The following is a 57,671-nucleotide window of genomic DNA, read 5'->3' on the forward strand; positions in this document are numbered from 1 at the left end:
CAACGGCCAGCCTGTGCTGGTGGGGACCATCTCCATCGAGAAATCCGAAGTGGTTTCTCAGGAGCTGACCAAAGCGGGCATCAAACATAATGTTCTGAACGCCAAATTCCACGCGAACGAAGCAGGAATTGTTGCTCAGGCGGGTTACCCGGCTGCTGTGACCATTGCTACCAACATGGCCGGTCGTGGTACCGACATCGTGCTGGGCGGCAGTTGGCAGGAAGAAATTGCCGCGCTGGAAGACCCAACGCCGGAACAAATCGCCCAAATTAAAGCGGACTGGAAAGTTCGTCATGATGCGGTGCTGGCATCCGGTGGTCTGCATATCATCGGTACCGAGCGCCATGAATCACGCCGTATCGATAACCAGCTGCGTGGCCGTTCCGGTCGTCAGGGCGATGCAGGTTCTTCCCGCTTCTATCTCTCGATGGAAGATGCGCTGATGCGTATTTTCGCCTCCGATCGCGTCTCCAATATGATGCGTAAACTGGGCATGAAGCCGGGCGAAGCTATTGAGCACCCGTGGGTGACCAAGGCTATTGCCAACGCGCAGCGTAAAGTCGAAAGCCGTAACTTTGATATTCGTAAACAGCTGCTGGAATACGATGACGTAGCGAACGACCAGCGTCGCGCTATCTATACCCAGCGTAACGAGCTGCTGGACGTGAGCGACGTTAGCGAAACCATCGCCAGCATCCGCGAAGACGTGTTTAAAGTGACTATTGATGCGCATATTCCGCCGCAGTCTCTGGAAGAGATGTGGGATGTTGAAGGTCTGGAAGAGCGTCTGAAAAACGACTTCGACCTCGAAATGCCAATCAAAGAGTGGCTGGATAAAGAACCTGAGCTGCACGAAGAGACCCTGCGCGAGCGCATCCTGGCTAACGCGATTGAAGTTTATCAGCGTAAAGAGGAAGTGGTCGGCGCCGAGATGATGCGCCACTTCGAAAAAGGCGTGATGCTGCAAACGCTGGACTCTCTGTGGAAAGAGCACCTTGCTGCGATGGATTACCTGCGTCAGGGTATCCACCTGCGTGGTTATGCGCAGAAAGATCCTAAGCAGGAGTACAAACGTGAATCCTTCTCTATGTTTGCCGCTATGCTTGAGTCACTGAAGTATGAAGTGGTCAGCACGCTGAGCAAGGTTCAGGTTCGTATGCCGGAAGAAGTTGAAGCGATGGAACAGCAGCGCCGCGAAGAAGCCGAGCGTCTGGCGAGCATGCAGCAGCTGAGCCACGTAGATGATGAGACTCAGGCAGCTCAAGCGCTGGCGGCTGAGACCGGCGACCGTAAAGTCGGGCGCAACGATCCTTGCCCTTGCGGTTCCGGTAAAAAATACAAACAGTGCCATGGCCGTCTGAGCTAAGGTCTGGAAAAACCAAAAGGCGCAGCTTGCTGCGCCTTTTTTCTATTCGGAGTTTGAGAATATGAAGCAGCTGCAAATCGCCGTCGGTATTATCCGCAACCCGCAGGGAGAAATCTTTATCACCCAGCGCGCGGCCGACGCGCATATGGCCAATAAATGGGAGTTCCCGGGCGGAAAAATTGAGGCCGGTGAATCACCGGAACAGGCTCTGATTCGTGAACTACAGGAAGAGACGGGGATTGCGGCCCAGAAAGCCGAGCTTTTTGAAACCCTGGAGTATCAGTTTCCCGATCGCCATATCTCGTTATGGTTTTACCTGGTTGAACAGTGGGAAGGTGAGCCGTGGGGGAAAGAGGGGCAGCCGGGACGCTGGGTCGCTCAGCATCAGCTTATAGCCGACGAATTCCCGCCGGCTAATGAGCCTGTTATTCAGAAGTTGCTGAACGCCTAACGCTCAAGCTCTTCACTCCAGTCATCGCTTTCGGAAAGGTCGCCGCTGCTGGGAATACGTTTCTCTTCAGCGGCCCATTCGCCTAAATCAATAAGCTGGCAGCGCTTGCTGCAGAAAGGACGGTAAGGGCTGGCCTCGCTCCAGATAACGGCCTTGCCGCAGCCCGGGCAGTTCACAATAGTTTCTTCACTCATTTTCATTCCTTAGCAGCAGGCCAGTTCAAAATCGAGGCGCTCTGGCACCAGGCCATGTTCTGAGTCCAGCGGCAGAAAACGAATCGCAAAGCGACTTTTATGGCCAGAAACCTGAGGGTAAAGCTGGTCGTTCAGGGCGAGATGAAGGCGCAGTAAATCGGCGTCATCACCGTTATCCTGGTAGAAACCGTTGAGGCTGGTTTGCTTCCTGAACGGCGCTGAATTGCGGATGATATCCAGCAGCAGGTCGAGTGATTGCTTCACCGGCTCAAGGCTGTTGAGCCAGAGGCTAACCTGAGCATCACGCTGCTCCTGCGGCAGGTAAAGCCAGATATGCAGCGTCGGTAAATCAAAACTACAGCAGCCGCCGGGGATGCTCAAACGCTGGCGTACCAGCGCTATCAGCCTGTCTTCTCTCAAAAGCTGGCCGAGGCGCGGGGCAGCCATCAGAACGCTACCGCAGGTTTCCAACTGGGCACGCAGCGAGTCGATGCGTTGCATATCTACGCCCGGCACTTCTGACCAGCTCAATAGCTTGCGCTGCTGTCTGCCCAATTCTTTCAGGATCTCGGTGCGGACTTCGCCCCTTTCAAACACATCCAGCAGGTCACCGATGTTACGAAAAAAATGCAGCGCTTTAGCGCTTTCATCAATGGGTAAGGCAGCCTGTAGCTGCTGGATCAAAAACTCAATGCGTAGCCAGGTACGCATCTTTTCATTCAGCGGGTGCTCAAAAAGAACCTGAGTGCTCATTATTCTGTTTCCTGTTGTGCGGCCTGGGAAGCCAGTTTTAGATACTGGCGATGCAGGCGATCAACATGCACGGCAGCGTCTTGCGGGCTGCCGTCATTATTAATTATGTCATCTGCAACGGCGAGGCGGGCTTCCCGCGTTGCCTGGGCGGCCAGGATCTGCTGCGCATGTTCACGAGAGACATTATCCCGCTTCATGGTACGCGCAATCTGAGTTTCGGGGGAAACGTCGACCACCAGAACCCGGTTCGCTTTATTTTGCAGGTTATTTTCCACCAGCAGCGGGACAACCCACAACACATACGGCGAGGCGGCACGCGCAATTTCATCGCGAGTTCGCTGCTGGATTAAAGGATGAAGCAGGTTGTTTACCCATTGCTTTTGCTGAGGTGAGCTAAAGATCTCTTCGCGCAGGGCACGACGATTTAAAGAGCCATCTTCCAGAAGGATCTTTAAACCAAAATGTTGCGAAATGAGAGCCAGCGCACGTTGGCCAGGCTCAACAACCTGACGGGCAATGATATCAGCATCCACTACGGTGACTCCTGAGCGGGAAAATGCTTCGGCGATGGTACTTTTACCACTGCCAATACCGCCCGTAAGTGCTACCGTGTAAACCATAGAAAACCGATCCTGATGCTATTATTTATCAATGAGATAAGAGGGGCTCTGGGTAAGGTTTTTCAGGTGATTTTTGCTTATGTAACAAGCGAAAATTACCCTTATCGGCCAGCGCTGCCCTTTATAAGGTAAATTTGAACGATTGTAGCGTAAAAAAGTCGGTTTTCGCAGTCTTGCGGAGCCATTATTACTGCGTATGATAGCGTCACTGGGGTTGGCCGTTGTTTCGCCGATCGTATTTATGTGTTCACCGCCATTCGACCCAGGGATCCGCAACATGCGTATTGAAGAAGATTTGAAGTTAGGTTTTAAAGACGTTTTAATCCGCCCGAAACGCTCCACCCTCAAGAGCCGTTCTGACGTTGAGCTTGAGCGTCAATTCACATTCAAACATTCCGGTATTGCGTGGTCTGGTGTGCCGATCATTGCGGCAAACATGGATACAGTCGGTACTTTCGCCATGGCGCAGGCGCTGGCCTCGTTCGATATTCTCACCGCCGTTCATAAGCATTACTCCGTTGAAGAATGGAGCAACTTCGTCAAGTCCGCGCCGGAAAACCTGCTGCGCTTTGTGATGGTTTCTACCGGCACTTCGGATGCCGATTTCGCTAAAACCAAGCAAATTCTGGCCCTGAATCCGGCGCTGAAATTTATCTGCATCGATGTCGCCAACGGCTACTCTGAGCACTTCACCCAGTTCGTAAGCAAAGCGCGCGAAGCCTGGCCGGATAAAGTGATTTGTGCGGGCAACGTGGTGACCGGTGAAATGTGTGAAGAGCTGATCCTCTCCGGCGCCGATATCGTCAAAGTCGGTATCGGCCCTGGCTCCGTGTGTACTACTCGCGTGAAAACTGGCGTGGGTTATCCTCAGCTTTCAGCGGTTATCGAGTGCGCCGATGCGGCTCACGGCCTTGGCGGCCAGATTGTCAGCGACGGCGGCTGTACCGTTCCGGGTGATGTGGCAAAAGCCTTCGGCGGCGGGGCAGACTTTGTGATGCTAGGCGGTATGCTTGCCGGTCACGAAGAGAGCGGCGGCACTGTTGTTGAGGAAGACGGCGAGAAGTTTATGCTGTTCTACGGCATGAGCTCTGAGTCCGCGATGACTCGCCACGTTGGCGGCGTAGCACAATACCGCGCCGCGGAAGGCAAAACCGTTAAGCTGCCGCTGCGTGGCCCGGTTGAAAATACCGCTCGTGATATCCTTGGTGGCCTGCGCTCCGCATGTACTTATGTTGGCGCGTCACGCCTTAAAGAGCTGACCAAACGCACCACCTTTATCCGCGTGGCGGAGCAGGAAAACCGCGTTTTCAACAGCCTCTAAAGTTATTAATGGCGTAGCGTCTGCTGCGCCATTACCCCCCGCTCATTGCATCCCCCAGCTGAAATATAGGCAGATACATCGCTACCACCAGCGTGCCAATAATTAGCCCAATCACAACCATCATTAGCGGTTCAAGCATTGCTGCAAGACCGTCGGCCAGCTCGTAGGTTTTGTCATAATGCCAGCGGGCTAACCGCCCAAGCATCAGATCCAGTGAACCGGACTCCTCCCCTATGCGAACCAGCTGCTGGCAGAGTGGCGTAAAGTAGCCGGAACCTGCGAGGGCTTGCCAAAGCGGCTGGCCTTCAGCAATTTTTTTGCTCACCCCGGAAATCTGCCGCTGCCATAGTCGCTGAGTCAGCGTTTTTTCCACCGCCTCAAGCCCCTGTAATAGAGGGATGCCTGCGTGTTGGGAGAGAGTTAATACGGTAAATATCTGGCTAAGCAACTGACCCCGTCGCAGCGGGGCAATGAGCGGTATTTTTAGTAAGAGTTGTTGCTCTTTTTCCCGTAAAGCGGGTTGAGTGCGGCGCAGCATCATCCAGCCAATACACAAAATAATCACCGCCAGCGCCCACCATCCCCCTTGCTCTGTTACCCATGAAGATATGCCCATAACGGCCTGGGTAACGGCAGGCAGTGGCGCATTGAATGAGCGATAGATATTGGCAAATTCGGGGAGAACAAAGCCCATCATCCCGGCCGTGACGAATAGCGCGACCAGCAGAATAAAAAGCGGATAGCGCAGGGCTTTAACCACTTTCCGGGTCAGTTGATATTGCTGTTCCTGCTGCTCGGCCAGCTGCTGGCAGCACTCTGCAAGCTTGCCTGTTAGCTCCCCCGTATGCAGCAGTGCAATAAACAGCGGAGGGAAAATGCGCGGCCATTGCTGAAGTGCCCCGGAAAGAGGCACCCCCTGAGACACTTGCCCCTCAATATGCTGTAGCAAAGCTGACCAGGACGGTTTCGGATGCTGGCGGGCGATTAACAATAGGGCATCCGTCAGAGCTATGCCTGCATGGAGCAGGGCAGCAAGCTGGCGGATCACGTCAATCTTTTGCTGGGTATGCCAGCAAGAGCCGCTGTTTATCGACGAACTTCTGGCCGAGAGTAACTGTAGCTGCTGCTTACCTAGCTCTTCCTCGAGCACCAGCCTCTCTGCTGCCAGAGTCGAACCTGTTTTCAATTGCCCCAGGTTATCTATTGCCTTCCAGCGCCAGATCCGCATTTTAGTCATGCGGCATGCCTAATACCCGATACAGCTCTTCCAGGGTAGTGTGCCCCCGCTCTACGGCGCGGCAGCCGCTTTCAAACAGGGTTGCCATTCCCTGCCTGCGTGCCAGGGATTCAATATTTTCCGCCGGTTCCCCGCCGGTTATAGCCGAGCGCAGGGCGGGAGAGAGCGGCAGCATTTCAAACAGCGCCGTTCGCCCATAATAGCCTCTGTAGCACCGCTCGCAGCCAGTAGCGCGCCAGTGAGGCAGGGCAGTGGGCCAGATATGAACCGGGAGTTCGAGCGGGGTATCACCCAGGGTTTTACAGTGCGGGCAGAGCTTCCTGACCAGCCGCTGTGCGACGATGAGATTTACCGCTGAGGCAAGCATCCAGCGCGGAATAGACATTTGCTCAAGGCGGGTCAGCGTTTCCACCGTCGAATTGGTATGAAGCGTGGAGAGTACCAGGTGCCCGGTTTGGGCCGCTTTTATCGCTATCTCTGCCGTTTCGCTGTCCCTGATTTCACCGACCATAATCACGTCCGGATCCTGGCGTAGCAGGGCACGCAGGATATTCTGAAAGGTGATCCCCGCTTTGGGGTTTACCTGAGTTTGATTCAGGCCGTCCTGAGGGATTTCTACGGGATCTTCGACGCTACACACGTTAATCCCCGGCTGGTTGAGCACATCCAGGGCGCTATAAAGGGTGATTGTTTTTCCACTGCCCGTGGGGCCGGTAACCAGAATCATGCCCTGAGGTACAGAAAGCGATTGGCGAAACTGTTCGGTTTCTGCCGGCGGCATGCCCAGCAGGCTCATATCCAGGTTATTCCTGCCCTGCTGAAGCAGCCTTAACACCACTTTTTCGCCGTAGCGGCATGGAAGAGTGGAGACCCGAAATGAGGCCTTCACTTCCCCGACGTGATAGTCCATCTGCCCGTCCTGCGGTAAGCGCCTCTCCGCAATATCCAGGTTAGCCAGAACTTTCAACCTCGCGGTCATCGGCGCGGCAACCGAAGGAGGAAGCAGCGGCTGGCATTGCAGCACGCCGTCTATGCGCAGCCGAATCCGATAGACTTCTTCGCACGGCTCAAAATGGATATCGGAAGCTCGCTGTTGAACGGCCGCCGCCAGCGTACTCTCCAGCAGCGCAACGATGGAGCCATCCCCCTCTTGCTCTGGCTGCCGGAGAGTCTGGCCAGTTTGCCATTTCTCAAGGCGCTCCACGGGCCAGAGCTCGACATCGATATGCTTGTTACAGAGAAAGCGCAGCGCCTGGTACATTTGCTCATCCGGTTTATCCCGGGCCGCAATGCGTAGCGTGTCTTCCGTTTCCTCTATCAGGATAAGGTTGTAATGCTGACAGAGCGATAGGAGCTGTTGTTGGGTTTTCATGCTTTAGCTCCTGCTTTGCCGTCGGGAAAACGGAATATCTCTTCACAGGCCTGTTTCAGGGCGGTGTTATTTGCCGTATTGCAGCTTCGCGTCCAGCCTGTTACCCCGCTATCGTCAAGCCACTGCGGCGTAAAGGTTGCCGTCAGCCCGCTAAGTGATTCTTTACCCGTTAAGGTCACAATGCCGCTGGTTATGCTCATCGTGCTGACGTAGCGGGTCGTTTTGACCTCAGGAATTCCGCTGCTGTTGGCATTACAGCCGGTGATGCCGCCTTGCTCGATGGCGCATAACTCTATGGCTGTGCGGTAAGGCACGAAGGTTTGCAGCATGTCGGTTAGCGCCGCTTTGCGGAGATAGTTTTGGTAGGCGGGAATGCCGATGGCGCTAAGAATTGCGATGATGCCGATTACCACCATCAGTTCGATTAAGGTGAATCCTTGTTGTCTTTTCATCTGTCGCTCCTGTTTGTCAGAAAGCGGCACTGTGCGGGGAGAGCAAGGTTATTACGAGGAAGGACATTCGGTTTCGGGAGGTGGTTTCAGCGCTAATTAAAGGCGTTGCGCACATCGACAAATTGAATGGAACCTGGCACGCAAAAAAACGCGGACGGAGCAAATTCCCTCCGCGTTTTGTGATTAGCGGAAGCGCATCGAAAGGTCGAGGGCGCGAACGTGTTTGGTCAGAGCACCTACGGAGATGTAATCCACGCCGGTTTCGGCAAAGGTGCGCAACGTTTCTTTGGTCACATTGCCTGAAACCTCAAGGCGGGCTTTGCCCCGGGTCAACGCCACGGCCTGGCGCATTTGCTCGACGGTGAAGTTGTCGAGCATGATGATGTCGGCTCCTGCTTTCAGCGCCTGCTCCAGCTCATCCAGCGATTCAACTTCTACTTCAACCGGTACGTCCGGATGCAGCCAGAACGCTTTCTCTACCGCCTGGCGTACGGAGCCGGAAGCAATAATGTGGTTCTCTTTAATCAGAAAAGCGTCAGAAAGGCCGAGACGATGATTACCGCCGCCGCCGCAAAGTACGGCGTATTTCAGGGCGGTGCGCAGGCCCGGCAGCGTCTTGCGGGTATCCAGAAGCTGGGTTTTGGTGCCTGCGAGAAGATCAACATAGCTGCGAACTTCGCTGGCAACGCCGGACAGCGTCTGCACAAAATTAAGCGCCGTTCTCTCCCCGGTCAGCAGTACGCGTGCGGGACCGTTAAGCTCAAACAGCGGCTGGTTGACGGTGACTTCGGTGCCGTCTTCAACATGCCACGTGACGTTGACGTCGCCGCCCAGTTGAATAAAGACTTCCTCGACCCAGCGCTTACCGCAAAAAACGCCGTTCTCACGGGTAATGACTACCGCGTGAGCCATGTTTTCCGGCGGCAGCAACTGAGCGGTAATATCGTTGTCAGGATCAACTTCGCCGCCAAGATCCTCACGCAGCGCCTGAGAAACGGCGAGGGGGATATCAAGGGTAATTCGTTCGAGTAGCTCGTCACGTCGGCGGTCTGGGTTATAACGGCGGGGCGGCATGATAAAACTCCGGAATGAATAAGTTAATATGGATTCATGCTACTCTGAAGCGACTTCAAGTACCACTCTAAGGAGAAGCTCGAATGCAGCTTAAAGACGGCTGGCTGGTGGGGGTAAAACATCTGCCATCCCCGCATTTTGACGGCCGACCGGAAGAGGAAAACCCCTCGTTGCTGGTGGTGCACAATATCAGTTTGCCGCCGGGTGAATTTGGTGGCCCCTGGATTGATGCCCTGTTCGCCGGCACGCTTGACCCGCAGGCGCACCCTTATTTTGCCGGCATCTCCCATCTGCGCGTGTCCGCGCACTGTCTTATTCGCCGTGATGGCGAAATTGTTCAATACGTCCCTTTTGATAAGCGAGCCTGGCATGCGGGTGTTTCCAGCTATCAGGGGCGTGAAAAGTGCAACGACTTCTCCATTGGTATTGAGCTGGAAGGCACCGATTCGCTGCCTTATACCGAGGCGCAGTATCAGCAACTAACGGCTTTAGCTAAGTTACTGATTCAGCACTATCCTGATATAGAGAAACATATGACGGGCCACAGCGATATTGCCCCGGGGCGTAAGACCGATCCCGGCCCGGCGTTTGAGTGGCCGCGTTTTTTAGGGGCGATTAAAGAGACTACAGACAAGGAGAGCGCATGACTCTGTTTACCCTGTTGCTGGTGCTGATGAGCGAGCGGCTGTTCAAGATAGGCGAGCACTGGCAGTTGGATCATCGTCTCGAAGTCTTGTTTGGCCGGGTTAAGCATTTCTCCCTGCTGCGAACGCTGCTGATGACAGCGCTGTTTATGGGGCTGGTCTTCCTGATAGAGCGTGCGCTACACGGGCTGCTGTTTAATCTTCCCCTTCTGGTCTTCTGGATTGCGTTGGGCGTGCTCTGCATCGGCGCGGGGCAGGTGCGGTTGCATTACCATGCTTACCTCAAAGCTGCCAGCCGGGACGACGAACACGCCCGCGATGAGATGGCAAGCGAGTTAACGCTGATCCATGGTGTGCCGCCTGAATGCAGCGAGAGAGAGTATCTGCGCGAGCTGCAAAATGCGCTGCTGTGGATTAACTTCCGCTTCTATTTAGCGCCCTTGTTCTGGTTTGTGGTTGGAGGAGTGTGGGGGCCGGTTACGCTGGCGGGTTATGCATTCCTGCGCGCCTGGCAGACCTGGCTCGCTCGCCACCATACGCCGCACGAGCGTTTGCTGTCGGGTATTGATGCCGTTCTGCACGTTCTTGACTGGATCCCGGTTCGCCTGGTCGGCGTGGCCTATGCGTTGCTGGGGCATGGAGAAAAAGCGCTTCCGGCCTGGTTTGCCTCGCTTGCCGACAGGCATACGTCCCAGTATCAGGTGTTGACGCAACTGGCGCAGTATTCTCTGGCGCGGGAACCGCATCAGGACAAGATGAAAACGCCGAAGGCTGCGGTTTCAATGGCGAAGAAGGTTTCTCTGGTGATTGTTGCTGTGGTGGCTTTGCTGACTATTTACGGCACGCTGGTTTAGTCTCAATCGATTTAAAGCAAAACGCCCCGCAATATACGGGGCGTTTTAGTTATCAGGCTTTAACGGTTTTCAGGTTCTTCTGCTTAAGGAAGTAGCCCACGCCCAGAATCACAATCCATACCGGGATCAGATAAACCGAAATGGCCATGCCCGGCGTCATCAGCATGATGACCAGCACCGCGACCATAAACAGCAGGCAGACCCAGTTACCCAGCGGGTAGAACAGCGCCGGGAAGCGGGTTTTCACGCCCTGCAATTGCTTCGCGCGGCGGAACTTGATGTGCGCCAGGCTGATCATCGCCCAGTTGATCACCAGGGCGGACACTACCAGCGCCATCAGCAGGCCAAAGGCCGATTCCGGTGCCAGATAGTTAATCAGCACGCAGAGAGCGGTAAAGCCCGCAGAGACCAGAATGGTGTTTACCGGCACGCCGCGCTTATCGACATTTTTCAGCATTTTCGGGGCGTTGCCCTGCTGTGCCAGGCCGAACAGCATACGGCTGTTGCAGTATACGCAGCTGTTGTAAACCGACAGCGCTGCGGTCAGCACCACCACGTTAAGCGCGTTGGCCACGAAGGTATCACCCAGCTCGTGGAAGATCAGCACAAACGGGCTGGTGTCGGCGGTGACGCGCGTCCACGGCAGCAGGGACAGCAGGATCGCGAGCGAGCCCACGTAGAAGATAAGGATGCGGTAGATAACCTGGTTAGTGGCTTTTGGAATGCTCACTTCCGGGTTGTCGGCTTCGGCGGCGGTAATGCCGACCAGCTCAAGCCCGCCGAAGGAGAACATGATAATCGCCATCATCATCACCAGCCCCATGACGCCGTGCGGCATAAAGCCACCCTGATCCCAGAGGTTGCTGACGGATGCCTGCGGGCCGCCGTTGCCGCTGAACAGCAGCCAGCCGCCGAATATAATCATGGCGATAACGGCCACGACTTTAATAATGGCAAACCAGAACTCCATCTCGCCGAACACTTTCACGTTGGTCAGGTTGATGGCGTTGATAATCACGAAGAAGGCCGCCGCCGTTGCCCAGGTTGGGATCTCCGGCCACCAGAACTGAATATACTTCCCGACCGCCGTAAGCTCTGCCATGGCAACCAGGACGTACAGCACCCAGTAGTTCCAGCCTGAAGCAAAGCCCGCGAAGCCGCCCCAGTATTTATAGGCAAAATGGCTGAATGACCCGGCAACCGGCTCCTCAACGACCATTTCTCCCAGCTGGCGCATAATTAAAAAAGCGATAAACCCGGCGATGGCGTAGCCGAGAATAATTGCCGGACCCGCGGACTGGATGACGGATGCGCTGCCCAGAAACAGGCCCGTCCCGATAGCTCCACCCAGCGCAATCAGCTGAATATGGCGGTTTTTAAGGCCGCGTTTCAGCGTGTCGCCTTGCTGTTGACCTTCCATCATGTAACCTCATTGTGGTTAATGTCTGCGCTACACTGGCGCATTTGTAATTGTGTTGTTCCGTAAGGTGTAGTCTTTTTTTTACGGTTGTTAAATATTGAATTTGCGGATAGGGCTACCGCATCGCAAAGAATAGTGGTAAGCGCTCGCGTTTGCACCTGCTTTCTGCCACTGCTCTGACGAGTTGAATAAAAAGAAACCATTTGTAAAAAAGGGGGAAGGAAAAAGTGGGATTGTGCAGCCTTTGTCCAGGCAGTTTTACTGCATGAATATGTCATTTTTTAGGCGATGTTTTCGGTTGCGATTGAAAAATATATCGTTTCATAAACGTTAACATTGCCACTTAGGGAGTAAACGGAGCTTGTGCGCCAGGTTACAGGTTTGAAAAGCCATTCCTTTAGTGTTGTTAAAATGTGCCTGCTTTCATGATTTCAATCAAAACCAATATGGACAGAAGGTGAATACTTTGTTACTTTTAGCCTCACGAACGTGAAATTGGTCTTACCAATTGACTCCGGGTTAATGGCAGGGATAGGGAACGATGGCCTACAACAAAATCCGCCAACCAAAATTATCCGATGTGATTGAGCAACAGCTGGAGTTTCTCATCCTTGAGGGGACCCTGCGCCCCGGCGAAAAACTTCCACCTGAACGCGAACTGGCGAAACAATTTGATGTTTCCCGTCCTTCACTACGCGAGGCCATTCAGCGTCTCGAAGCGAAGGGTTTGCTGCTCCGTCGTCAGGGCGGTGGCACTTTTGTCCAGAACAGCCTCTGGCAGAGCCTGAGCGACCCGCTGGTCGAGCTTCTCTCGGACCATCCCGAATCCCAGTTTGATCTGCTCGAAACCCGTCATGCCCTTGAAGGAATTGCTGCGTACTATGCGGCGCTACGCGGGACAGATGAAGATCTTAAACGCATTGGCGACTGCCATATAGCGATTCAGCAGGCTCAGGAGTCGGGCGATTTAGACGCCGAAGCCGATGCCGTCATGCAGTATCAAATTGCGGTAACCGAAGCGGCCCATAATGTGGTGCTTCTGCATTTACTGCGCTGCATGGAGCCGATGCTCGAACAAAACGTTCGCCAGAATTTTGAATTGCTCTACGCGCGCCGCGAGATGTTGGCGCAAGTGAGCAGCCATCGCGCCAGCATTTTTGCGGCGATTATGGCTCGCCAGCCGGAGCAGGCGCGAGAAGCGTCGCATCGTCACCTGGCGTTTATTGAGGAAATATTGCTGGACCGCAGCCGTGAGCAGAGTCGTCGCGAACGCTCTCTCCGTCTTCTTCAGCAACGTAAGGATTAAGCGCCCAACTTTAGAGCGCGGCAACTAAACGCAGAACCTGTCTTATTGTGTTTTTTACCAAGAGCACAATGGGACAGGTTCCAGATAATCAACGTATTAGACAGATAAGGAATACCCCCATGTCAGAACGTTTCCCAAATGACGTGGATCCGATTGAAACTCGCGACTGGTTACAGGCGATCGAATCGGTTATCCGTGAAGAAGGTGTTGAGCGCGCTCAGTATCTGATTGATCAGTTACTGGCCGAAGCCGGCAAAGGCGGCGTGAAAGTAGCTGCTTCCGCAGGTGCTCGCAACTATGTAAACACCATTGCCGTTGAAGATGAGCCGGAATACCCGGGCAATCTGGACCTGGAGCGCCGCATTCGTTCTGCTATCCGCTGGAACGCAATCATGACCGTTCTGCGCGCATCCAAGAAAGACCTGGAGCTGGGTGGCCACATGGCTTCCTTCCAGTCTTCCGCAACTGTTTATGAAGTGTGCTTTAACCACTTCTTCCGTGCAGCTAACGAGAAAGACGGCGGCGATCTGGTGTACTTCCAGGGCCACATCTCTCCGGGCATCTATGCGCGTGCATTCCTGGAAGGGCGTCTGACCGAAGAGCAGATGAACAACTTCCGTCAGGAAGTGCATGGTAAAGGTCTGTCTTCTTACCCGCACCCGAAACTGATGCCAGAATTCTGGCAGTTCCCGACCGTTTCTATGGGTCTGGGCCCAATCGGCGCTATCTACCAGGCTAAATTCCTGAAATATCTGGAACACCGCGGCCTGAAAGACACCTCCGAGCAAACCGTTTACGCCTTCCTGGGCGACGGCGAGATGGATGAGCCAGAATCTAAAGGTGCGATCACTATCGCAACCCGTGAGAAACTGGACAACCTGTGCTTCATCATCAACTGTAACCTGCAGCGTCTGGATGGTCCGGTCACCGGTAACGGTAAGATCATCAACGAACTGGAAGGCATCTTCAGCGGTGCTGGCTGGAACGTTATCAAAGTGATGTGGGGCGGTCGTTGGGATGAGCTGCTGCGTAAAGACACCAGCGGTAAGCTTATCCAGCTGATGAACGAAACCGTTGACGGCGACTACCAGACCTTCAAATCCAAAGACGGCGCCTACGTGCGTGAGCACTTCTTCGGTAAATATCCTGAAACCGCCGCACTGGTTGCAGACTGGACTGATGAGCAGATCTGGGCGCTGAACCGTGGTGGTCACGATCCGAAGAAAGTTTACGCTGCACTGAAAAAAGCGCAGGACACCAAAGGTAAAGCGACCGTTATCCTGGCCCACACCATCAAAGGTTACGGCATGGGCGATACCGCAGAAGGTAAAAACATCGCTCACCAGGTGAAGAAAATGAACATGGACGGCGTGCGTTATATCCGCGACCGTTTCAACGTTCCGGTGACCGATGAGCAGGTAGAAAGCCTGTCTTACATCACCTTCCCTGAAGGTTCTGAAGAGCACAAGTACCTGCACGAACGCCGTCAGGCGCTGAAAGGCTACCTGCCCGCTCGTCAGCCAAACTTCTCCGAGAAACTGGCACTGCCTGCGCTGGAAGACTTCTCTCAGCTGCTGGAAGAGCAGAACAAAGAGATCTCCACCACCATCGCCTTCGTTCGTGCCCTGAACGTGATGCTGAAGAACCCGTCTATCAAAGACCGTCTGGTTCCAATCATCGCCGATGAAGCTCGTACCTTTGGTATGGAAGGTCTGTTCCGTCAGATCGGTATTTACAGCCCGAACGGCCAGCAGTACACCCCGCAGGACCGTGAGCAGGTTGCTTACTATAAAGAAGACGAGAAAGGTCAGATCCTGCAGGAAGGTATCAACGAACTGGGTGCTGGCGCGTCCTGGCTGGCTGCTGCGACTTCATACAGCACCAACAACCTGCCGATGATCCCGTTCTACATCTACTACTCCATGTTCGGTTTCCAGCGTATCGGTGACCTGTGCTGGCAGGCTGGCGACCAACAGGCTCGCGGCTTCCTGGTCGGTGGTACTTCCGGTCGTACAACGCTGAACGGTGAAGGTCTGCAGCACGAAGATGGTCACAGCCACATTCAGTCTCTGACTATCCCTAACTGTATCTCTTACGATCCTTCTTACGCGTACGAAGTGGCTGTCATCATGCACGACGGTCTGACTCGTATGTACGGTGAAGCACAAGAGAACATTTACTACTACATCACCACCCTGAACGAAAACTACCACATGCCGGCTATGCCAGCAGGTGCCGAGGAAGGTATCCGTAAAGGTATCTACAAACTCGAAACCGTTGCGGGTAGCAAAGGTAAAGTTCAGCTGCTGGGCTCCGGTTCTATCCTGCGTCACGTACGTGAAGCAGCACAGATTCTGGCTAACGACTACGGCGTGGGCTCTGACGTGTACAGCGTAACTTCCTTCACTGAACTGGCTCGTGATGGCCAGGATTGTGAGCGCTGGAACATGCTGCACCCAATGGAAACTCCGCGCGTTCCGTACATCGCTCAGGTGATGAACGACGCTCCAGCGGTAGCTTCTACTGACTATATGAAACTGTTCGCCGAGCAGGTCCGTACTTACGTACCAGCTGATGATTATCGCGTACTGGGTACCGACGGCTTCGGTCGTTCTGACAGCCGCGAAAATCTGCGTCACCACTTCGAAGTTGATGCTTCTTATGTGGTTGTAGCGGCCCTGGGCGAACTGGCTAAACGTGGCGAAATCGATAAGAAAGTGGTTGCGGAAGCCATCACTAAATTCAACATCGATGCAGATAAAGTTAACCCGCGTCTGGCGTAAGAGGTAAAGAGACAATGGCTATCGAAATCAAAGTACCAGACATCGGCGCTGATGAAGTAGAAATCACCGAGATTCTGGTCAAAGTTGGCGACAAAGTTGAAGCTGAACAGTCGCTGATCGTCGTAGAAGGCGACAAAGCCTCTATGGAAGTTCCGTCTCCTCAGGCTGGCGTCGTAAAAGAGATTAAAGTCTCCGTCGGCGACAAAACCGAGACCGGCAAACTGATCATGATTTTCGATTCCGCCGAAGGTGCAGCAGCCGCTGCACCTGCTAAGGCAGAAGAGAAGAAAGAAGCCGCTCCGGCTGCAGCACCTGCTGCCGCGGCTGCAAAAGAAGTTAACGTGCCGGACATCGGCGGTGACGAAGTAGAAGTTACCGAGATCATGGTTAAAGTTGGCGACACCGTTGCCGCTGAGCAGTCTCTGCTGACCGTAGAAGGCGACAAAGCCTCTATGGAAGTCCCTGCTCCGTTCGCGGGCGTGGTTAAAGAGATCAAAATCAGCACCGGCGACAAAGTGTCCACCGGCTCCCTGATCATGGTGTTCGAAGTGGCGGGTGCTGCACCTGCTGCGGCCCCGGCACAGGCTGCTGCTCCTGCCGCCGCCGCGCCAGCTGCTTCCGGCTCTAAAGAAGTAAACGTACCGGACATCGGCGGTGACGAAGTTGAAGTCACTGAAGTGATGGTGAAAGTGGGCGATAAAGTTGCCGCTGAACAGTCACTGATCACCGTAGAAGGCGACAAAGCTTCTATGGAAGTCCCTGCGCCATTCGCCGGTACTGTTAAAGAAATCAAAATCAGCACCGGCGACAAAGTGTCTACCGGCTCCCTGATCATGGTATTCGAAGTGGAAGGCGCTGCGCCTGCCGCGGCTCCGGCTGCTGCACCAGCTCCAGCCGCTGCGGCTCCTGCACCGGCTGCCAAAGCTGCTGCACCTGCTGCACCTGCTGCTAAAGCGGAAGGCAAATCTGAATTCGCTGAAAACGACGCTTACGTCCACGCTACTCCGCTGATCCGCCGTCTGGCTCGCGAGTTCGGCGTAAACCTGGCGAAAGTGAAAGGCACCGGCCGTAAAGGTCGCATCCTGCGCGAAGACGTTCAGACCTACGTGAAAGACGCTGTTAAGCGCGCTGAAGCGGCTCCGGCTGCTACCGGCGGCGGTCTGCCGGGCATGCTGCCATGGCCGAAAGTAGACTTCAGCAAGTTCGGCGAAATCGAAGAAGTGGAAATGGGCCGTATCCAGAAAATCTCTGGTGCTAACCTGAGCCGTAACTGGGTGATGATCCCGCACGTTACCCACTTCGACAAAACCGATATCACCGATCTGGAAGCGTTCCGTAAGCAGCAGAATGACGAAGCCGCTAAGCGTAAGCTGGACGTGAAGTTCACCCCTGTGGTGTTCATCATGAAAGCCGTTGCTGCCGCGCTTGAGCAGATGCCACGCTTCAACAGCTCCCTGTCCGAAGATGGCCAGAAGCTGACGCTGAAGAAATACATCAACGTGGGTGTTGCGGTTGATACTCCGAACGGCCTGGTCGTTCCGGTATTCAAAGATGTGAACAAGAAGAGCATCACCGAACTGTCCCGCGAACTGATGGCTATCTCCAAAAAAGCTCGCGACGGCAAGCTGACCGCTGGCGAAATGCAGGGCGGCTGCTTCACCATCTCCAGCCTGGGCGGTATCGGGACGACTCACTTCGCGCCAATCGTTAATGCGCCTGAAGTGGCTATCCTCGGTGTGTCCAAGTCGGCAATCGAGCCGGTCTGGAACGGTAAAGAGTTCACGCCGCGTCTGATGATGCCAATGTCTCTTTCCTTCGACCACCGCGTAATCGACGGCGCTGATGGTGCTCGCTTTATCACCATCATCAACAATATGCTGTCCGATATTCGCCGCCTGGTGATGTAATTGAAAAGCCGGCCAATCGGCCGGCTTTTTTCTGATAATCTCATGTGGTTTGTGAGGTTATTGGCGAAAGCGACAATTCGTGAGCCGTTTGTTGTTTCAAAATTGTTAACAATTTTGTAAACTGCGGGCGGATAGAACGACCCGGTGGACGACGGGTATAAATTAAGAGGTCATGATGAGCACAGAAATCAAAACTCAGGTCGTAGTACTTGGGGCAGGCCCGGCAGGTTACTCCGCAGCATTCCGCGCGGCGGATTTAGGTCTGGAAACCGTCATCGTAGAGCGTTACAGCACCCTCGGCGGTGTTTGTCTGAACGTCGGCTGTATCCCTTCTAAAGCGCTGCTGCACGTTGCTAAAGTTATTGAAGAAGCAAAAGCACTGGCCGAGCACGGCATCGTTTTCGGTGAGCCGAAAACCGATATCGACAAAATTCGTACCTGGAAAGAGAAAGTTATCACTCAGCTGACTGGCGGTCTGGCCGGTATGGCAAAAGGCCGTAAGGTCAAAGTGGTAAACGGTCTGGGTAAATTCACCGGGGCTAACACCCTGGAAGTTGAAGGCGAGAACGGCAAAACCGTGATCAACTTCGACAACGCTATCATCGCGGCGGGTTCCCGTCCGATCGAGCTGCCGTTCATTCCTCATGAAGACCCGCGCGTGTGGGACTCCACCGATGCGCTGGAGCTGAAAACCGTACCGAAACGCCTGCTGGTTATGGGCGGCGGTATCATCGGTCTGGAAATGGGCACCGTATACCATGCGCTGGGTTCAGATATTGACGTGGTTGAAATGTTCGACCAGGTTATCCCGGCTGCTGACAAAGACATCGTTAAAGTCTTCACCAAACGCATCAGCAAGAAATTCAACCTGATGCTGGAAACCAAAGTGACCGCCGTTGAAGCAAAAGAAGACGGTATCTACGTTTCCATGGAAGGCAAAAAAGCGCCTGCTGAACCACAGCGTTACGACGCCGTGCTGGTGGCTATCGGCCGCGTGCCGAACGGTAAAAACCTCGATGCTGGCAAAGCTGGCGTGGAAGTTGATGACCGTGGCTTCATCCACGTTGACAAGCAGCTGCGCACCAACGTGCCGCACATCTTTGCTATCGGCGATATCGTCGGTCAGCCGATGCTGGCGCACAAAGGTGTTCATGAAGGCCACGTTGCCGCTGAAGTTATCGCCGGAATGAAGCATTACTTCGACCCGAAAGTTATCCCATCCATCGCTTATACCGAGCCGGAAGTTGCATGGGTTGGCCTGACCGAGAAAGAAGCGAAAGAGAAAGGCATCAGCTATGAAACCGCCACCTTCCCGTGGGCTGCTTCTGGCCGTGCTATCGCTTCCGACTGTGCGGACGGCGTGACCAAGCTTATCTTCGACAAAGAAACTCACCGCGTTATCGGTGGTGCGATTGTTGGCACCAACGGCGGCGAGCTGCTGGGTGAAATCGGCCTGGCTATCGAAATGGGCTGTGATGCGGAAGACATCGCGCTGACCATCCACGCTCACCCGACTCTGCACGAGTCCGTTGGCCTGGCTGCTGAAGTGTTCGAAGGTAGCATCACCGACCTGCCAAACCCGAAAGCGAAGAAAAAGTAACTTTCCGAGTTTGATAAAGCGGCCCTCCGGGGCCGTTTTTTTTTGCCTGAACGTCATATCAAAAAGTAATCTATTCCCCCTTAACGATTCAGCAAGGTTTTAATGTTGCTTTTTTGTAAACGGATTAACACCCCCTGAAAATCCTGCTATGCTGCCCGACGCGGTACCGGGCATTTACCCTACAAACTGCTGTCTCACAGGAGCGTGAAGAGAGAGAGATCCGGTAGCGCCAAATGACAATGAGAGCGAGGAGAACCGTCGTGCTAGAAGAATACCGTAAGCACGTAGCTGAACGTGCCGCAGAAGGGATTGTTCCGAAACCCTTAGATGCCACCCAAATGGCCGCACTGGTTGAGCTGCTGAAAACCCCACCAGCGGGTGAAGAAGAATTCCTGTTAGATCTGATTACTAACCGCGTACCGCCGGGCGTTGATGAAGCCGCCTACGTGAAAGCGGGTTTCCTTGCCGCGATTGCCAAAGGCGATGCCACCTCTCCGCTTATCTCCCCTGAAAAAGCCGTTGAACTGCTGGGCACCATGCAGGGTGGCTACAACATTCACCCGCTGATTGACGCGCTGGATAACGAAAAGCTGGCACCGATCGCCGCTAAAGCGCTGTCCCATACGCTGCTGATGTTTGACAACTTCTACGACGTGGAAGAGAAAGCAAAAGCCGGTAATCAGTACGCGCAGCAGGTTATCAAGTCGTGGGCCGAAGCCGAATGGTTCCTGTCACGTCCTAAGCTGGCGGAAAAAATCACCGTAACCGTATTTAAAGTCACCGGCGAAACCAATACCGATGACCTGTCTCCGGCGCCGGATGCCTGGTCACGCCCTGACATCCCTCTGCACGCCCTGGCGATGCTGAAAAACGCCCGCGAAGGCATTGAGCCGGATCAGGCCGGTGCCGTTGGCCCAATCAAACAGATTGAAGCCCTGAATAAAAAAGGGTTCCCGCTGGCCTATGTTGGCGACGTAGTGGGCACCGGCTCTTCCCGTAAGTCCGCCACCAACTCGGTGCTGTGGTTCATGGGCGACGACATCCCGAACGTGCCGAACAAACGCGGCGGCGGCGTGGTGCTGGGCGGTAAAATTGCGCCAATCTTCTTTAACACCATGGAAGATGCCGGTGCGCTGCCAATCGAAGTTGACGTAAATAACCTGAATATGGGCGATGTTATCGACATTTACCCGTACAAAGGCGAAGTGCGCAACCACGAGACTAACGCCGTTATTGCTAACTTCGAGCTGAAAACCGAAGTGCTGCTGGATGAAGTACGCGCCGGCGGCCGTATTCCGCTGATCATCGGCCGTGGCCTGACAACCAAGGCCCGCGAAGCGCTGAATCTGCCGCACAGCGAAGTCTTTGTTCAGGCGAAAGATGTGGCTGAAAGCAGCCGTGGCTACTCTCTGGCGCAGAAAATGGTTGGCCGCGCCTGCGGCGTAGAAGGTATTCGTCCGGGCGCCTACTGCGAGCCTAAGATGACCTCCGTTGGCTCTCAGGACACCACCGGCCCAATGACGCGTGATGAGCTGAAAGACCTGGCGTGCCTCGGCTTCTCCGCCGACCTGGTCATGCAGTCCTTCTGCCACACTGCGGCCTATCCGAAGCCGGTGGACGTGACCACGCACCACACGCTGCCTGACTTCATCATGAACCGCGGCGGCGTTTCGCTGCGTCCGGGCGATGGCGTCATTCACTCCTGGCTGAACCGTATGCTGCTGCCGGATACCGTTGGCACCGGCGGCGACTCCCATACCCGTTTCCCAATCGGCATTTCTTTCCCTGCGGGCTCTGGTCTGGTGGCCTTTGCCGCTGCGACCGGCGTTATGCCGCTGGATATGCCTGAGTCGGTGCTGGTTCGCTTCAAAGGCAAAATGCAGCCGGGCATTACCCTGCGTGATTTAGTTCACGCCATCCCGCTGTATGCGATTAAACAGGGTCTGCTGACCGTTGAGAAGAAAGGTAAGAAAAACATCTTCTCCGGCCGCATCCTGGAAATCGAAGGCCTGCCAACGCTGAAAGTAGAGCAGGCGTTTGAGTTGACCGATGCTTCCGCAGAGCGTTCCGCTGCGGGCTGTACCATCAAGCTGGATCGTGAGCCAATTGAAGAGTACCTGAACTCCAACATCGTGCTGCTGAAGTGGATGATTGCCGAAGGCTACGGCGACCGCCGCACGCTGGAGCGCCGTATCCAGGGCATGGAAAAATGGCTGGCCGATCCGCAACTGATGGAAGCGGATGCTGACGCAGAATATGCCGCGGTTATCGAAATCGATCTTCAGGACATCAAAGAGCCGATCCTTTGTGCGCCAAACGATCCGGACGATGCCCGCCTGCTGTCCGACGTTGCCGGTGAGAAGATCGATGAAGTGTTTATCGGCTCCTGCATGACCAACATCGGTCACTTCCGTGCTGCCGGTAAGCTGCTGGATAGCCACAAAGGCCAGCTGCCAACCCGCCTGTGGGTGGCTCCGCCAACCCGTATGGATGCGGCGCAGCTGACCGAAGAAGGTTATTACAGCGTGTTTGGTAAGAGCGGGGCGCGTATCGAAATCCCTGGGTGTTCCCTGTGTATGGGCAACCAGGCGCGCGTAGCCGATGGGGCAACGGTAGTTTCTACCTCAACCCGTAACTTCCCGAACCGTCTGGGCACCGGGGCGAACGTCTTCCTGGCGTCCGCGGAGCTGGCGGCGGTTGCTTCCCTGCTGGGCAAACTGCCGACGCCGGATGAATATCAAACCTTCATGGCTCAGGTTGATAAAACCGCGGTAGATACTTATCGCTACCTGAACTTTGACCAGCTCAGCCAGTACACCGAGAAAGCCGACGGCGTTATCTTCCAGACCGCCGTATAAACTGCAAAACCGTCTCTGAAGAGACGGTTTTTAGTGTTTGCCCCCTCTCCTGTGGGAGAGGGACGGGGTGAGGGCACCAGACCGCAGGGTCCCGCTCTCTCCTTTTTATTTCTCCTCCTTCTACTCTTCACGCTGTTTTCCCCCGACATTGCTGCGATAATTGAACCTATAAGCGTGGGTGAGGATTTCCCCCGCGATGTAGAGGAAACAATCATGGATTACGAATTTCTGCGGGATGTTACCGGGCTGGTTAAGGTACGCATGTCGATGGGCCACGAAGTCGTCGGCCACTGGTTTAACGAGGAAGTGAAAGGCGACCTGACGATACTCGATGAGGTCGAACAGGCTTTGCTTTCGGTCAAGGGCAGCGAGCGCCAGTGGCAGCGTGCGGGGCATGAATATACCCTGTGGCTGGACGAAGAAGAGGTGATTATTCGCGCCAATCAGCTGGAAATATCCGGTGATGAGATAGAAGAAGGCATGAGCTACTACGACGAAGAGAGCCTCTCTTTCTGCGGCGTGGAGGATTTTCTACAGGTGGCGAATGCCTACCGGGAATTTTTGCAGCAGCGCTGAGTAAAGTCGGCATTGACCGTGGCGGCACGGTCAATGTTCAGCAAAGCGAGGTACGGGCTACTTCACGTAGGCGAGGAGGCTGAGAGAGTCCCGCGCCAGTGATTTGCATTTTGTTGCGGTAGGGAGGGCAATTCCGCTCAGGTCTTTATAACTATCTTCGCCGAGCGCTTTCATGTTCCAGCTATCGTAATTGGTTAAATCCCATTGATTTTGCTGGGCAAAAAATACCAGAGCACGACGTATCTGGCCGTTAGGGAGATTCTGGTAGCCACAATCATTTTTCAGAAACACAAATACCGCAGTCAGATCGGCCATATCTTCTGCTTCAGACTCGCTTAGCGCCAGGCTGCTGGTAGAAAAAGCCAGCAATACGCCCAGTAATAACGCCCTAACTCCCATCTTCATCACGTCTACCACTTTTTCTCAGATACGAAACGTTAACACAGTTAAATGGATGCCGACGAGATTTATTATGAGCTTAAAACTTGACCTTACCGTTGGGGAAAGGTTTATGCTCGCGCCTATGTATGCCCACTCAAGGAACTGATTATGCATCGCCGTAATTTTCTCAAATATTCCGCGGCCCTGGGGGCTTTCAGCGCGCTGCCTTTGTGGAGCCGGGCTGCATTTGCGGCCGATCGTCCGGCACTGCCGATCCCTCCTTTGCTCGCCCCTGATGCCAAAAATAGCATCCGCTTGACGGTAAATGCAGGGCAGACCACGTTTGGCAGCAAAATCGCCACCACATGGGGTTACAACGGCTCGCTGCTCGGCCCGGCATTAAAGCTGAAGCAGGGTGACGCGGTGACGGTGGAGATTAATAATCGCCTGGCGGAAGAAACTACCGTTCACTGGCACGGGCTGGAAGTTCCTGGTGATGTTGATGGCGGCCCGCAGGGCGTTATTGCCGCCGGTGGGAAGCGCAGCGTGACTTTTGCTCCTCAGCAGCGCGCGGCAACCTGCTGGTTCCATCCTCATCAACATGGCAAAACCGGGTATCAGGTGGCGATGGGCCTGGCGGGGCTGGTATTGATAGAAGACAGCGAAAGCGGCCAGTTAATGCTGCCTAAGCAATGGGGCATCGACGATGTGCCATTAGTCATTCAGGACAAACGCTTTGGCGCAGACGGGCAAATCGACTACCAACTGGACATGATGAGCGCCGCCGTAGGCTGGTTTGGCGATACGCTGCTGTGTAACGGTGCGGTTTACCCTCAGCACACCAATCCGAAAGGGTGGCTGCGCCTGCGTTTACTTAACGGCTGTAACGCTCGCTCGCTGAATATTGCCGCCAGCGATAATCGCCCGCTTTATGTCATCGCCAGCGACGGCGGGCTGCTTGCCGAACCGGTAAAAGTCACCGAGCTTGAACTGCTGATGGGCGAGCGTTTTGAAGTGCTGGTGGATACCAGTGACGGTAAAGCTTTTGATATCCTCACCCTGCCGGTTAAGCAAATGGGCATGACGGTTGCGCCGTTTGATAAACCTGTTCCGGTGGTGCGCATTCAGCCGTTGATTATCGCGGCATCCGGCGAGCTGCCGGATAAATTAGTCAGCGTGCCTGCTCTGCCGTCGCTGGAAGGCCTCACCGAGCGCTGGCTGCAACTGATGATGGACCCGATGCTGGACATGATGGGCATGCAGGCGTTAATGGACAAATACGGCATGCAGGCGATGGCCGGAATGGAAATGGGCGGCCATGGTAATATGGGTCATATGGGCCACGGCAACATGGGGAACATGAAGCACGGTTTTGACTTCCATAACGCCAACAAGATTAACGGCAAGGCTTTTGATATGAACACCCCGGCATTTGCGGCGCAAAAGGGCAAATACGAGAAGTGGACCATCTCAGGTGAAGGCGACATGATGCTGCACCCGTTCCACATCCACGGTACGCAGTTCCGCATTCTGTCGGAAAACGGCAAGCCGGTGGCGGCACATCGTCAGGGCTGGAAGGATACAGTGAGGGTAGAAGGCGCTCGCAGCGAAGTACTGGTGAAGTTCGATCACGAAGCGTCCAGAGAGGCGGCTTATATGGCGCACTGCCATCTGCTGGAGCATGAAGATACCGGAATGATGCTCGGCTTTACCGTAGCGTAAAAGAAGAGCGGGTGGCTATTGCCACCCGCATTGATATTACTTCGCGTCGTCCGGCAGAGCGTACGCCACAATGTAATCACCCATCTTTGTTCCGAAGGAGCCATGGCCCCCGGCGGAAATCACCACATACTGCTTACCGTTCACTTCATAAGTCATCGGCGTTGCCTGGCCACCGGCAGGCAGGCGGGCTTCCCACAGTTGTTTACCATCGCGCATATCAAACGCACGTAGGTAGTTGTCTGCGGTTGCGCCAATAAACATGACGTTACCGGCGGTGGAGATAGGGCCACCCAGCATTGGCATCCCCATACGGAACTTCATCGGGATCCCGGTCGGGAACGGCATGCTGTCCTCAACGGTGCCGATGCGTTTTTTCCACACGATTTCGTTGGTTTTCAGATCAACGCCCGAGATGTAGCCCCAGGCCGGTTGCTTACACGGCAGGCCCAGCGGAGACAAGAACGGGTTCAGGGTTACGCCATACGGCACGCCGTACTGAGGCTGAACGCCGGACTCTGTGCCAGACCCTTTCGCGTCTTTTGGCGGCTCCATCGGGTTGCCCGGTCCGCGAGGGATCAGTTTGGAAACGAACGGCAGCGCCATCGGGTTGGTCATTGCCACCTGGTTATTCGGGTCGACCGAAATACCGCCCCATTCGAACATCCCAAGGTTGCCCGGGAACACCAGCGTCCCTTTTTCAGAAGGCGGCGTGAAGATGCCCTCATAGCGCATGCTGTGGAACATCACGCGGCAAACCAGCTGGTCGAACATGGTTGCGCCCCACATATCCGCGCCGCTCAAATCTTTCTTCGGCCGGAAGGTCAGCTCGGAGAACGGTTGAGTAGGGGAAACATGGTCGCCTTTGGCTGCGCCCTGCGGCACCGGTTTTTCCGGAGCAGGTACAACCAGCTTGCCGTCACGTCTGTCCAGCACAAAGATATTGCCGGTTTTAGCCGGAGCGTAGATAACCGGAACCCGGTTGCCGCTCTTGTCGGTAATGTCCGCAAGCGTCGGCTGGGCTGGCATATCCATATCCCAAAGATCATGATGCACGGTCTGATAGGACCAGGCCAGCTTGCCGGTTGTCGCGTTCAGGGCAACGATGCTGCTGGCATAGCGTTCCTGCTCAGGCGTGCGGTTGCCGCCCCAGATATCCGGAGTGGTTACGCCCATCGGGAGATAAACCAGATCCAGCTTTGCATCATAAGCCGCAGGCGCCCACGAGTTCGGGGAGTTCAGGGTGTAATGATGTCCATCATCAGGAATTGCGTTCGGATCTTTAGCGCCCGGATCGAACGCCCACAGCAGCTTGCCGCTGTTAACGTCGAAACCGCGGATCACGCCAGAAGGTTCACGGGTGGAGAAGTTGTCCGTTACCGCCCCGGCAATCACAATCACTTTATCGGTGATGATTGGCGGTGAAGTTGGCTCATACATCCCCGGGGTGGTGACCGGCTGGTTGGTTTGCAGATTCAGAATGCCTTTATTGGCGAAGCTTTCACAAAGCTTGCCGTTATCGGCGTTGATGGCAAACAGACGGCCATCGTTAACCGGCAGGATGATACGACGCGGACAGTCGGATACCACGTCCGGGCTGGCGTTATCGGCCGTTGCCTCGTGGTAGGAAACCCCACGGCAGGTCACGTGCTGGAACGACGGGTCGGTATTCAGCTGAGGGTCAAATTTCCACTTCTCTTTCCCCGTGGCAGCATCCAGCGCGAACAGCTGCTGGTGCGCGGTACACAGGTAAAGCATGTCGCGAACTTTGATCGGGGTGACTTCGTTGGTGATTTCACCCGGGTCAGTAGCGCGCTTCACGTCGCCGGTCTGGAAGCGCCAGGCTTCCTTCAGCTGGCCGACGTTTTTGTCGTTAATCTGCTTAAGAGGCGAGAAGCGCTGGCCTTCCTGGTTACGCCCGTAGGCAGGCCAGTCGGCATCAGGAATCGTCGAGGTGGCGGCCGCCGGTGTGTTATCCAGCTGCAGCGTGCCGTTGATTTCCTGAGGATCGTTAAAGCCCGCCCAGACCAGCACCACGGCGCTGATCAGCAGGGCCACAACCAGCGATGCTGCCGCACCGGCAGCCGGAACGGCCAGGCGACGGTAGACGAACGGCAACAGCAGCCAGACGCCAAAGAACACCAGGACGTCACAGCGGGGGGTCAAGGCCCAGAAGTCGAAGCCGACTTCCCACACGCCCCATGCCATGGTGCACAACAGCAGCGCGGCATAAAGCCACAGGGCGGCAGCCTTGCTTTTCCACAGGAGCCAGGCAACGCCAAGCATTACCAGTCCGGCAATCGGGTAGTACCAGGACCCACCGATAGCCACTAACCATATTCCGCCAAAGAGTAAATATAGCCCGCACAGTACGGCAAAAAGGGCTGAGAGGGTCACAAATAGTTGCGATCCGGTTTTATTTATTTTCACAATTATCACACTCATAAAGGTTTGATAGCATTTAATTATAGTTATTAACAAGTGTGATGGTCGTCACATTTATGGCTTTTTTGCTCTGTGGAAGAGAAAAGAGTGGAGGGGTATCCGGGTTATCTCGATATTTACTGCCGCTATAAGAAGCGAAAGTATTTTTTTATTCTTTTTGAATCAGATTGTTACCTCTCACGGTGGTCTCTTTGAAGCTGGCGAGCCCTGTGCTTTTCGATCCTCTTCTTTTTTACCTCTACAATCGAATAGATTGGCTCCCTGAAACGTTAACTCTTTACCTGTGTTAAGGAGTTGCCATTATGTCCAGGCTCGGTCCTCTCTTATCTGCTCTGCTGCTCATAAGCCCGCTGGCGAGCGCCCGGCCGGTCGATTACAAAATCGTTGCGCAAGACACCGATATTAATATGTCCTGGCGTGCCTTCGGCGGTATGCAGTCCTCGGCGGATATCAAGGGTGTAACCGGCCAGATAAAATTGGACCAGAACAACGAATTCAACGACAAGATTAACGTCAGCATTCCCGTTTCCCCTCTTATAGCCTCTAATTCTCTTCTCACATGGCAGCTTAAAAGCGATATGTTTTTTGATGCGGCGCGCTACCCCACGATGGTCTTTATCAGTGACAGAGTGGTCGGCCTGGGAAATCATCACTACAGGATCTTTGGTTCTTTGACGGTTAAAAATATCCGGCAGCCGGTGATTCTTGAAGCCGTGCTGGAAGCCCCGCAAGAGAATGAATGGGTACTGCATGCCACGACCGCGATTTCGCGCTCTGCGTTTAATATGACGAGCTTTGCGGCGGTAGTGGATGACCGAATTGCCATCGCCATAACGCTTCAGGCTGTCCCGTTATAATGTCGAATTAAAAGGCCTGGCGTTATAGGGGTGCCGTGAAGATAGCTGGCTGATATACTAGCGCCCTCGATGTGGTACTGCGCGTTTGTACAAACTAATGTGTATCAGCGGGTGCAGCAGGCTTTATTCGCCCTGCACCGTTTAATTGGTCTTTGTTGTTTTAAAACGGTTGGTTGTATTTTTTATGAAACATACTGTTGAAGTGATGATCCCGGAAGCGGAGATCAAAGCCCGTGTCGCCGAGCTGGGTCGTCAGATTACCGAACACTATCGCGACAGCGGCAGTGATATGGTGCTGGTCGGGCTGCTGCGCGGTTCATTTATGTTTATGGCAGACCTGTGCCGTGAAGTTCAGGTGTCCCATGAAGTCGATTTTATGACTGCTTCCAGCTACGGCAGCGGCATGTCCACCACGCGCGATGTGAAAATCCTCAAAGATCTCGATGAAGACATTCGCGGTAAAGATGTGCTTATCGTGGAAGACATCATCGACTCCGGCAACACGCTGAGCAAAGTGCGTGAAATCCTCAGCCTGCGTGAGCCAAAATCTCTGGCCATTTGTACGCTGCTGGACAAACCAACCCGCCGTGAAGTGAACGTTACCGTTGAGTACGTTGGTTTCTCTATTCCGGATGAATTCGTGGTCGGCTACGGCATCGACTACGCGCAGCGCTATCGCCACCTGCCGTACGTTGGCAAAGTCGTGCCGCTGGGTGAGTAATCTCCACTGAATAATGAAAAGGGCCTTTAAAGGCCCTTTTTGCTATCCACTTTTTGCGTAATTACTGCAAAGCTGAGCGATTGCGGTGGCTATGGTGGGTATTTTTTAGATTGGATATCCCGCTGCGGTAACCCTGCTCCAGCGACTCGCGGCTGGTGGCCGTGACTTCGAGGTCACGCAGGCGGCCGTCGTGGATACCGTAAACCCAGCCGTGAACCGTGACCTTCTGGCCTCGTTTCCACGCGGATTGCATGATGGTTGAGTGGCCGATGTTGTACACCTGCTCCATGACGTTCAGTTCACAGAGCGTATCCATACGCTGTTCCGGTGCCAGTTCCCCCAGTAGCGAACTATGCTTGAACCACAGATCGCGAATGTGCAGCAGCCAGTTGTTGATCAGGCCAAGCTCCGGGTTTTCTACCGCAGCCTGTACGCCGCCGCAGCCGTAATGGCCGCAAATAATGATGTGCTCAACCTCAAGGACGTCTACCGCGTACTGAACAACCGAGAGGCAGTTCAGATCGGTATGGACCACCAGGTTGGCGACATTACGATGTACAAACAGCTCGCCCGGTTCGAGGCCGGTAAGGCGTTCCGCCGGGACGCGGCTATCGGAGCAGCCGATCCAGAGGAAACGGGGTTTTTGTGCCTGGGAGAGTCTTTCGAAGAAACCCGGGTCTTCCTCAACCAGCATTTTGGACCAAAGTTCATTATTGCTGATAAGGGAATCAATATCTTTCATGTGCGGTTAACGCCTGTAACCCGAGAAGTGCGTTGAGGTAATATAGGGTAACTCAACGACTTTTTAAACAAGTACCGAATAAAGGTAAGTGAATATCCATGACAATTGCATTGGAACTGGAACAGTTAACGAAAACTTATCCCGGCGGCGTTCAGGCGCTGCGCGGCATAGATCTTCGTGTTGAGGCCGGAGACTTTTATGCGTTACTCGGCCCAAACGGCGCCGGTAAATCTACCACCATCGGCATTATTAGTTCTCTGGTGAATAAAACCTCCGGTCGGGTTCGCGTATTTGGCTATGACCTGCAAAAGGACGTGGTCAACGCCAAGCGCCAGCTCGGGCTGGTGCCGCAGGAATTTAACTTTAACCCGTTTGAGACGGTACAGCAGATAGTTGTACATCAGGCTGGCTACTACGGCGTTGAGCGTAATGAAGCTATCGCTCGCAGCGAAAAGTATTTAAAACAGCTCGATCTGTGGGAAAAACGCAACGAACGCGCGCGCATGTTATCCGGCGGGATGAAGCGTCGCCTGATGATAGCCCGTGCGCTGATGCACGAGCCGAAGCTGCTGATCCTTGATGAACCAACAGCCGGCGTGGATATTGAACTGCGCCGTTCAATGTGGGGCTTCCTCAAAGATCTCAACGACAAGGGCACCACGATTATCCTCACCACGCATTATCTGGAAGAAGCCGAAATGCTGTGCCGCAACATCGGCATTATCCAGCGCGGCGAGCTGGTGGAAAATACCTCCATGAAGTCGCTGCTTTCCAAGCTGAAGTCGGAAACCTTTATCCTCGACCTGGCGCCAAAAAGCCCGCTGCCGAAGCTGGACGGCTACCAGTACCGCCTGGTGGATACCTCAACGCTCGAAGTCGAAGTCCTGCGTGAGCAGGGCATTAATAGCGTCTTCAGCCAGCTTAGCGCTCAGGGAATACAGGTACAAAGTATGCGTAACAAGGCCAACCGTCTCGAAGAACTCTTTGTGACGCTGGTAAACGGTAAACAAGGGGATGCGTCATGATGCAGCTTTACTGGGTGGCGCTGAAAAGCATCTGGACCAAAGAAGTCCATCGCTTTGCCCGAATTTGGATCCAGACCCTGGTTCCGCCGGTCATCACCATGACTCTGTACTTCATTATCTTCGGTAACCTGATTGGCTCCCGCATCGGCGAAATGCACGGCTTCACCTATATGCAGTTTATCGTTCCGGGCCTGATTATGATGGCGGTTATCACCAATGCCTACGCTAACGTGGCCTCTTCGTTCTTTAGCGCTAAGTTCCAGCGCAATATCGAAGAACTGCTGGTTGCGCCGGTGCCGACGCATGTCATCATCGCGGGCTATGTCGGCGGCGGCGTTGCCCGCGGCCTGTGCGTGGGCATTCTGGTCACGGCGGTTTCGCTGTTCTTCGTTCCGTTCCAGGTCCATTCGTGGCTGTTCGTGGCGCTGACGCTGGTACTGACGGCGGTGCTGTTCTCGCTGGCTGGCTTGCTGAACGCGGTATTTGCCAAAACCTTTGATGACATCAGCCTGATCCCAACCTTCGTGCTGACGCCGCTCACTTATCTGGGCGGAGTGTTCTACTCCCTGACGCTGCTGCCGCCGTTCTGGCAGGGGTTGTCGCACCTGAACCCGATTGTCTACATGATTAGCGGCTTCCGCTTTGGTTTCCTCGGGATTAGCGACGTACCTCTGGCGACCACCGTTGGCGTGCTGGTCATCTTCATCGCGGCGTTTTATCTGCTGTGCTGGTATCTCATCCAGCGCGGACGCGGCCTGCGTACCTAATACCAGGCTCCTCAACCCTCCCCAAAAGGGGAGGGGTTTCTCACCCCAAATTGATACGCATCAGGCTATTTTTTCAGCTTTCTGGCACACTATCGCCCGGTTAACAGGAGACGCCTTATGCTGGGTTGGGTGATTGCCGGGCACGACGATTATGCCCAGAAGATGCTGGATGCAATGGAAAAGCGCTTTGGCCCGCAGCCGCAGTGCTGCGCGGTAAATTTCTGGAAAGGGATGAGCACCAATATGCTGAGCCGCATGATGTGCGATGCGCTTTATCATTGCGACTCAGGAGACGGTGTTATCTTCCTTACGGATATTACCGGCGAAGCGCCTTACCGCACCGCCGCCTTGCTCAGCCATAAGCATGAGCACTGCGAGGTGATCTCCGGCGTAAATCTGCCGCTGCTGTGCGCCATGCGTGAACAGCGGGAGTCCCTGTCCAGCGAGGCGTTTCGCCTGCTGATAGTTGAGCGGGGCGAGGAGGCGATTACCAGCCTCTGGCACCAGCAGCAAAAGAACCCGCCGTTTGTATTGCTCCACCCGTTTTAAGGGGATTGGCTTATTCCGGTTGGTATTCACGCATCTTTTGCTAAAATAACGCCTTCCTTCCGTCTTCACGACACAAAGACTAATAAATTCGCCATGTTAACTCGCCTCGTTTATTGCGTGATGCTGGTCATCAGCATCTCTACCGCCCGGGCCAGCCTGCTTAGCAGCCATGCTACGCCTGCCCAATATATGCAAACCACCGAAGGGGCCGATATCTGGGCACAGGTTGGCGACAGCGTTATTTCAGTCGGCCGGATTGAGGAAGGGCAGATTCTGGCCGTGGTGCCCACGGTGGCGGATTACTACGAATTTAATTTTGGCTTTGGCACAGGGTTTATCGACAAAGCGCATCTCGCGCCGGTCAAAGGCAAGCAGCGGGTGGAAGACCGGCTGGGCGACCTGAATAAGCCGCTCAGTAATCAGAACCTGATTACCTTCCGTGATGTGGTGGTTTACAGCGAGCCATCCACTTCCAGCACGCCATTTGGCACCCTTGCGGATAACCTCCGCTACCCGGTGCTCAGCAAGTTAAAAGACCGATTAAACCAGACCTGGTTCCAGATCCGCATCGGCAACCGGCTGGGCTATATCAGCAGCCTGGATGCTCAGCCGGACAACGGTATTCCGGTGCTGACTTATCATCATATTCTGCGTGACGAAGAAAATACCCGCTTCCGCCATACGTCTACCACGACTTCGGTGGTTGCTTTCAGTAATCAGATGACCTGGCTGCGTGATATGGGCTACACCACGCTGACGATGTATCAGCTGGAAGGCTATGTGCGTAACCGAATGAACCTTCCTGCTCGCGCCGTGGTTATTACCTTCGATGACGGGCTGAAGTCGGTTTATCGCTACGCGTATCCTATCCTGAAGCAGTATGGCTTTAAGGCTACGGCTTACATCATCTCGTCGCGTATTAAGCGCCACCCGCAGCCGTGGAACGCTAAATCTCTGCAATTTATGAGTATCTCAGAGCTGGAAGCGATTCAAAGCGTGTTTGATATCCAGTCGCACACCCACTTCCTGCACCGGGTGGATAACTACCGCCGCCCAATCCTGCTAAGCCGCAGCTACCACAACATCCTGTTTGATTTTGAGCACTCGCGCCGCGCGCTCTCGCAATTTAATCCGCATGTGCTTTATCTCTCGTACCCGTTTGGCGGCTATAACGATACCGCGGTCAAAGCGGCTAATGACGCTGGTTTCCATATGGCGGTGACGACGGTGCGCGGCAAGGTGAAGCCGGGAGATAATCCGTTCCTGTTGAAGCGGCTTTATATTATGAGGACGGATTCGCTGGAGACGATGTCGAGGACGATTACCAATCAGCCTGAGTCGTAAGCGGACCCTGGTTTTGTAACGCGTTATCTAAGGTGGGTTTGTTCGATCCCCTCTCCCACGCGGGGAGAGGGTTAGGGTGAGAGGTAGTTGTTACGCTACCTGCACCGGTACGGCTTTCGCGAGACGTTTCATCTCATTATCACCGTCAAAATAGGCTACCTTCGGCTGCCAGCTACGAGCCTGCTCGTCCGGCATCGTCACGTAGCTTGCGATAATTAAAATATCGCCAACGTCCGCGCAGTGTGCCGCAGCGCCGTTAACGGAGATGATTTTAGACCCGCGCTCACCGGCAATAGCGTAGGTAGAAAAGCGCTTACCGTTGGTGACGTTGTAAATATCGATGGCTTCGTATTCCAGAATGCCTGCCGCCTCAAGGAAGTCCTGATCGATGGCGCAGGAGCCTTCGTAGTGCAAGTCCGCCTGAGTCACTTTGACGCGGTGTAACTTGCCTTGCAGCATAGTGCGAATCATAGCTTGAACCTTTGTCTCTGGGCTAAAAAAGCGCCGAATTCATCGACGCTGTGAATATTCGAGGCAGTATTGCCCTTTTTATTTGGGCTGTCTACTGCGCCAAATCAACGGTAACGTTATCAATCAGTCGCGCCTGGCCGAGCCACGCCGCCATCAGGATAACCGCGCGTTTGCTCTCTTCAGACAGCTCCAGCAGCGTGTCCGCATCGCGGATTTGCAGGTCGTCCGAGCGGAAGCCTTTTTCATTTAGCTCGGCCGCCGCGAGGATAAGCATCTCTTCGCAATCCCGTTCGCCGCTGCGCAGCTTGTCGGCCAGGCCGTTCATCACTTTGCACAACCCCGGCGCAATTTTGCGCTGCTCCGCGCTCAGATAGCCATTGCGGGAGCTAAGGGCCAGCCCGTCTTTCGCCCGCACCGTTGGCACGCCGATAATCTCGATGTCGTAGCCCATATCGGCCACCATTTTGCGGATAAGCGCCAGCTGCTGGTAATCCTTCTGGCCAAAGCAGGCAACATCCGGCTGCACCAGGTTAAACAGCTTGCTGACGATGGTAGATACGCCGCGGAAGTGACCCGGACGGCTGGCGCCTTCCAGCATGGTGGAAATGCCCGGCACGTCAACGAAGGTTTGGCTATCAAGTCCCTGCGGATAAACATCCGCCGGAGCCGGAGCGAACACCATATCGACCTTGCGGCGGTTGAGCTTCTCGCAGTCTTCCTGCAGGGTGCGCGGGTAGCGAGCTAAATCGTCGGGCCTGTCAAACTGCATCGGGTTGACGAAAATGCTCACAACCACCACATCGGCAGCGGCTTTTGCTTCTTCAACCAGCGTCATATGCCCATCGTGCAGATTGCCCATGGTGGGCACCAGCGCAATGCGCTTTCCTTCCTGGCGCCAGCGGCGAATCTGCTGACGCAGCAGCGGTACGGTTTCGATAATCAGCACAACCCTTCTCCTGTCAGTAAAAACTGTGTTCGTTGCCCGGATAGCTGCCGGACTCGACTTCGCTAATGTACTGGCGCACTGCGGCGCGGATATCACCCGTCCCGGCCAGGAAGTTTTTCGCAAATTTAGGAATATGGCCGCCGGTGATTCCGAAGGCATCATGCATGACCAGAATTTGCCCGTCCGTGACGTTGCCCGCGCCGATACCGATGACCGGAATGCCAAGCGCTTCGGTAACGCGTTTTGCCAGTTCGACCGGCACGCACTCCAGAACCAGCAGCTGCGCGCCGGCGGCTTCCAGCGCCAGGGCATCGTCCAGCAGCGTCGTCGCTGCCTGCTCGTCTCGCCCCTGAACCTTATAGCCGCCAAAGATATTCACCGACTGCGGCGTCAGGCCCAGGTGCCCGCAAACCGGCACCGCTCGTTCGGTCAGCATTTTCACCGTCTCAGCAAGCCAGCGTCCGCCTTCGATTTTTACCATATTAGCACCGGCGCGCATCACTTCAGCCGAGTTGGCAAAGGCCTGTTCAGGCGTGGCATAAGCCATGAAAGGCAGGTCTGCCAGCAGCAGGCAATTTGGCGCACCGCGGCGAACCGCGCGGGTGTGGTAGGCAATCTCTTCGACCGTGACCGGCAGCGTGGAATCATTTCCCTGTACCGTCATGCCCAGCGAGTCGCCCACCAGCAGCACGACGACGCCTTCGTCAGCAAACAGTTTGGCAAAGCTAAAGTCATAGGCGGTAAGGGTGGCGAATTTCTTTTTGTCCTGCTTGAGCTTGCGCAGGGTGGAGGTGGTAGTGGGTTTCATCATCATCCCCGGAGAAAGGTTTGAACAGGATACGGGCGCGCCGGTTACCAGCGGGTAATACCCTCCCGGGAGAGGTTAGCCAGTATCTCAGCAACAGCCTGGCCGTCAGGAAAACGGCAGTCTGGCGCTATTTCCAGTAAAGGAACCAGCATAAATGCGCGGTTCTTCATATCGTAGTGTGGCACGGTCAGGCGCTCGGTATGAATCACTTCGCTGCCGAACAGCATAATATCGAGATCTAAAGTACGCGGCCCCCAGCGTTCCTCTTTGCGCACGCGCCCGTGCTCCAGCTCAATGCGCTGAGTCTGGTCGAGTAAAGCTTCGGCCGGCAAATCGGTTTCCAGCACCACGGCAGCGTTCAGATAATCCGGCTGATCCTGTGGGCCCAGAGGCGGGGTGCGATAAAACGAAGAGGTCGCCACCACCCGGCTGTGCGGAATGGCGGCGAGGGCGTCGAGCGCGGAAGAGACTTGCTCCAGCGGCGACGCCTGATTACTGCCCAGAGCGATATACGCGAGGGTCATGCACTGCCTTCGCGGCGCGGCGCACGCTTGCGCGGACGGCGGGTGCGGCGGCGGGCGGCTGGCTCATCGCCAAGATCGTTGAGCATATCTTTCTGCATCGGCGGAGCGGCAACCTGGAACTCGCCCCACCATTTGGTCAGGCGCTGGAGTTCGTGGTTGTTTTCCACTTCGGCGCGCAGGGCCAGCAGGTCGTAAGAGGCGCGGAACTTAGGATGCTCCATCAGCTTCCAGGCGCGTTTACCCTGGCGGCGCGACAGGCGCAGCTGTAGGCCCCAGATATCACGCACCAGGGTAGTGATGCGTTTCGGAATCGCCAGCGCACGGCAGGCTTCATCCAGCACGTCATTCATCGCCAGCGCGAAGGCATCGTAATAGGCGAGGCCGCTTTCCTGGGCAATCTTTTGCGCCATCTCCAGCTGCGGATACCAGAACATCGCCGCGAACAGGAACGCCGGATTCACGCGCATATCGTTATGAATGCGGTTGTCGGTGTTCTTCAGTACCTGAGCGATGATCAGTTCCATCGGGCTGTCGCCCTGCTCGGTAAAGTAGCGGGTGATAATCGGGAACAGCGGCTGGAACAGCTGATATTCACGCAGCAGACGGTAGGTTTCAAACCCATAGCCCGCCTGCAACAATTTGAGTGATTCTTCGAACAGACGCGCCGGAGGCACATCGTTAAGCAGGGTCGCCAGGCGTGGAATAGGCTCGCCGGTCTCCGGGCTAATCGACATGTTCAGTTTGGCGGCAAAGCGCACCGCGCGCAGCATACGAACCGGATCTTCGCGGTAACGCGTTTCCGGGTCGCCAATCAGGCGGATGATGCCGTTATTCAGATCGTTCAGGCCGCCAACATAATCTCGTACCGAGAAGTCGGCCACGCTGTAGTAAAGGCTGTTGATGGTAAAGTCACGGCGCTGGGCATCTTCTTCGATGGAACCAAAGATGTTGTCGCGAAGCAGCATGCCGTTCTGGCCGCGCTGGGAAGTCTGGCGGTCGGAGGACGCCTGTTCTTCGTGGTGACCACGGAAGGTCGCGACTTCGATGATTTCCGGCCCAAACATAACGTGAGCAAGACGGAAGCGGCGGCCAACCAGGCGGCAGTTGCGGAACAGTTTACGAACCTGATCCGGCGTAGCGCTGGTGGTGACGTCAAAATCTTTTGGTTTTTTGCCCAGCAGCAGGTCGCGGACGCCGCCGCCAACGAGATAGGCCTCGTAGCCTGCTTTGTTCAAACGGTAGAGCACCTTGAGGGCATTTTCACTGATATCTTTGCGGGAAATAGCGTGCTGATCGCGCGGAATAACAGTAATGTGCGGGAGAGCTTCACTCTCCTCGACCACGACGTCATCGCGGTTAAGCACCTTGCGGCAAAAATTAGCGACTCGGGTAAAAATAGTCCACCTCGGCAGTGTCAATCATAGGGACAAAAAAAACAGCGGCTAATCATAGCTCAGTGCGGCGCATTTGAGAATAATGTATTCATCGGCACGCTATCGAGTGACCAGTTAACCACGGCCTGTTCAAGCAGCGCTTCCAGCTTAAGGCTCTGCCAGTCGGCCGCTACTTGTTGATTTAAAAAACGCAATGCTTCAACCAGCACCGGGCGCGGATCGCCCTGCGGTAAAGCCGGAGCATGATTCTGCTTCGACAGCTTGGCACCTTGCTGATTAAGCGCCAGCGGCAGGTGAATATAGTGCGGCACCGGCCAGCCAAGCTGTTGATACAGCGATATTTGTCTTACCGTCGGCTCAATTAAGTCCGCCCCGCGTACAATCTCCGTCACGCCCTGAAAATGGTCATCCACCACTACAGCAAGATTATAGGCGAACAGGCCGTCGCGGCGATGAATGATAAAATCTTCGCGGGCCAAAGCGGCGTCGGCGGTCAGTAATCCTCTCAGCCCGTCCTGGAAGCTCAGCACCGGATTTTGCTGTACCAGTCGCATTGCGGCGTTTTGCGGACCGTTATTCAAAGTACGGCAGTGGCCGTCGTAATAGCCGCCAATGTGCTGAATTCGGCTGCGGGTGCAGGTGCAGTAATAGCTCAGGCCGCGCTGTTTTAACCACGCCAGCGCTTCGCGGTAGGCCTCGTGGCGCTGAGACTGCCACAACACTTCGCCGTCCCAGTGCAGGCCGTAATGCTCAAGCTGTTTCAGGATCGTGGTGGCTGCGCCCGGGACTTCACGAGGCGGATCGATATCTTCAATGCGAACCAGCCAGAGGCCCTGCTTAGCGCGTGCCTGAAGGTAGCTGCCGAGAGCGGCAATCAGCGAACCAAAATGCAGCTCCCCGGAAGGTGAGGGGGCAAAGCGGCCAATGTAGTGTTGAGAAGGCATGTTTTCGGGGGGCTATAAAGTAATATGGCGGGAGAAAGCTCCCGCCATAGAGTCCTGGCGTTTACGCGAGCCGTTAGCCGGCCATTTGTTTTTCGCGGATTTCTGCCAGCGTTTTGCAGTCGATACACAAATCAGCTGTCGGACGAGCTTCAAGGCGACGAATGCCGATTTCCACACCGCAGGATTCGCAGTAGCCGAAATCTTCGTCTTCCACTTTCTTGAGCGTTTTCTCGATCTTTTTGATCAGTTTACGTTCGCGATCGCGGTTACGCAGTTCGAGGCTGAACTCTTCTTCCTGGGCAGCACGGTCTACCGGGTCCGGGAAGTTAGCAGCTTCATCCTGCATATGTGTAACGGTGCGATCGACCTCGTCCATGAGCTGATTACGCCATGCTTCAAGAATGCGCTTGAAGTGCGACAGCTGGGCTTCGTTCATATACTCTTCGCCCGGTTTCTCCTGGTACGGCTCCACCCCAGCGATGGCGAGAATACTCAGGGACGATGTTTTACGCTTTTGCCCTTCTTGCATGTTGTTTCTCCTTAACACGCACTTATCGGTCCCCTGTCGGGGTAAAATCAGGCCGCTATAAATAGCAGATGCTTTTCAGGATGGCAATTATATAAACTCCTCTCTTGACAACCGTGTGAAGAAAAGCTTATTTGCGAAACGACCCGACTATAAAAAAGACAATACGTTATCTGTCCTTAACCAGATGTGATTCATAACTGGACAGGCAACGGCGTAGTTAGAGTCATCCCTGTGGCAGAAAGTTCTGCCTTCCAGGCGATAATTTCAACCCCACGCTGCTGCGCCTCACTCAACAGCTGCGCATATTTTGCATCAATGTGGCGGGCCGGGGAGACGCTATTTATAGCAGAATGCAATACCGCAAACAGTAGCACCGCGCGCTCTCCTTGCTGAACCACATTCATTAACTCTCTTAAATGCTTTTGGCCACGCAGGCTAACGGCATCCGGGAAAAATCCCATTTTGTTGTCAAACAGCGTGACCGATTTCACTTCAATATAGCAGTTAACCTTGTTACACGCCTGTAACATAAAATCAATTCTGCTGCGTTCTTCGCCGTATTTTACCTCGGCCTGAACGCTGCTGTAGCCCGCTAATTCTGCCGGAGGATTCGCCTCCAGCATCTCTTTAACCAACATGTTGGCGCGTAACGTATTGACGCAAATTATCTCACCATTTTGCGTTTGGGTAAGCTCCCAGGTATTAGGGTATTTTCGCGTTGGGCTGGCGGACGTGGAGTACCAGACGGTGTCTCCCGGCGTGGCGCAGCCCGTCATCGCCCCGGTATTCGGGCAATGAAGGGTCAGGGTTTCGCCATCGGCTGTCATCACATCGGCGAGAAAACGTTTATAGCGCTTGATGAGCGTTGCGGACTGTAGCGCGGGGGAAAACTCCATTTACTCTTCCTTATTTGTCAGCGGCCAGCGTTCAAGCGTCTGGTAGCGGGTTCTGCCTTGCTCAAAAATGGACTGGTACAGGCTAAACTCTTCCACCCTGAACTGCCAGCTAAAGCCCGGCGCGGGTAAAGCTACGGGGCGAATAGCGTTGCGGTACAGCGTGATATGAGGGTGAAACGGTAGCGGAGACTGGTAGCAGCCGCTTCGGGCCGCCTGAGATCGCAGCATATTTGCCAGCTGAAGCAGGCCGCGCGGTGCCTGACGCGGCCCCATCCAGACCACGCTTGAGCGCAGCCACTGCCCGGCATCGTCCAGCTTCAGGTTGAAACCGGGCTGGCGAATACGCCCGGCAAGGCGGCTTAGCGCCCGGCATTTTTCTTCAGAGATGTCTCCCAGAAATGCCAGCGTCAGGTGCAGGTTAGCTGCCGCGACCGGCCGCCCCGCGTCGGCAGGAAATTCGGCGGCGCGCCAGTGGATAATCTGCTGTTGCACTTCGGACGGTAAGGTCAGGGCAAAAAACAGGCGGCGACTCTCGGCCATGGTTGTCTCTCGGTTATGGTTTGGCGGGATGCTACAATGCGCGACCGCCGATGTTAACCCTTTGGAGCCGTTTGTGTCGTCATTACCGGTCGCCGCCGTGTTGCCTGAAGTGCTTGAAGCACTCGCGCACGCCCCACAAGTTTTGCTTAATGCCCCTACCGGCGCAGGTAAATCCACCTGGCTGCCGCTGCAAATTCTCCAGCATAGCGGGCTGGAAGGGCGCATTTTGCTGCTTGAACCCCGCCGCCTTGCCGCCCGTAATGTTGCCCAGAGGCTGGCAGAGCTGCTGGGAGAGAAGCCGGGTGAAACGGTGGGTTACAGAATGCGCGCCGATAGCTGCGTCGGGCCAGATACCCGGCTGGAAGTGGTGACCGAGGGGATATTAACCCGCATGATCCAGCAAGACCCCGAACTTAGCGGCATCGGGTTGGTTATCCTCGATGAATTCCATGAGCGCAGCCTGCAGGCGGATCTTGCCCTGGCGCTGCTGCTCGACGTGCAGGCCGGGCTGCGCGATGACCTGAAAATTCTGATTATGTCCGCAACCCTGGATAACCAGCGTCTGCGGCAGTGCCTGCCCGACGCGCCGGTGATTACTTCTGAGGGGCGAGCTTTCCCTGTTGAGCGCCGTTTTAGTCCCTTGCCCGCTCATCAACGCTTTGACGAAGCGGTGGCGATAGCCGTGGCGGGTTTGCTGCGCGAAGAAAAAGGCTCCCTGCTGCTGTTTTTACCGGGCGTTGGCGAAATCCAGCGCGTGCAGGAGCAGTTGAAAGAGCGAGTGGCGGGCGACGTTCAGCTCTGCCCTTTGTATGGCGCTCTGCCGCTCAGCGAGCAGCGTAAGGCCATTCTCCCCGCCGTAGCGGGAACCCGCAAGGTTGTGCTGGCGACTAATATCGCGGAAACCAGCCTGACCATCGAAGGTATTCGGCTGGTGGTGGACGGCTCGCTTGAGCGCGTCGCCCGCTTTGATGTCCGCACCGGCCTGACTCGCCTTGTAACACAGCGCGTAAGCCAGGCTTCTATGATCCAGCGCGCAGGGCGTGCCGGGCGACTGGAGCCAGGGATTTGCCTGCACCTGACCAGCGCCGAGCAGGCTGAGCGGGCCAGCGCTCAGGGCGAACCGGAAATCCTGCAAAGCGATCTTTCTGGCCTACAGCTTGAGCTGCTGCAATGGGGCTGCCGGGACGTGAGCCAGCTGACCTGGCTTGATACTCCGCCTGAAGCGAACCTTGCGGCGGCCCGCAGGCTTTTGCGCCAGCTGGGGGCGATGGATGAGCAGCAAAGGCTCAGCGCAAACGGGCAAAAGATGGCGCAGTTGGGCAACGATCCGCGTCTGGCTGCGATGCTGGTTGCCGCAAAAACGGCGGATGAGCAGGCTACGGCGGCGCTGCTGGCCGCGATTCTGGAAGAGCCACCGCGTACTCACGGCGGCGGCGATTTACGCGTAATGTTTGACGGCAAAAACGCTAACTGGCGGCAGCGTGCGGCTCAACTGCTGAAAAGAATAAACTCGCGCGGCGGCACGGCGGATATCTCCCTGGCTATGCCGCTGCTGGCCACCGCCTTTGCAGACCGCATTGCCCGGCGACGCGGTGCGGAAGGGCGCTATCAGCTGGCCAACGGCATGGGCGCGATGCTGGAGCAGGATGATGCCATGACGCGCCACGAATGGCTGATTGCTCCGCTGCTGTTGCAGGGAAGCCAGTCGCCGGATGCGAGAATTTTGCTGGCGCTGCCGCTGGATATTGAAGAGCTGGTGGCCCGCGTGCCGCAGCTGCTGACGGAAAGCGACTCCGTGGAGTGGGACGAAGAGCGCGGCTCGCTGAAGGCATATCGCCGCAGGCAAATCGGCAGGCTGGTGGTTAAAGTCCAGCTGCTGGCGAAACCTTCGGAAGAAGAGATGCAGTTGGCGATTTTAAACGGCATACGCGAGCGCGGGCTCGATCTGCTGGAGTGGTCAATCCCGGCGCAGCAGCTGCGTTTACGCCTCGCCTGCGCCGCCCGCTGGCTGCCGGAACAGAAATGGCCCGCGGTTGACGATGAATCGCTGCTGGCAACGCTGGAAGAGTGGCTGCTGCCTGAAATGCGCGGCGTTCATTCGCTGCGGGCGCTGAAAAATATCGATCTCAGCAGGGCGCTGGGCAACCTGCTCGACTGGCCGATGCGTCAACGGCTGGATAGTGCCCTGCCAACTCATTACACTGTGCCGACCGGAAGCCAGATTGCGATTCGCTATCACAGCGATAATCCTCCTGCGCTGGCGGTACGCATGCAGGAGATGTTTGGCGAAGCGCAAACTCCCGCTATTGCCGGGGGGCGCGTTCCGCTGGTGCTTGAGCTATTATCTCCGGCGCAGCGTCCGCTGCAAATAACCCGCGATTTAACCGCCTTCTGGAACGGCGCTTATCGCGAAGTGCAGAAAGAGATGAAGGGGCGCTACCCGAAACACGTGTGGCCGGACGATCCGGCGAATACCGCGCCGACGCGCCGCACGAAAAAGTATTCCTGAGGGCGCCAACCCTCTCCCAAAGGGAGAGGGAGCAAACATGAAAAGACATTCTTGATAAGAATGTCTGGCTGTTTTTTTGAGAGATTTCTTCTTTCGTATTGCGCGGAAGAACGGAGAATCGGGCCCTTGCGCCTGAACTTTTGTGGAGAAGATGCATGGCGGGGAATGACCGCGAGCCGATTGGACGTAAAGGAAAAGCAACACGTCCGGCAAAAGAGAAGGTGAGCCGTCGTCAGGTCAGGGATGAGGATTATGACGACGATTACGAAGATGACGACTACGAAGACGAGGAGCCAATGCCGCCGCGTAAAGGAAAAGGTAAGGGTAAGGGATCGGGCCGCCCGTCGAAAAAACGCCGCTTCTTCTGGCTGCTGGTGAAGCTGGCTATCATCTTCACAATTGCGTTTGCCATCTACGGGGTTTATCTCGACCAGCAAATCCGCAGCCGCATTGACGGCAAAGTCTGGCAACTGCCGGCGGCGGTATACGGCCGCATGGTCAACCTTGAACCGGATATGCCGTATAACAAGGCGGAGATGGTCAAGCTGCTGGAAGCGACCCAGTACCGCCAGGTTTCGAGCATGACTCGCCCGGGCGAGTTTACCGTGCAGGGCAACAGCATCGAGCTCATCCGTCGTCCGTTTGACTTCCCGGACGGGAAAGAAGGGCAGATCCGCGCTCGCCTGGTGTTTGACGGCGGGCGTCTGGAATCTATCCAGAATATGGACAATAACCGCAGCTTCGGGATTTTCCGCCTCGACCCGCGCCTGATAACCATGCTCTCTTCGCCAAACGGCGAGCAGCGCCTGTTTGTGCCGCGCTCTGGCTTCCCGGACCTGCTGGTAGATACGCTTATCGCTACCGAAGACCGCCATTTCTATGAACATGACGGGATTAGCATTTATTCCATCGGCCGTGCGGTGCTGGCTAACCTGACGGCGGGGCGTGCGGTGCAGGGCGGCAGTACGCTGACCCAACAGCTGGTAAAAAACCTGTTCCTGACCAACCAGCGTACGCTGTGGCGTAAAGCCAACGAAGCGTACATGGCGATTATCATGGACGCCCGCTATGACAAAGACCGCATTCTGGAGCTGTACCTGAACGAGGTTTACCTCGGCCAGAGCGGTGACGATCAGATTCGCGGCTTCCCGCTGGCGAGTCTTTACTACTTCGGCCGCCCGGTTGACGAGCTGAGCCTCGATCAGCAGGCGCTGCTGGTGGGCATGGTCAAAGGCGCGTCGCTATATAACCCGTGGCGTAATCCGAAGCTGGCGCTGGAGCGTCGTAACCTGGTGCTGCGCCTGCTGCAAGAGCAGAAGGTTATCGACCAGGAGCTGTACGACATGCTGAGCGCCCGTCCTCTGGGCGTGCAGCCGCGCGGCGGCGTTATTTCCCCGCAGCCTGCCTTTATGCAGATGGTGCGTCAGGAGTTGCAGGACAAGCTGGGCGATAAAGTGAAAGATCTCTCCGGCGTGAAGATCTTTACCACCTTTGACTCCGTTTCTCAGGATGCGGCTGAAAAAGCCGTAACCGAAGGCGTTCCGGTACTGCGCGCTTCGCGCAAGCTGAACGATCTGGAAGCGGCGATGGTGATTGTTGACCGCTTTACCGGTGAAGTTCGTGCCGTGGTCGGCGGGGCGGAGCCTCAGTTTGCGGGCTTCAACCGCGCATTGCAGGCTCGTCGTTCTATCGGCTCGCTGGCAAAACCGGCGACCTATCTGACGGCGCTAAGCCAGCCGGACACATTCCGCCTGAATACCTGGCTTGCCGATGCCCCAATTGGCATCAAGTTGTCGAATGGGCAGGTATGGTCGCCGCAAAACGATAACCACCAATATAGTGGGCAGGTGATGTTGGTTGACGCCCTGACGCGCTCTATGAACGTGCCGACCGTCAACCTCGGGATGACGCTGGGTCTACCGGCTATTACCGATACCTGGACTAAGCTCGGTGTGCCAAAAGACCAGCTGAATCCGGTTCCGTCGATGATCCTGGGGGCGCTGAACCTGACGCCGATTCAGGTCGCGCAGGCGTTCCAGACCATTGCCAGCGGCGGTAACCGCGCAACGCTGTCTGCGCTGCGTTCCGTTATTGCCGAAGACGGCACGGTGTTGTACCAGAGCTTCCCGCAGGCCGAACAGGCCGTTCCGGCTCAAGCCGCTTACCTGACGCTGTTTGGTATGCAGCAGGTTGTGGCTCGCGGTACGGGTCGTGCGCTGGGCGGTAAATACCCGAACCTGCATTTGGCGGGTAAAACGGGGACCACCAACAACAATGTGGATACGTGGTTTGCCGGTATTGATGGCCGGGAAGTTACCATTACGTGGGTTGGCCGCGATAATAACCAGCCGACCAAACTGTACGGTGCCAGCGGCGCGATGTCCCTGTATCAGCGCTATCTGTCGAACCAGTCGCCGATCCCTCTGGATCTGACCGAGCCGGAAGATATCGTCGATATGGGCGTCAACAGCGCGGGCTACTTCCAGTGCGGAGGCGGGGGCGACCGCATTCTGCCGGTATGGACGACGAATCCAAATGCGTTGTGCCAGCAGAGCCAGCAGGAAGAGCAGTCGGCTAATCCATTTAGCCAGACTCCTGCGGGCCAGCAGCCTCAACAGCAGCCGCAGCAGCAACCTCAGCAACAGCAGCCCGCTCAGGAGCAGAAGAGCGACGGCGTTGCCGGTTGGATCAAAGATATGTTCGGCGGTAACTAAGTTGACTCTTTACCCTCTCCCGCCCGGGAGAGGGTTCCTTATCCTAAATTTCACACCTCAATAACACCCTATAAACCATCCGGTTATTTCTTAATCCCTTAGCTATTGCGAGGATGTGAAGCGCTTGCTATGCACGATTCGTTTCGTCTATTATCCTGCGGGCATAATAATAATTATCGTTTACGTTATCATTTACTACTTCATCAGAGAAAATATCATGGCGCGTTCATTCACTGGTCAGCCAGCCAAAAACCCTGTCCGTAAGCTTGCCCTGTTTGTCGCTGCGGCGGTGGGAAGCGTAAGCGTAAGCAGCTTTGCTGCGGGCACTAATAGCACCCAAAAAGAAGACACTATTACGGTTTCTGCCAGCGCTGTACCGGCGGAAAGCGCATGGGGTCCGTCACCGACGATTGCGGCCAAGCGTTCCGCAACCGCGACCAAAACCGACACCCCAATTGAAAAGACGCCACAGTCTATTTCCGTGGTAACCCGCGAAGAGATGGACACCCGTCAACCGCAGACGGTGAAAGAAGCTCTGGATTACACCCCTGGCGTGTTCTCTACTCGTGGAAGTTCTTCAACTTATGATGTTGTATCCATTCGTGGTTTCACGACATCTTCGACCGTTAACACTAACCAATATCTGGATGGAATGAAGCTGCAGGGAGATAACTACTCTGAGGCTTCTATGGATCCTTATTTCCTGGAGCGTGTTGAGCTGCTGCGTGGCCCTGTTTCTGTGCTTTATGGTAAAAGCCATCCTGGCGGCGTAGTGAGTATGGTCAGCAAGCGCCCAACGACCGAGCCGCTGCACGAAATACAATTTAAAATGGGCACCAACAACCTGTGGCAGACTGGTTTCGACTTCAGCGATGCGCTGGATGATAACGGTGAATTCTCCTACCGCCTGACTGGATTAGGCCGCAGCGAAAATGCTCAGCAAGATATGGTTAAATCAAATCGCTATGCTATTGCTCCATCCTTTAGCTGGCGTCCTGATGACAAAACAGATTTCACGTTCCTGAGTAATTTCCAAAGCGATCCGAACGCAGGTTATTACGGCTGGCTTCCTCGCCAGGGAACGGTTGTTCCTTACGTTGATGCCAATGGCAATTCTCATAAATTACCAACTGATTTCAATGAAGGTGAGAGAGACAACAAAATGTCTCGTCGCCAGCAAATGGTTGGATATAGCTTTGCGCACGAGTTCAACGATACCTGGACCGTTCGCCAGAATCTTCGCTATACACGTATTCACACGCTTTATGATTCCGTTTACGGAAATGGCTATATCTCTCCTGGACAGATTAGTCGTGCTTACGTTCGTTCTGACGAGGATCTTAATAACTTCTCAGTAGATACTCAGGCACAGGCTAAATTTGCCACTGGTGCGGTTGACCATACTCTGTTGACCGGCGTTGATTACATGCGTATGCGTAACGACATTGATGCTATGTATGGCTCTGCTGACCCACTTAGCATGAGTAATCCGCAGTACGGCAATGCGAACGTTGTGACTAACTTCCCTTATGCAGTCATTAACCGTCAGCAGCAGACGGGACTTTACATGCAGGATCAGGCTGAGTGGAACAGGTTTGTTCTGACGCTGGGTGGCCGATATGATTTTGCTAAAACGTCTACCTTTACGCGTTCCTCAGGAACCCTGGCTGAGGTTAACGATAAGCAATTCACATGGCGCGGTGGCCTGAATTATCTCTTCGATAATGGCATCTCCCCTTACGTAAGCTACAGCGAATCCTTTGAACCGGTGTCAGGCTCTACCAGGCAAGGTAAGCCGTTTGATCCGTCTAAAGGGAAACAGTACGAAGCGGGTGTGAAATACGTACCTAAAGACATGCCGGTAACGGTAACCGCTGCCGTTTATCACCTGACTAAAGACAAGAACTTAACTGTCGATCCTGACAATAGTGCCTTTAGTGTTCAGGGTGGGGAAATTCGCTCACGCGGTCTGGAGCTGGAAGCTAAAGCCGCTGTTAACGCAAATATCAACCTGACCGCTTCCTACACATACACTGATGCTGAATATACTCATGACACGCTGTATCAGGGTAAGCGTCCGGCAGAAGTTCCACGTAACATGGCCTCTCTCTGGGCTGATTACACCTTCCACGAGACCGCGCTGAGTGGATTCACCTTCGGGGCTGGTGCTCGTTATGTTGGTGCAACATCCAGCTTCTACGCCTCCGGTCCGCAGGTGAATGATACGTTTAACGTGCCGAGCTATACCGTTGCTGATGCTATGGTTAAATACGATCTTGCTCGTTTCGGATTACCTGGCTCTTCCGTCGCTGTGAACGTCAACAATCTGTTTAACCGCGAGTATGTCTCAAGCTGCTACCGCGATTACGCATGCTATTGGGGCGCAGAGCGTCAGGTGGTTGCCACCGCGACCTTCCGCTTCTAACTTGTCTCCCGGGCACGGTTCGCCGTGCCCTTCACTAAGATGGCTACCATGCAGGATAAACACCTTCATCCCGACACCACTTTTAGCCTCACCGATGTCACCTTCCGCGTGCCCGGGCGCACCTTACTCCATCCGCTTTCCATCACCTTTCCGGTGGGCAAAGTCACCGGCCTGATTGGCCACAACGGTTCCGGTAAATCGACGCTGCTGAAAATGCTCGGTCGCCATCAGAAGCCGTCGGACGGGGATATTCTGCTTAACTCGCAGCCGCTGGATAGCTGGAGCAGCAAGGCTTTTGCTCGCCAGGTTGCCTATCTGCCGCAGCAGTTGCCCGCGGCCGAAGGGATGACGGTACGTGAACTGGTGGCGATTGGTCGTTATCCGTGGCACGGGGCGTTGGGGCGTTTTGGCGTAGCCGATCGTGAACAGGTCGACGAGGCTATTAGCCTTGTGGGGCTGAAGCCGTTTGCCCATCGCCTGGTGGACAGCCTTTCCGGCGGTGAGCGCCAGCGCGCGTGGATTGCGATGCTGGTGGCGCAGGATAGCCGCTGCCTGCTGCTTGATGAGCCAACCTCCGCGCTGGATATTGCTCACCAGGTTGATGTCCTCGCGCTTATTCATCGCCTTAGCCAGGAGCGTGGCCTGACGGTGATTGCCGTTCTGCATGATATCAATATGGCCGCACGCTATTGCGACAACCTGGTTGCGCTGCGCGGCGGAGAAATGATTGCTCAAGGCTCGCCGCAGGAACTGATGCAAAGCGAGACGCTGGAGCATATCTACGGCATTCCGATGGGCATCCTCCCGCATCCGGCGGGCGCTGCGCCGGTAAGTTTTGTTTACTGATGAGCGGCATAAATGACTTCCTGTTAACCCGTCGCCGCCTTCTGGCGGCGATGGCGCTTTCACCGCTGCTGCTGAAGATGAATGCCGCCCATGCGGCAACGCCCGATGCGAACCGCATCATTGCGCTTGAGTGGCTGCCGGTGGAGCTGATGATGGCCCTGGGCGTTACGCCGATGGCTGTCGCCGATATCCCTAACTACCGCATCTGGGTTAATGAACCTAAGCTACCTGAAGATGTGGTAGACGTTGGCCTGCGCACCGAGCCTAATCTGGAGCTGATGGCGCAGCTCAAACCTTCTCTGATCCTCTACTCCGCAGGCTACGGTCCGTCGCCGGAGAAAATCACCCGCATCGCGCCGGGGCTTGGATTCAACTTTAACGATGGCTCCGGCAAACCGCTGGACGTTGCCCGCAAGTCTTTAATTCAGCTTGGCGACACGCTTGGCATGCAGCAGGCCGCCAGCCGTCATCTGGCCGGATTTGACTCATTTATCGCCAGCATGCGGCCGCGTTTTGCCGCTCGCGGCGATCGCCCGGTGCTGCTGATGTCATTCCTGGACAACCGCCACGCGCTGGTTGTCGGCAAACACAGCCTGTTCCAGCAGGTGATGGATCTGCTCGGCGTGAAAAATGCCTGGCAGGAAGAAACCAATTTCTGGGGAACTGCGGTGGTTGGTATAGAGCGGCTGGCGGCGATTAAAGATGCTGATGTGCTGTGTTTTGATCATAAAAACGAGGCTATAGCTCGCCAGGTTGCGGCCACGCCGCTGTGGAAGGCGATGCCGTTTATTCGCCAGAACCGTTTTCAGCAGGTTCCCGCTGTCTGGCTGTACGGCACGACGATGTCGGCGATGCATTTCGCCAGCGTGCTGGATGACGGGCTGAGGAGCATCTCATGATTCGTCGCCATTTTATTTTCCCTGCGGCGCTGCTGCTGATGCTGTTTATTGCTGCATTCTGGCTGACGCTGCACAACATGAACGGCGTGCTGCCTTCCGCGCAGTGGAGCCGCGCTTTTGCCAGGCCGGATCTCGACAATATTCAGCAGATGTTGTTCCACTACAGCTCGCTGCCGCGGCTGACTATTTCGCTGCTGGTGGGTGCAGGTCTGGGGCTGACAGGCGTTCTGTTCCAGCAGGTGCTGCGTAACCCGCTGGCCGAGCCGACAACCCTTGGCGTTGCCAGCGGCGCGCAGCTTGGCGTAACGGTTGCCACGCTTTGGGTTCTGCCGCAGGCGGCTCAGCCGTTTGCCGCCCTGATGGGGGCCGCGCTCGTCGGCCTGCTGGTCTTCGGCGTAGCCTGGGGAAAACGGATGTCGCCGGTGACGCTGATCCTCGCGGGGCTGGTGCTCAGCCTTTACTGCGGGGCGGTTAACCAGCTGCTGGCTATTTTCCATCACGATCAGCTGCAAAACATGTTTTTGTGGAGCACCGGCTCGCTGAATCAGCAGGACTGGAGCAGCGTTGAGGCTCTGTGGCCGCGCCTGCTGGGCGGTTTGCTCTTGACGCTGTTGCTCCTCAGGCCGCTCACGCTGATGGGGCTGGACGACGGCGTTGCGCGTAACCTTGGTCTGGCGCTGTCGCTGGTTCGCCTTGCGGCTCTGGCGCTGGCTATTGTTCTCAGCGCCCAGTTGGTCAATGCGGTAGGAATTATCGGCTTTATCGGCCTGTTTGCTCCGCTGCTGGCAAAAATGTTGGGCGCCCGCCGCCTGGCCGCTCGTCTGTTCCTTGCGCCGCTCATCGGGGCCTTGATTCTCTGGCTGTCCGATCAGATTGTTATCTGGCTGGCAGGCGTGTGGGGGGAAATATCTACCGGCACGATTACCGCGCTTATCGGTGCGCCAATTCTGCTGTGGCTGCTGCCGCGCCTGCGTACCAGCGGCGCGCCTTCGATGAGCGCCGGAGACAATATTCCGGCGGAGCGCCAGCGGGTTGTGCTGTGGCTCCTCGTCAGCCTTGGCGTTCTGCTGGTGGCGATAGCCGCCGCGCTGGCGCTTGGCCGTGATGCTCATGGCTGGCGTTGGCTGAGTGGCGAACTGTTTGATGATGTTCTGCCATGGCGCTGGCCGCGCGTGATGGCTGCGTTAACCGCAGGTGTGATGCTGGCGGTCGCGGGAAGCCTGATCCAGCGCCTGACCGGCAATGCGATGGCCAGCCCAGAAGTGCTGGGCATTAGCTCCGGGGCGGCGTTTGGCGTGGTGCTGATGTTGTTTATCGTGCCGGGCAATGCCTTCGTCTGGCTGCTGCCTGCCGGTAGCCTTGGTGCGGCGGCCACCCTGCTGATTATTATGATTGCCGCCGGGCGCGGAGGCTTCTCGCCGCAGCGTATGTTGTTGGCGGGGATGGCGCTCAGCACCGCATTCACCATGTTATTGATGATGCTGATGGCAAGCGGCGATCCGCGTATGGCAACGCTGCTAACCTGGATCTCAGGTTCGACCTATAACGTTACCGGAGATCAGGCGGTAAGAACGCTGGTGGTTATGGCTATCCTGCTGGCGATAACGCCGCTGTTCCGCCGCTGGCTGGCTATTCTGCCGCTGGGCGGGGCGACTGCCCGCGCGGTTGGTATGGCGATAACGCCTTCACGGCTGGCGCTTCTGCTGCTGGCTTCCGCGCTGACCGCCGCCGCGACGCTTATCGTCGGGCCTTTAAGCTTCGTTGGCCTGATGGCGCCGCATATCGCACGCATGCTTGGCTTCCGCAGAGCGATGCCGCAGGTGGCGATTGCCGGGGTTCTCGGGGGCATATTGATGATTCTGGCTGACTGGTGCGGCAGGATGATTATGTTCCCGAACCAGGTTCCGGCTGGGCTGCTGGCGACGTTTATCGGCGCGCCATACTTCGTTTATCTGCTGAGAAAGCAGGGGCGGTAGGTAACCCCTCACCCGAACCCTCTTCTTTCCGGGAAGAGGGCCGGGGTGAGGGTAAAGATTACAGCTTCGCGAACACACGACGCGCGGCGTCGATGGTCTTCTGAATATCTTCTTTAGAGTGGGCGACGGACATAAAGCCCGCTTCAAATGCCGAAGGCGCGAGGTAAATGCCTTCTTCCAGCATCAGATGGAAGAAACGCTTGAAGCGCTCAACGTCGCACGTCATCACGTCTTTATAGTTGGTCACGGTTTCTGCATCGGTGAAGAACAGGCCGAACATACCGCCAACGTTATTTACCACCAAAGGAATGTTTTCAGCTTTAGCCGCTTTCAGCAGGCCGCTTGCCAGCATTTCGGTCAGCTCTGTCAGCGTCTGGTGAATGCCAGGCTGAGAAACTTCGGTCAGGCAGGCGTAGCCCGCAGCCATGGCAATTGGGTTACCGGAAAGCGTGCCAGCCTGGTAAACCGGGCCGGTTGGAGCCAGCGCGTCCATGATTTCACGACGGCCACCGAAAGCGCCTACCGGCATCCCGCCGCCGATGATTTTGCCAAGGCAGGTCAGATCCGGCTCAACATCGTAGTAAGACTGAGCGCCAGCCAGCGCCACGCGGAAGCCGGTCATCACTTCGTCGATGATCAGCAGCGCGCCGAATTCGTCGCACAATGCACGCAGGCCAGGCAGGAAGTCGGCGTTTGGTGGGATGCAGTTCATGTTGCCCGCAACCGGCTCAACGATGATACAGGCGACGTCCTGCGGATATTGTTCAAACGCCTCGCGCACGGAAGAGAGATCGTTATAGGTGCAGGTCAGCGTGTGTTTGGCGAAATCAGCAGGCACGCCCGGTGAGTTCGGCTGGCCGAGGGTCAGCGCGCCGGAACCCGCTTTTACCAGCAGGCAGTCAGCGTGGCCGTGGTAGCAGCCTTCGAATTTGATGATTTTGTCACGGCCGGTATAGCCGCGAGCCAGGCGAATGGCGCTCATGGTGGCTTCGGTGCCGGAGTTAACCATACGCACCATATCCATTGTCGGCACCAGTTCTGTAACCAGTTCCGCCATTTTGACTTCCATTTCGGTCGGTGCGCCGAAGCTCAGGCCGCGCTCAACGGCTTCGATGACCGCGTTGCGGATGGCCGGGTGGTTGTGGCCGAGCACCATTGGCCCCCACGAACCGACATAATCGATATAGGCCTTACCGTCAGCGTCATACAGATAAGCCCCGTCCGCACGCTCGATAAACAGTGGCACACCGCCCACGCCGGTAAAGGCGCGTACCGGTGAGTTAACGCCGCCGGGAATGACCTGGCGGGCTGCGGCGTACAGGTTTTCAGACTTACTCATGAATCGGCTCCTGATTCGTGGAAATGGTGACAGCGGTCTATTCTATGTGAAACCCGCGCCACGTTGAAATATTTGCCCAAATCAAACGTTACGGTTTATTAGGGAATTTAATAAGACGTTGGCGTAATCAGTGGGTAAAATGCCCGCCTTATTTGTATGACTAAACTGCATGAGCCGATGAATTCAGCCAACACTTCTTCTCCCGAAACACCACAAAGCGTCCGCCTGCGCAGGGGGGCCATCCTGCGCCGTCTGATTGGCCAGGATAAAATGCCGCTGATGATTTTACTGATGGCGGCCATCGTCGGAATACTCGCCGGCCTGGTCGGCGTGGCGTTTGAGAAATCGGTGAACTGGGTGCTACAGCACCGCATTGGCCTGCTGGCGCAGGTTGCCGATAGCGCCTGGCTGGTGTGGCCGCTGGCGTTTATTAGCTCGGCGCTGCTGGCGATGGTTGGCTATTACCTGGTGCGTCGGTTTGCGCCGGAAGCGGGCGGTTCGGGGATACCGGAAATCGAAGGGGCGCTTGAGGAACTGCGGCCGGTGCGCTGGTGGCGCGTTATCCCGGTGAAGTTTATCGGCGGTATGGGCACTCTCGGCGCGGGAATGGTGCTGGGGCGTGAGGGGCCAACGGTTCAACTGGGCGGCAATATCGGGCGCATGGTTAGTGACATGTTCCGCCAGCGCGGAGCGGAGGCTCGTCATTCTCTGCTGGCAACCGGCGCCGCTGCCGGTTTGTCTGCGGCTTTTAACGCCCCGCTGGCCGGGATCCTTTTTATCATCGAGGAGATGCGCACTCAGTTTCGCTATAACCTGATTTCGATAAAAGCGGTGTTTATCGGCGTGATTATGTCGAGCATCGTGTTTCGCATTTTTAATACCGAAACCACGGTGATTCAGGTGGGCAAACTGGCGGATGCGCCGGTGAATACGCTTTGGCTATACCTGATCCTTGGCATAGTGTTTGGTATCGTCGGCGTGGCGTTTAACCGGATGGTTATTGGCGCGCAGGATATGTTCCAGCGTATTCACGGCGGCAATATCAATAAATGGGTGCTGATTGGCGGTTTGATAGGCGGGCTGTGCGGCGTACTGGGGCTTATTCAGCAGGCGGCCTCCGGCGGCGGCTTTAGCCTGATCCCGATTGCGGCAATGGGCAATTACAGCATCGACATGCTGCTGTTTCTCTTTTTTGCCCGCGTTATAACCACTTTGCTGTGTTTCTCCTCCGGCGCGCCGGGCGGCATTTTTGCGCCAATGCTGGCGCTGGGAACGCTGCTGGGTACCGCTTTTGGTATGGCATGCGCGGCCTGGTTCCCGGCTTATCATCTCGACATGGGGACTTTTGCCATTGCCGGGATGGGGGCGCTGCTGGCGGCTTCATTACGTGCGCCGCTGACCGCCATAGTGCTGGTGCTGGAGATGACCGACAATTACCAGCTCATTCTGCCAATGATAATCACCTGCCTTGGCGCGACACTGTTGGCACAATTCCTCGGCGGGAAACCGCTATACTCGGTGATTCTGGCAAGAACGCTGGCAAAACAAGAAGCTGAGAAAGCGCGAGCGAATGAACAGGCTTGTGCCGGGCAGAATACTTGAACGATTTACCAGGGTATTAGATAATGCCGCTAAAGTGCGGGTTATTTTCTGCCCGACTTGTTAATTGTTGGGAGCAAAAAATGAGTGATGACGTAGCGCTGCCGCTGCAGTTTACCGAAGCAGCAGCCAATAAAGTGAAAAGTCTGATTGCAGACGAAGAAAACCCAAATCTGAAACTTCGCGTCTATATCACCGGTGGTGGTTGCAGCGGCTTCCAGTATGGCTTTACCTTTGACGACCAGATTAACGACGGCGATATGACCATTGAGAAACAGGGTGTTGCTCTGGTTGTGGATCCGATGAGCCTGCAATATCTGGTGGGCGGCGCGGTCGATTATAGCGAAGGCCTGGAAGGTTCCCGCTTTGTGGTGACCAACCCGAACGCAAAAAGCACCTGCGGGTGTGGTTCCTCCTTCAGCATCTGATCGGTTGCTGAAATAAAAAGGCCGCGTAGCAAACGCGGCTTTTTTTATGCCTACTACCGGTCGGTTAGCGCAAACGTCGGCAGTTTAAGGTGCCAGCGGATTGCCGCCAGGCGGATAACCAGCGTGACGACCATACCAATCATACTTGCCTGCTCCAGCGGGACGCCAAAGGTATGGTAGGCCGTGGCGTGAACGATACCGCCGATGATACAGGCGGTAGCGTAGATCTCGGTACGCAGAATCATCGGGATTTCACGAGCTAATACGTCGCGGATAATGCCGCCGCCTACGCCGGTGACGACGCCCATGCAGATAGCGACCAGCGGGCTGGCGTGGGCAAGAAAAGCTTTATTCACGCCAATGCCCACAAATACCGCAAGACCCACGGCGTCCAGCACCGGCAGCACCCATTTCGGCAGGCGGCGCGGCTGGCGCACCAGCACGATGGTCAGCATGCAGGTCACCATTGCGACCACCAAATCGGTAGGATCTTTAACCCAGAAGACCGGGCCGTTAGCCAGCGCCATATCGCGGATTGTGCCGCCGCCTACCGCCGTAACCACTCCGAGCACCAGGACGCCAAACGGGTCCATGCGCAGCTTGCCGGCCAGTAAAACGCCGGAAATGGCAAACACCGCAGTACCGACAATATCCAGCCAATAGACCAGCATTTATTATCCTCAGAGCGTGACGTTAATCTTTCGCCAGCTCTTCGCAGAGCTGTTTTGCGGCGAGGATAATACGCGGACCGGAACGTGTAAACCAATCATCATCGACGGCGATAACCGGAACTTTCAACTGATTACTCCAGAATTGCCGCACTGCCGGAATATTGCTCGCGTCGCCGGAAATAATTATTGCCTGCGGTTTGCGCACCAACACCTGTTCGCGGCTTACCTGCGGCCAGGGAACCCGGCTGTCGGCAAAGATATTTTGCCCGCCGCAGGTTTCGACTATCTCATTCTGAATAGAGTCTTTGCCGGTGGTGAACAGCGGCTGCTGGCTGAATTGCAGGAAAACTCTTTTGCTTTTTGTCTTTCCGTAGCGGGTTTTTAAATCAGCGAACTGTTGTGCTAATTTATCTGCCGCCCGGAGCGCCTTTTCGGGCGTTGGGCTGAACGGAGCAAGCTGTCGCAATGCGGCTTCCACGTCCGCGACGCTTTTAGGATCGAGCCAGATGACGTTGATCCCCAGCGCAATAAGCTGGTTTACCTGCCTGTCCGGGTTACCGCCTCGCCAGGCCAGAACCGCATCCGGCTTTAACGCCACAATGCGTTCGAAATTCAGGCCCTGCCAGTTGGCAAGCTGTTCAATTTTTTTCGCCTGCGGCGGGTAGTCTGAGTAAACGCTTACCGCAATCGGCTCTATTCCGGCGGCAAAAGCCAGTTCGGTGTTAGCGGGAGAAAGGGAGATGACCCGAGGCGCCGCAAGCAGCAGCGCCGGGAGGCCGAGGAGCAGGGCCGCTACTCCTCGCCATAATATGCCGTTAGCCACGAGCCAGATGCTGAACCAGTTTTTCCACCATCAGGGTGGACTGCTTAGCCGCAACCGCCAGGAACTCTTCAAAACTGAGGTGAGACTGTTGATCGGCAACGTCGGAAATGGCACGCACCACAACAAACGGCGTGTTGAAGCTATGGCAAACGTGGCCGATTGCCGTCGCTTCCATCTCTACCGCTACGGCCTGAGGGAAGTTATGGCGAATTTTGGCTAGCGCTACGGAGCCGTTAATAAAAGCATCGCCGCTGACGATCAGGCCGCGTACCGCATGTAAATCCAGCTCTTTAATGCAGGTTTCAGCCGCTTCAATCAGCTTTTTATCGGCAACGAAGCTTGCCGGGCAGCCCGCCATCTGGCCATATTCGTAGCCGAAAGCGGTGACGTCCGCATCGTGGTAGCGCACTTCATCGGACACCACGATATCGCCCACTTTCAGCGTTGGCGCCAGGCCACCGGCGGAACCGGTATTGATAATCACGTCGGGCTTGCAGTGCTCCAGCAGCAGAGTAGCACCCATGGCCGCAGAGACTTTGCCGATGCCGGACTTCAGCAGCGCGACTTCAACGCCGTTCAGCGTACCGGTATAAATTTCACAACCGGCGATGCTCAGAGTATGGCGGTTTTCGATTTTGTCACGCAGCAGCGTAACTTCTTCTTCCATTGCACCAATAATGCCTGCTTTCATAGAGATACTCGCTAATGTGGTGGAACATGACTCAATTTTCGGGGCATAGTCTATCATGGCAAACAGTCTCCTTATCAACGGAACAGGAGTGGGCATGAGCGAAATAGACTTCCGCAGAAAAATTAACTGGCACCGGCGCTTCCGCTCGCCCGAAGGGGAGAAGAGCGAGTATGAAATTCTGCGCATTTTTGAAAGCGACCGCGGCAGGATAATCAACTCGCCTGCTATCCGCCGATTGCAGCAAAAAACGCAGGTTTTCCCGCTCGAACGCAACGCTGCCGTGCGCACGCGACTGACTCACTCGATGGAGGTCCAGCAGGTCGGCCGCTATATCGCCAAAGAGATCCTCGGGCGGCTGAAA

The 57,671-nt window shown here is 55.6% G+C and carries 51 protein-coding genes (2 of these 51 running past the window's edge); 27 read left to right on the forward strand and 24 right to left on the reverse strand.

What is annotated here, in order from left to right; translation table 11 throughout:
• A protein-coding gene (secA, locus tag HMPREF0201_RS02600; protein ID WP_016534904.1) for a preprotein translocase subunit SecA crosses the window boundary here: on the forward strand, positions 1-1,366 show its 3' portion. Its footprint begins 1,340 nt before the window's first position; the window shows 1,366 of its 2,706 coding nt (coding positions 1,341-2,706); its start codon lies off the left edge, out of view; the stop codon is at positions 1,364-1,366.
• Positions 1,367-1,427: 61 nt separating this feature from the next.
• Positions 1,428-1,817 carry an 8-oxo-dGTP diphosphatase MutT gene (gene mutT / locus HMPREF0201_RS02605; RefSeq protein ID WP_016534905.1) on the forward strand — a complete coding sequence of 130 codons (390 nt, stop codon included), beginning with the start codon at positions 1,428-1,430 and terminating at the stop codon, positions 1,815-1,817.
• Here the strand turns inward: mutT and yacG are convergent.
• From yacG to coaE, 3 genes are read right to left on the reverse strand one after another with little or no spacing between them, the layout of a single operon-like run.
• Positions 1,814-2,011, reverse strand: coding sequence for a DNA gyrase inhibitor YacG (yacG, locus tag HMPREF0201_RS02610; RefSeq protein ID WP_039897912.1), 198 nt, complete (start codon positions 2,009-2,011; stop codon positions 1,814-1,816). The genes mutT and yacG overlap by 4 nt on opposite strands.
• A gap of 9 nt (positions 2,012-2,020) precedes the next feature.
• On the reverse strand, positions 2,021-2,764 hold the full coding sequence (gene zapD, locus HMPREF0201_RS02615) for a cell division protein ZapD (RefSeq protein WP_016534907.1): 744 nt from the start codon (positions 2,762-2,764) through the stop codon (positions 2,021-2,023).
• Positions 2,764-3,384, reverse strand: coding sequence for a dephospho-CoA kinase (gene coaE, locus HMPREF0201_RS02620; RefSeq protein ID WP_016534908.1), 621 nt, complete (start codon positions 3,382-3,384; stop codon positions 2,764-2,766). The genes zapD and coaE overlap by 1 nt, the downstream gene beginning before the upstream one ends.
• 277 nt (positions 3,385-3,661) lie before the next feature.
• Here coaE and HMPREF0201_RS02625 point away from each other — a divergent pair, with 277 nt between their 5' ends.
• On the forward strand, positions 3,662-4,705 hold the full coding sequence (locus tag HMPREF0201_RS02625; protein ID WP_039897913.1) for a GMP reductase: 1,044 nt from the start codon (positions 3,662-3,664) through the stop codon (positions 4,703-4,705).
• Positions 4,706-4,736: 31 nt separating this feature from the next.
• On the opposite strand, the gene hofC is transcribed toward HMPREF0201_RS02625, so the two are convergent.
• From hofC to nadC, 4 genes are all read right to left on the reverse strand, one after another.
• Entirely contained in the window at positions 4,737-5,942 is a 1,206-nt protein-coding gene (gene hofC / locus HMPREF0201_RS02630) for a protein transport protein HofC (RefSeq protein ID WP_016534910.1), read from the reverse strand.
• The gene (gene gspE, locus HMPREF0201_RS02635) at positions 5,935-7,314 is read right to left on the reverse strand and encodes a type II secretion system protein GspE (RefSeq protein ID WP_016534911.1); all 1,380 of its coding nucleotides are present in this window, start codon (positions 7,312-7,314) and stop codon (positions 5,935-5,937) included. Before gspE ends, hofC begins: the two co-directional genes overlap by 8 nt.
• Positions 7,311-7,766: a prepilin peptidase-dependent pilin gene (gene ppdD / locus HMPREF0201_RS02640; RefSeq protein WP_016534912.1), complete on the reverse strand. Its 456-nt coding sequence runs from the start codon at positions 7,764-7,766 to the stop codon at positions 7,311-7,313. The genes gspE and ppdD overlap by 4 nt, the downstream gene beginning before the upstream one ends.
• Positions 7,767-7,949: 183 nt before the next feature.
• Entirely contained in the window at positions 7,950-8,840 is an 891-nt protein-coding gene (gene nadC / locus HMPREF0201_RS02645) for a carboxylating nicotinate-nucleotide diphosphorylase (RefSeq protein ID WP_016534913.1), read from the reverse strand.
• Between the two features lie 83 nt (positions 8,841-8,923).
• Between nadC and ampD the strand changes: the two genes are divergently transcribed.
• Together ampD and ampE are read left to right on the forward strand one after the other, a co-directional pair.
• Positions 8,924-9,487, forward strand: a complete 564-nt coding sequence (gene ampD / locus HMPREF0201_RS02650) for a 1,6-anhydro-N-acetylmuramyl-L-alanine amidase AmpD (protein ID WP_016534914.1) — start codon at positions 8,924-8,926, stop codon at positions 9,485-9,487.
• Positions 9,484-10,338: a beta-lactamase regulator AmpE gene (gene ampE, locus HMPREF0201_RS02655; RefSeq protein WP_016534915.1), complete on the forward strand. Its 855-nt coding sequence runs from the start codon at positions 9,484-9,486 to the stop codon at positions 10,336-10,338. Before ampD ends, ampE begins: the two co-directional genes overlap by 4 nt.
• Before the next feature lie 52 nt (positions 10,339-10,390).
• Here the strand turns inward: ampE and aroP are convergent, their stop codons facing one another.
• Entirely contained in the window at positions 10,391-11,761 is a 1,371-nt protein-coding gene (gene aroP / locus HMPREF0201_RS02660) for an aromatic amino acid transporter AroP (protein WP_016534916.1), read from the reverse strand.
• A gap of 538 nt (positions 11,762-12,299) precedes the next feature.
• Here aroP and pdhR point away from each other — a divergent pair.
• From pdhR to yacL, 6 genes are all read left to right on the forward strand, one after another.
• Positions 12,300-13,064: a pyruvate dehydrogenase complex transcriptional repressor PdhR gene (gene pdhR / locus HMPREF0201_RS02665; RefSeq protein WP_016534918.1), complete on the forward strand. Its 765-nt coding sequence runs from the start codon at positions 12,300-12,302 to the stop codon at positions 13,062-13,064.
• A gap of 119 nt (positions 13,065-13,183) precedes the next feature.
• Positions 13,184-15,847 carry a pyruvate dehydrogenase (acetyl-transferring), homodimeric type gene (gene aceE, locus HMPREF0201_RS02670; RefSeq protein ID WP_039897916.1) on the forward strand — a complete coding sequence of 888 codons (2,664 nt, stop codon included), beginning with the start codon at positions 13,184-13,186 and terminating at the stop codon, positions 15,845-15,847.
• Positions 15,848-15,861: 14 nt separating this feature from the next.
• A complete protein-coding gene (gene aceF, locus HMPREF0201_RS02675) occupies positions 15,862-17,754 on the forward strand; it encodes a pyruvate dehydrogenase complex dihydrolipoyllysine-residue acetyltransferase (RefSeq protein WP_016534920.1) in 1,893 nt (630 codons plus the stop codon).
• Positions 17,755-17,929: 175 nt separating this feature from the next.
• Entirely contained in the window at positions 17,930-19,354 is a 1,425-nt protein-coding gene (gene lpdA, locus HMPREF0201_RS02680; RefSeq protein WP_039897917.1) for a dihydrolipoyl dehydrogenase, read from the forward strand.
• A 260-nt stretch (positions 19,355-19,614) separates the two neighbouring features.
• Positions 19,615-22,212 carry a bifunctional aconitate hydratase 2/2-methylisocitrate dehydratase gene (gene acnB, locus HMPREF0201_RS02685; RefSeq protein ID WP_115586300.1) on the forward strand — a complete coding sequence of 866 codons (2,598 nt, stop codon included), beginning with the start codon at positions 19,615-19,617 and terminating at the stop codon, positions 22,210-22,212.
• 213 nt (positions 22,213-22,425) lie between these two features.
• Positions 22,426-22,788 carry a protein YacL gene (gene yacL, locus HMPREF0201_RS02690; protein ID WP_039897918.1) on the forward strand — a complete coding sequence of 121 codons (363 nt, stop codon included), beginning with the start codon at positions 22,426-22,428 and terminating at the stop codon, positions 22,786-22,788.
• A 57-nt stretch (positions 22,789-22,845) separates the two neighbouring features.
• Here yacL and HMPREF0201_RS02695 read toward each other — a convergent pair whose 3' ends face one another.
• Positions 22,846-23,193, reverse strand: coding sequence for a YacC family pilotin-like protein (locus HMPREF0201_RS02695; protein ID WP_016534925.1), 348 nt, complete (start codon positions 23,191-23,193; stop codon positions 22,846-22,848).
• Between the two features lie 144 nt (positions 23,194-23,337).
• Between HMPREF0201_RS02695 and cueO the strand changes: the two genes are divergently transcribed.
• The gene (cueO, locus tag HMPREF0201_RS02700; protein ID WP_016534926.1) at positions 23,338-24,891 is read left to right on the forward strand and encodes a multicopper oxidase CueO; all 1,554 of its coding nucleotides are present in this window, start codon (positions 23,338-23,340) and stop codon (positions 24,889-24,891) included.
• A 36-nt stretch (positions 24,892-24,927) separates the two neighbouring features.
• Here the strand turns inward: cueO and HMPREF0201_RS02705 are convergent, their stop codons facing one another.
• Positions 24,928-27,318 (reverse strand): glucose/quinate/shikimate family membrane-bound PQQ-dependent dehydrogenase, encoded by a 2,391-nt coding sequence (locus HMPREF0201_RS02705; RefSeq protein WP_167344785.1) that lies wholly within the window; start codon positions 27,316-27,318, stop codon positions 24,928-24,930.
• A gap of 317 nt (positions 27,319-27,635) precedes the next feature.
• Here HMPREF0201_RS02705 and HMPREF0201_RS02710 point away from each other — a divergent pair, with 317 nt between their 5' ends.
• On the forward strand, positions 27,636-28,190 hold the full coding sequence (locus HMPREF0201_RS02710) for a YceI family protein (RefSeq protein WP_016534928.1): 555 nt from the start codon (positions 27,636-27,638) through the stop codon (positions 28,188-28,190).
• A gap of 184 nt (positions 28,191-28,374) precedes the next feature.
• On the forward strand, positions 28,375-28,911 hold the full coding sequence (gene hpt / locus HMPREF0201_RS02715) for a hypoxanthine phosphoribosyltransferase (RefSeq protein WP_016534930.1): 537 nt from the start codon (positions 28,375-28,377) through the stop codon (positions 28,909-28,911).
• A gap of 61 nt (positions 28,912-28,972) precedes the next feature.
• Here hpt and can read toward each other — a convergent pair whose 3' ends face one another.
• Positions 28,973-29,653 carry a carbonate dehydratase gene (gene can, locus HMPREF0201_RS02720; RefSeq protein WP_039897921.1) on the reverse strand — a complete coding sequence of 227 codons (681 nt, stop codon included), beginning with the start codon at positions 29,651-29,653 and terminating at the stop codon, positions 28,973-28,975.
• 98 nt (positions 29,654-29,751) lie between these two features.
• Here can and HMPREF0201_RS02725 point away from each other — a divergent pair, with 98 nt between their 5' ends.
• From HMPREF0201_RS02725 to HMPREF0201_RS02740, 4 genes are all read left to right on the forward strand, one after another.
• On the forward strand, positions 29,752-30,678 hold the full coding sequence (locus HMPREF0201_RS02725; RefSeq protein WP_016534933.1) for an ABC transporter ATP-binding protein: 927 nt from the start codon (positions 29,752-29,754) through the stop codon (positions 30,676-30,678).
• On the forward strand, positions 30,675-31,445 hold the full coding sequence (locus HMPREF0201_RS02730) for an ABC transporter permease (RefSeq protein WP_016534934.1): 771 nt from the start codon (positions 30,675-30,677) through the stop codon (positions 31,443-31,445). Before HMPREF0201_RS02725 ends, HMPREF0201_RS02730 begins: the two co-directional genes overlap by 4 nt.
• A gap of 117 nt (positions 31,446-31,562) precedes the next feature.
• Entirely contained in the window at positions 31,563-31,994 is a 432-nt protein-coding gene (gene agaF, locus HMPREF0201_RS02735; RefSeq protein ID WP_016534935.1) for a PTS galactosamine/N-acetylgalactosamine transporter subunit IIA, read from the forward strand.
• A gap of 93 nt (positions 31,995-32,087) precedes the next feature.
• Positions 32,088-33,338, forward strand: coding sequence for a polysaccharide deacetylase family protein (locus HMPREF0201_RS02740; RefSeq protein ID WP_039897923.1), 1,251 nt, complete (start codon positions 32,088-32,090; stop codon positions 33,336-33,338).
• 90 nt (positions 33,339-33,428) lie between these two features.
• Here HMPREF0201_RS02740 and panD read toward each other — a convergent pair whose 3' ends face one another.
• The 9 genes from panD to thpR all read right to left on the reverse strand — a co-directional run bounded on the left by panD (position 33,429) and on the right by thpR (position 40,390).
• Positions 33,429-33,809: an aspartate 1-decarboxylase gene (panD, locus tag HMPREF0201_RS02745; protein WP_004387652.1), complete on the reverse strand. Its 381-nt coding sequence runs from the start codon at positions 33,807-33,809 to the stop codon at positions 33,429-33,431.
• A gap of 91 nt (positions 33,810-33,900) precedes the next feature.
• Positions 33,901-34,755: a pantoate--beta-alanine ligase gene (gene panC, locus HMPREF0201_RS02750; RefSeq protein WP_016534937.1), complete on the reverse strand. Its 855-nt coding sequence runs from the start codon at positions 34,753-34,755 to the stop codon at positions 33,901-33,903.
• A 13-nt stretch (positions 34,756-34,768) separates the two neighbouring features.
• The gene (gene panB, locus HMPREF0201_RS02755) at positions 34,769-35,563 is read right to left on the reverse strand and encodes a 3-methyl-2-oxobutanoate hydroxymethyltransferase (RefSeq protein WP_039897924.1); all 795 of its coding nucleotides are present in this window, start codon (positions 35,561-35,563) and stop codon (positions 34,769-34,771) included.
• A 44-nt stretch (positions 35,564-35,607) separates the two neighbouring features.
• Complete coding sequence (folK, locus tag HMPREF0201_RS02760; protein ID WP_016534939.1) at positions 35,608-36,087, reverse strand: 2-amino-4-hydroxy-6-hydroxymethyldihydropteridine diphosphokinase; 480 nt, start codon at positions 36,085-36,087, stop codon at positions 35,608-35,610.
• Complete coding sequence (gene pcnB / locus HMPREF0201_RS02765) at positions 36,084-37,484, reverse strand: polynucleotide adenylyltransferase PcnB (protein ID WP_209420416.1); 1,401 nt, start codon at positions 37,482-37,484, stop codon at positions 36,084-36,086. Before pcnB ends, folK begins: the two co-directional genes overlap by 4 nt.
• 56 nt (positions 37,485-37,540) lie before the next feature.
• Entirely contained in the window at positions 37,541-38,425 is an 885-nt protein-coding gene (gene gluQRS / locus HMPREF0201_RS02770; protein ID WP_016534942.1) for a tRNA glutamyl-Q(34) synthetase GluQRS, read from the reverse strand.
• A 73-nt stretch (positions 38,426-38,498) separates the two neighbouring features.
• A complete protein-coding gene (gene dksA, locus HMPREF0201_RS02775; RefSeq protein WP_016534943.1) occupies positions 38,499-38,954 on the reverse strand; it encodes an RNA polymerase-binding protein DksA in 456 nt (151 codons plus the stop codon).
• A gap of 191 nt (positions 38,955-39,145) precedes the next feature.
• The gene (gene sfsA, locus HMPREF0201_RS02780) at positions 39,146-39,850 is read right to left on the reverse strand and encodes a DNA/RNA nuclease SfsA (protein WP_016534944.1); all 705 of its coding nucleotides are present in this window, start codon (positions 39,848-39,850) and stop codon (positions 39,146-39,148) included.
• A complete protein-coding gene (gene thpR / locus HMPREF0201_RS02785; protein ID WP_016534945.1) occupies positions 39,851-40,390 on the reverse strand; it encodes an RNA 2',3'-cyclic phosphodiesterase in 540 nt (179 codons plus the stop codon).
• 73 nt (positions 40,391-40,463) lie between these two features.
• Between thpR and hrpB the strand changes: the two genes are divergently transcribed.
• The 6 genes from hrpB to fhuB all read left to right on the forward strand — a co-directional run bounded on the left by hrpB (position 40,464) and on the right by fhuB (position 51,759).
• A complete protein-coding gene (gene hrpB, locus HMPREF0201_RS02790; RefSeq protein ID WP_039899103.1) occupies positions 40,464-42,899 on the forward strand; it encodes an ATP-dependent helicase HrpB in 2,436 nt (811 codons plus the stop codon).
• Positions 42,900-43,054: 155 nt separating this feature from the next.
• Positions 43,055-45,613, forward strand: coding sequence for a bifunctional glycosyl transferase/transpeptidase (gene mrcB / locus HMPREF0201_RS02795; RefSeq protein WP_016534947.1), 2,559 nt, complete (start codon positions 43,055-43,057; stop codon positions 45,611-45,613).
• A gap of 217 nt (positions 45,614-45,830) precedes the next feature.
• Positions 45,831-48,038: a ferrichrome porin FhuA gene (gene fhuA / locus HMPREF0201_RS02800; RefSeq protein ID WP_039897925.1), complete on the forward strand. Its 2,208-nt coding sequence runs from the start codon at positions 45,831-45,833 to the stop codon at positions 48,036-48,038.
• A gap of 48 nt (positions 48,039-48,086) precedes the next feature.
• Entirely contained in the window at positions 48,087-48,884 is a 798-nt protein-coding gene (gene fhuC / locus HMPREF0201_RS02805) for a Fe3+-hydroxamate ABC transporter ATP-binding protein FhuC (protein WP_039897926.1), read from the forward strand.
• Positions 48,884-49,783 carry a Fe(3+)-hydroxamate ABC transporter substrate-binding protein FhuD gene (gene fhuD, locus HMPREF0201_RS02810; protein WP_016534950.1) on the forward strand — a complete coding sequence of 300 codons (900 nt, stop codon included), beginning with the start codon at positions 48,884-48,886 and terminating at the stop codon, positions 49,781-49,783. Before fhuC ends, fhuD begins: the two co-directional genes overlap by 1 nt.
• Positions 49,780-51,759, forward strand: a complete 1,980-nt coding sequence (gene fhuB / locus HMPREF0201_RS02815) for a Fe(3+)-hydroxamate ABC transporter permease FhuB (protein ID WP_016534951.1) — start codon at positions 49,780-49,782, stop codon at positions 51,757-51,759. The genes fhuD and fhuB overlap by 4 nt, the downstream gene beginning before the upstream one ends.
• A 58-nt stretch (positions 51,760-51,817) precedes the next feature.
• Here the strand turns inward: fhuB and hemL are convergent, their stop codons facing one another.
• Positions 51,818-53,098 carry a glutamate-1-semialdehyde 2,1-aminomutase gene (gene hemL / locus HMPREF0201_RS02820; RefSeq protein WP_016534952.1) on the reverse strand — a complete coding sequence of 427 codons (1,281 nt, stop codon included), beginning with the start codon at positions 53,096-53,098 and terminating at the stop codon, positions 51,818-51,820.
• A gap of 177 nt (positions 53,099-53,275) precedes the next feature.
• On the opposite strand from hemL, the gene clcA reads away from it, so the two are divergent.
• Positions 53,276-54,700: a H(+)/Cl(-) exchange transporter ClcA gene (gene clcA, locus HMPREF0201_RS02825; RefSeq protein WP_039897927.1), complete on the forward strand. Its 1,425-nt coding sequence runs from the start codon at positions 53,276-53,278 to the stop codon at positions 54,698-54,700.
• A gap of 80 nt (positions 54,701-54,780) precedes the next feature.
• Positions 54,781-55,125, forward strand: a complete 345-nt coding sequence (gene erpA, locus HMPREF0201_RS02830) for an iron-sulfur cluster insertion protein ErpA (protein ID WP_016534954.1) — start codon at positions 54,781-54,783, stop codon at positions 55,123-55,125.
• Between the two features lie 53 nt (positions 55,126-55,178).
• Here erpA and HMPREF0201_RS02835 read toward each other — a convergent pair whose 3' ends face one another.
• The 3 genes from HMPREF0201_RS02835 to mtnN are packed head-to-tail and all read right to left on the reverse strand — an operon-like array spanning position 55,179 to position 57,310.
• Positions 55,179-55,796 carry a TRIC cation channel family protein gene (locus tag HMPREF0201_RS02835; protein WP_016534955.1) on the reverse strand — a complete coding sequence of 206 codons (618 nt, stop codon included), beginning with the start codon at positions 55,794-55,796 and terminating at the stop codon, positions 55,179-55,181.
• A gap of 22 nt (positions 55,797-55,818) precedes the next feature.
• Complete coding sequence (btuF, locus tag HMPREF0201_RS02840) at positions 55,819-56,619, reverse strand: vitamin B12 ABC transporter substrate-binding protein BtuF (protein WP_016534956.1); 801 nt, start codon at positions 56,617-56,619, stop codon at positions 55,819-55,821.
• Complete coding sequence (gene mtnN / locus HMPREF0201_RS02845) at positions 56,612-57,310, reverse strand: 5'-methylthioadenosine/S-adenosylhomocysteine nucleosidase (RefSeq protein WP_039899106.1); 699 nt, start codon at positions 57,308-57,310, stop codon at positions 56,612-56,614. The genes btuF and mtnN overlap by 8 nt, the downstream gene beginning before the upstream one ends.
• Before the next feature lie 94 nt (positions 57,311-57,404).
• On the opposite strand from mtnN, the gene dgt reads away from it, so the two are divergent.
• On the forward strand, positions 57,405-57,671 hold the beginning of the coding sequence (dgt, locus tag HMPREF0201_RS02850; protein WP_039897928.1) for a dGTPase. 1,248 nt of this gene lie beyond the right edge of the window; 267 of the gene's 1,515 nt are visible here — the first part of the coding sequence; its start codon is at positions 57,405-57,407; the stop codon falls past the right edge of the window.

Source organism: Cedecea davisae DSM 4568 (assembly GCF_000412335.2).
Lineage (GTDB): Bacteria > Pseudomonadota > Gammaproteobacteria > Enterobacterales > Enterobacteriaceae > Cedecea > Cedecea davisae.

Coding starts and splice junctions, on each gene's coding strand:
- mutT (WP_016534905.1), top strand. CDS start 1,428: ATGAAGCAGCTGCAAATCGCCGTCGGTATTATCCGCAACCCGCAGGGA.
- yacG (WP_039897912.1), bottom strand. CDS start 2,011: ATGAGTGAAGAAACTATTGTGAACTGCCCGGGCTGCGGCAAGGCCGTT.
- zapD (WP_016534907.1), bottom strand. CDS start 2,764: ATGAGCACTCAGGTTCTTTTTGAGCACCCGCTGAATGAAAAGATGCGT.
- coaE (WP_016534908.1), bottom strand. CDS start 3,384: ATGGTTTACACGGTAGCACTTACGGGCGGTATTGGCAGTGGTAAAAGT.
- HMPREF0201_RS02625 (WP_039897913.1), top strand. CDS start 3,662: ATGCGTATTGAAGAAGATTTGAAGTTAGGTTTTAAAGACGTTTTAATC.
- hofC (WP_016534910.1), bottom strand. CDS start 5,942: ATGACTAAAATGCGGATCTGGCGCTGGAAGGCAATAGATAACCTGGGG.
- gspE (WP_016534911.1), bottom strand. CDS start 7,314: ATGAAAACCCAACAACAGCTCCTATCGCTCTGTCAGCATTACAACCTT.
- ppdD (WP_016534912.1), bottom strand. CDS start 7,766: ATGAAAAGACAACAAGGATTCACCTTAATCGAACTGATGGTGGTAATC.
- nadC (WP_016534913.1), bottom strand. CDS start 8,840: ATGCCGCCCCGCCGTTATAACCCAGACCGCCGACGTGACGAGCTACTC.
- ampD (WP_016534914.1), top strand. CDS start 8,924: ATGCAGCTTAAAGACGGCTGGCTGGTGGGGGTAAAACATCTGCCATCC.
- ampE (WP_016534915.1), top strand. CDS start 9,484: ATGACTCTGTTTACCCTGTTGCTGGTGCTGATGAGCGAGCGGCTGTTC.
- aroP (WP_016534916.1), bottom strand. CDS start 11,761: ATGATGGAAGGTCAACAGCAAGGCGACACGCTGAAACGCGGCCTTAAA.
- pdhR (WP_016534918.1), top strand. CDS start 12,300: ATGGCCTACAACAAAATCCGCCAACCAAAATTATCCGATGTGATTGAG.
- aceE (WP_039897916.1), top strand. CDS start 13,184: ATGTCAGAACGTTTCCCAAATGACGTGGATCCGATTGAAACTCGCGAC.
- aceF (WP_016534920.1), top strand. CDS start 15,862: ATGGCTATCGAAATCAAAGTACCAGACATCGGCGCTGATGAAGTAGAA.
- lpdA (WP_039897917.1), top strand. CDS start 17,930: ATGAGCACAGAAATCAAAACTCAGGTCGTAGTACTTGGGGCAGGCCCG.
- yacL (WP_039897918.1), top strand. CDS start 22,426: ATGGATTACGAATTTCTGCGGGATGTTACCGGGCTGGTTAAGGTACGC.
- HMPREF0201_RS02695 (WP_016534925.1), bottom strand. CDS start 23,193: ATGAAGATGGGAGTTAGGGCGTTATTACTGGGCGTATTGCTGGCTTTT.
- cueO (WP_016534926.1), top strand. CDS start 23,338: ATGCATCGCCGTAATTTTCTCAAATATTCCGCGGCCCTGGGGGCTTTC.
- HMPREF0201_RS02710 (WP_016534928.1), top strand. CDS start 27,636: ATGTCCAGGCTCGGTCCTCTCTTATCTGCTCTGCTGCTCATAAGCCCG.
- hpt (WP_016534930.1), top strand. CDS start 28,375: ATGAAACATACTGTTGAAGTGATGATCCCGGAAGCGGAGATCAAAGCC.
- can (WP_039897921.1), bottom strand. CDS start 29,653: ATGAAAGATATTGATTCCCTTATCAGCAATAATGAACTTTGGTCCAAA.
- HMPREF0201_RS02725 (WP_016534933.1), top strand. CDS start 29,752: ATGACAATTGCATTGGAACTGGAACAGTTAACGAAAACTTATCCCGGC.
- HMPREF0201_RS02730 (WP_016534934.1), top strand. CDS start 30,675: ATGATGCAGCTTTACTGGGTGGCGCTGAAAAGCATCTGGACCAAAGAA.
- agaF (WP_016534935.1), top strand. CDS start 31,563: ATGCTGGGTTGGGTGATTGCCGGGCACGACGATTATGCCCAGAAGATG.
- HMPREF0201_RS02740 (WP_039897923.1), top strand. CDS start 32,088: ATGTTAACTCGCCTCGTTTATTGCGTGATGCTGGTCATCAGCATCTCT.
- panD (WP_004387652.1), bottom strand. CDS start 33,809: ATGATTCGCACTATGCTGCAAGGCAAGTTACACCGCGTCAAAGTGACT.
- panB (WP_039897924.1), bottom strand. CDS start 35,563: ATGAAACCCACTACCACCTCCACCCTGCGCAAGCTCAAGCAGGACAAA.
- folK (WP_016534939.1), bottom strand. CDS start 36,087: ATGACCCTCGCGTATATCGCTCTGGGCAGTAATCAGGCGTCGCCGCTG.
- gluQRS (WP_016534942.1), bottom strand. CDS start 38,425: ATGCCTTCTCAACACTACATTGGCCGCTTTGCCCCCTCACCTTCCGGG.
- dksA (WP_016534943.1), bottom strand. CDS start 38,954: ATGCAAGAAGGGCAAAAGCGTAAAACATCGTCCCTGAGTATTCTCGCC.
- sfsA (WP_016534944.1), bottom strand. CDS start 39,850: ATGGAGTTTTCCCCCGCGCTACAGTCCGCAACGCTCATCAAGCGCTAT.
- thpR (WP_016534945.1), bottom strand. CDS start 40,390: ATGGCCGAGAGTCGCCGCCTGTTTTTTGCCCTGACCTTACCGTCCGAA.
- mrcB (WP_016534947.1), top strand. CDS start 43,055: ATGGCGGGGAATGACCGCGAGCCGATTGGACGTAAAGGAAAAGCAACA.
- fhuA (WP_039897925.1), top strand. CDS start 45,831: ATGGCGCGTTCATTCACTGGTCAGCCAGCCAAAAACCCTGTCCGTAAG.
- fhuC (WP_039897926.1), top strand. CDS start 48,087: ATGCAGGATAAACACCTTCATCCCGACACCACTTTTAGCCTCACCGAT.
- fhuD (WP_016534950.1), top strand. CDS start 48,884: ATGAGCGGCATAAATGACTTCCTGTTAACCCGTCGCCGCCTTCTGGCG.
- fhuB (WP_016534951.1), top strand. CDS start 49,780: ATGATTCGTCGCCATTTTATTTTCCCTGCGGCGCTGCTGCTGATGCTG.
- hemL (WP_016534952.1), bottom strand. CDS start 53,098: ATGAGTAAGTCTGAAAACCTGTACGCCGCAGCCCGCCAGGTCATTCCC.
- clcA (WP_039897927.1), top strand. CDS start 53,276: ATGAATTCAGCCAACACTTCTTCTCCCGAAACACCACAAAGCGTCCGC.
- erpA (WP_016534954.1), top strand. CDS start 54,781: ATGAGTGATGACGTAGCGCTGCCGCTGCAGTTTACCGAAGCAGCAGCC.
- HMPREF0201_RS02835 (WP_016534955.1), bottom strand. CDS start 55,796: ATGCTGGTCTATTGGCTGGATATTGTCGGTACTGCGGTGTTTGCCATT.
- mtnN (WP_039899106.1), bottom strand. CDS start 57,310: ATGAAAGCAGGCATTATTGGTGCAATGGAAGAAGAAGTTACGCTGCTG.